We start from the raw sequence: 53058 nt of genomic DNA on the forward strand, positions 1-53058 counted from the left end.
GGGGCGGCCCCCGGCAGGCGGCCGCTACTTCTGCGGCGCCTGGTCGATGATCGACTGCATGGTCTCCTGCGCGTTGGCGATGGCGCCATCGACATCGTCGCCGAAGAAGACCTCGTTGATCATCTGCGTCCACGGGCCGTTGGCGGAGTTGATCAGATCGTTGAACACCACCGAATAGGGCGTCTTGCCCTTGGCCATGGCCTCGGCGGCAACCTGGTAGCGCGGATCGAGATCCTTCAGCGCATCCTTGGCGATGTCGCCGCGTACCGGCAGGCTGCCATATTTGGCGAGGATGGTCTGGCCTTCCAGCGAATAGGCGAAATCCAGGAACTCCTTCACCACGGCGAGCTTCTTGGTGCCCTTGGTGACGACGAAATTGTCGCCGCCGGCAAAGGACGACCAGCCGCCATCCTTTCCCGGCAGGAAGGTGACGCCGTAATCGACATTGGGATACTGGGTGTTGAGCGCGCCGATGGCGAAGGCGCCGGAGGGCGAGATGCCGATATTGCCCGCGGCGAAGGCGGCGAAGAAGTTGGCGCCGGTGTCAGTCTGCGCGCCTGCCGGCACCAGATCCTTCTTGACCATCGAGCGGTAGAGATCGATGGCGCCGCGCAATTGCGGGCTGTCCAGCGTCGCCTTGGAGCCGTCTTCGCTGAGGATGTCGCCGCCCGAGGCCCAGATCAGCGGGGTGAAGGTGAAGATGTTGCAGCCGCCGCAATTGCCGGAGAAGTAAAAGCCCTTGATGTTGCCGCCAAGCGCGTTGACCTTCTCGGCGTCGGCGGCGATTTCGGCCCAGTTGGCGGGGCCTTTTTCAGGGTCGAGGCCGGCCTGCTTGAACAGCTTCTTGTTCCAGATCAGCACCGAGGCGTCGGCCGAGAAAGGCAGGCCGTAAATGTGGTCCTTGTAGGTGCCGGTCTTGACATGCGCGGGCGACAGGCTGGCGAAATAGGGCAGGGACTTGGCCCAGTCGGTGATGTCCTCCAACTGCCCGGCGGCGGCGAATGAAGGGGTGTAGATCAGGTCGAGCGACAGCGCGTCGGGTGCCGTGCCGCCGGCGGCGGCGGCGCCATATTTCGGGATGATCTCGGCATTGGGGATGATGTCGAGCTTGATCTGGTCCTTATGCGCCTTGTTATAGGCATCGACGATGCGCGGCATGAAATTCGAGCCGTCGGCGCGCACCCAGATGTTGGCGGTGTCGGCCGCGGCAGCGCCGAGACCACCGCCCAGTACGGCAGCGGCCAGGGCCAGTTTGGCAATCACGTTCCTCATGTTCTCCTCCTCCAAGGGTTGGCCGCGGTGCGCGCGGCTTGGCGCCGGTCACGCGGCGCTGCGTTTTCAGCCGTCCGGTGGGCGGCCACAGGACTGACGCACCACCAGCCGGCACGGCAGTTTTCGAATGCCCGGCGCGGCGGGCTGACCGCCGACCAGGGAAAGCAGGGTCAGTCCGGCCTCGCGCCCGAGGGCGACCAGGTTCATGTCGACCGAGGTCAGCGGCGGACGCGTCGCTTCGGCGACGATCTCCCAATTGTCGAAACCGATGACGCCGACATCGCCTGGAACGTCGAGGCCGCGCTCGCGCAAGGCATCGATGACACCGCGCGCGATCTGGTCGTTGCCGCAAAAGACGGCGTCAGGCCGTTCGCTCTTGCCGTCGAACAATTGCGCCACCGCTTCATGCCCCCAGGCTTCCGACCAGGCGCCGAGCAGCGGCTCGGTGACCGGCAGGCCGTTTTCGGCGAGCACGTCGCGATAGGCCTGGGCGCGGGCGTGCACCACGGCAAAGCTCGCCGGCCCGCTGACATGGGCGATGCGCCTGCGGCCAAGCCGGTAGAAATGTTCGACCGCCAGCCGCGCGCCGCCGGCATCGTCCGAGACGAATGCGACGGCGTCGGGATCGGGCTGGGTGAAGGCATAGATCACCGGGATGCGCAGATTGGCGAGATCGACGGGCAGATGGCGGTCGATGCGCTTGCCGGTGGCGATGATGCCGTCGACGCGCTTGTCGAGCATGGCCTCGACATGCAACTGGCCCAGCCGCGGATCCTCCTCGACATTGCACAGGAACACCGAGACGCCATTGTCGACCAGCGCGTCCGAAATGCCCGACATCAGCGGCAGCGAGAAGCGGCCATAAGTATCGTTGGTGAGCAGGCCGACGGTGAAGGAGCGGCGCCTGAGCAGGCTCTGCGCCAGGCTGTTGGGCCGGAAGCCCAGGCTGCGCGCCGTCTCGCGGATGCGCTCGCGCGTCTCGGCTGTCATGCGCCCCTGGTCGTTGAGCGCCTTCGAGGCCGTGGCGACGCTGACGCCGGCCCGCGCCGCCACGTCACGCAAGGTGACGGGCTTGGGGAAAACCGGAACAGGCTGATCGTCCGATGCCATCGAGAATCCTGAGTTGGGAAAAGGTTTTCTCTTACAGGTCGGAACAAGGCCCGGCCAATGGCCGAGCCCGATCGGAACTGTTTGGAAAAACCTTTTCTCAAGTCGAGGCTAAGCCAGATCGGGAGATCGTTCAAGGGGAAAGTTGACGTCCGTGATCGCTTCGCCGCAAGGGTCTGCCGAAGAGCGACGCCAGGCGACATTTTCCAAAGTACCGACAGAACGGCCGTTGGGCCTTAACGTTTCCGCAAGCATTTCCCCGTTAGTTCGGTTGCCATGGCCTCGTGGCGGAGCGGCTACGCTGGAGACGGCAAATCTCTGAAGCCTCGGTTCGATCCCGAGGCGAGGCCTCCAAAAATCCTACAGCCGAGAATCTGTGCCCGACCTTCTGGCGCACTGCGCATGGATCTGCCGCAGATCTGGGCCATCGTCGATGTCTTGACTGGCCGGCCAGGCGTGATCAGGCAAGAGATGATGGTCGGCATGAGCCCGCGCGAGGCCGAGGACATGGTCGTGCAGATGAATGTCGGCGACATCAGGAGAGGGCGGAGCGCAAGGGTTGAACGTTCCGGGGTGGGCCAAGGCCCGCAACACCAAAACAAGAAGGATTCCCGTGAGAGCGAGCCTGAGGCAAAAGATACTGGAGGTCTGCGACCGCAAGATTTCCGAGAAAGGGCCCGCCGTCGGCCTGTCGTTCTACGCGTTTTTCGCCAACAGGAATGACGACCCCGAACTGCTGATGGAAGCAGCGGAATGGTGGATCAGGACCCACCGCCTCGACCATTTCGAAAAAGCCGCGAAGATACGGACGATGATCGAGGACATGGACCTCGGCTGATCAGCCGAAGTCGTCGGATGTCAGCACATACATGCTCTTGCGCGTACGGCCGTAGGCCTTCGACGCAACATCGCGGATGACGCTGCTCTCGGTGTCGAACGTTGCGAGGTAGCCCGCTTCATCGGCGCTGGTTCGCGGCTGGATCTTGCTCATCGCATCGACGGCAACCGAGAAGGAAATCTGGAACATGCCGTCATGGCCGACGAAGCGGATGCGCTTGCCGGCTTCGTCATAGCTGCGGCTGCGGTTGGGGAAGGTCAGGCTCATGTTTTTGCCTCCGTTGCGGCGGCCTTCTTGGTCGCCCGCTTCTTCTTCGGCGTCGGGTTCAGGGCTTCGGCGACGCGATCCGCCTCTTCCTTGGCCAGGCGCAATGTCCTGAGCTTTGCGGTCTTGATCTCCCTGGCCCGCGCCTCGGACATGTACTCGGCGGTTGCCTTGTTGCGCTCCGCCGTCTTCTTCTGCTTGTCGACGAAGCGGGCTTCAGCTTTTTCCATGATCGTCTGATTGCCGTCGGCCATCGCATAAATCTCCTTGGGGCTGGAATCGAGAAAATGAACTTGTCCGATAAATAGGCATCCGACCGGCAAAATTCAATTTTTTGAATTATTTGACCGTCTCCGGATATCACGAAACGGCAGGCCGAAATAATACTTTTCAATATTTAATCGCCCTGCGAATAATTTTTGGCACTCCTATCTATCGAGTGCCAAAGCGCCTATAGGAAGGGCGCGGCCGCCTAAGCCGGCCCCAGAAAGAAGTTTTCATGAAGTTTCGGCCACTCCACGACCGCGTCGTTATCCGGCGCGCCGAAGGCGATACCAAATCCAAGGGCGGCATCATCATTCCCGACAATGCAAAGGAAAAGCCGCAGGAAGGCGAAATCATCGCCGTCGGCCCCGGCGCACGCGACGAAAACGGCGCGCTTGTGCCGCTTGACGTCAAGGCCGGCGATCTGATCCTGTTCGGCAAATGGTCGGGCACCGAGGTCAAGATCGACGGCGAGGACCTTCTGATCATGAAGGAAGCCGACATTATGGGCGTCATCGAGAAGAGCGTCGAAGCCAAGAAGGCCGCCTGACTGGAGCGCCGCGCCTTCCGCGCGGGGTTCGTCCACTCCAAATTCGAACGGGATTGAAAAAATGTCTGCCAAGGAAATCAAATTCGCCACCGACGCGCGTGACCGCATGCTGCGCGGCGTCGAGATCCTCACCAATGCGGTGAAGGTCACGCTCGGCCCCAAGGGCCGCAACGTCATCATCGACAAGGCCTATGGCGCGCCGCGCATCACCAAGGACGGCGTCACCGTCGCCAAGGAAATCGAGCTTGCCGACAAGTTCGAGAACATGGGCGCGCAGATGGTGCGGGAAGTGGCCTCGAAGACCAACGACCTCGCCGGTGACGGCACCACCACCGCCACCTTGCTCGCCGCCTCGATCCTGCGCGAAGGCGCCAAGCTGGTTGCCGCCGGCATGAACCCGATGGACTTGAAGCGCGGCATAGACCAGGCGGTCGCCGCCGTTGTCGTCGAGATCAAGGCCAGGGCCAAGAAGGTCAAGTCGTCGGCCGAGATCGCGCAGGTCGGTACCATCGCCGCCAATGGCGATGTAACCGTCGGCGAGATGATCGCCAAGGCGATGGACAAGGTCGGCAATGACGGCGTCATCACCGTCGAGGAAGCCAAGACCGCCGAAACCGAACTCGATGTCGTCGAGGGCATGCAGTTCGACCGCGGCTATCTCAGCCCGTATTTCGTCACCAATGCCGACAAGATGCGTGTCGAGCTGGAAGAGCCCTATGTGCTCATCCACGAGAAGAAGCTCGGCAATCTGCAGGCGATGCTGCCGATCCTCGAAGCGGTGGTGCAGAGCGGCAGGCCGCTGCTGATCATCTCCGAGGACGTCGAGGGCGAGGCGCTGGCCACGCTGGTCGTCAACAAACTGCGCGGCGGCCTCAAGGTCGCGGCCGTCAAGGCCCCGGGCTTCGGCGATCGCCGCAAGGCGATGCTGGAAGACATTGCGGTGCTGACCGCAGGCCAGATGATTTCCGAGGATCTCGGCATCAAGCTCGACAACGTCACCATCGAGATGCTCGGCCGCGCCAAGCGCGTGCTGATCGACAAGGACACCACCACGATTGTCGACGGCGCCGGCACCAAGGCGACCATCCAGGCGCGCGTCGCCCAGATCAAGGGCCAGATCGAGGAGACGACCTCCGACTACGACAAGGAAAAGCTGCAGGAGCGGCTGGCCAAGCTGTCGGGCGGCGTTGCCGTCATCCGCGTCGGCGGCGTCACTGAGTCGGAAGTCAAGGAAAAGAAGGACCGCATCGACGACGCGCTGAACGCGACGCGCGCGGCGGTCGAGGAAGGCATCGTGCCCGGCGGCGGCGTCGCCCTGCTGCGTGCAAGGTCGGCGCTATCGGGCCTCAACGGCGCCAATGCCGATGCCACCGCCGGCATTTCGATCGTGCTGCGCGCGCTTGAAGCGCCGATTCGCCAGATCGCCGAGAATTCCGGCGTCGAGGGCTCCATCGTCGTCGGCAAGCTCGCCGACAGCAAGGATCACAATCAGGGCTTTGACGCCCAGAACGAGACCTATGTCGACATGATCAAGGCCGGCATCGTCGACCCGGCGAAAGTGGTGCGCACCGCGCTGCAGGACGCCGGCTCGATCGCAGCGCTTCTGATCACCGCCGAAGCGATGATCACCGACATCCCGGCCAAGGATGCGGCACCGGCGGGTGGCGGCGGCGGCATGGGCGGCTACTAAGGATGCAGCCGACCTTGGAGGGTGGTTCATAGAAGTCACCTTTCAGCCTGACCTGAATCCGCGCCGGCTCCAGGAGCCGGAGCGTGGCCCAGCCAGGCACCTTCCTGTCGGCGCTATCGGCGTGTCCGGTCTTGTCATTATATTAGCTTGAGCGCATATTTGCCCGGCAGCGTGCCCTTGGCCGGCAACGCGTCCCAGGGCGCCTGCGATTGTTCCGAAAAATAAATCACTCCGTGCCGCTCGAATTGTGGGGCAGCACGAGACAATGACATTTGGAGGAAATACCCATGAAAGTGACTATCTTGGCAAACTATGCGCCTCATGCCGCCAAAGGGTTGATGGAAGGTTCGGACAGGCAGGCTGCGGTCAAGGCGCTTTTTGAAAGCGTTGGCGGCAAGGTGAGCAGCGTGATGTTCACGCGCGGCATCTATGACGTCGTTGTCAATGGCGAGGTGCCGGACCAGTCAGCGGGGATTGGCATGTCCCTTGCGGTGCGAGCGAGCGGCTCGCTGACCGAGATGGTTGTACTGGAAGAACTCGACATGAAGGCGGTGCTCGCGGCCGCCAAGAAGGCAGCCGGCGCGTACAAACCCGCCGGCTGATGGACTTGCCTTCTTGATCACGGCAGCACGGTTCGATGCCGTGCTGCCGAGTGTCGGACAGGGCATCTTCTTGCGACTTTCGCGGCGACTGGAATTCAAGCTAGTATCGTCGCGTGGTCGTTTGGTGCAGAGAGCTTGCGGAAACGCAACCGCGATTCTGAATTGGGAGACAAGCCATGTTCGCGGCCAAGGCCATCGACACCTCGGACAAGGCCGCTTTCTATCGCGACCTCGCCGCTCAGTTGAAAGCGCTGCTCGAAGGCGAGAGCGACTCGATCGCCAATGCCGCCAACACCGCGGCGCTGATCTTCCAGATGGTGCCGAACCTCAACTGGGCCGGCTTCTATTTCCTGGCCTCGGACGAGGAGCTGGTGCTGGGACCCTTCCAGGGCAAGCCGGCCTGCGTGCGCATCGCGGTCGGCAAGGGCGTGTGCGGTACGGCGGTCCAACTCGGCACCTCGATGCTGATCAAGGACGTGCATGATTTCCCCGGCCATATCGCCTGCGACGCCGATTCGCGCTCGGAACTGGTGGTGCTGCTCGAGGACGATGAAGGCGTGTTCGGCGTGCTCGATCTCGACAGCCCGCTGCCCGGCCGCTTCGACAAGGAAGACCAGGCCGGCATCGAGACGCTCGCGGCGATCTATGCGGCCGCGAGTTCGTTCGAGGACTAAGCGCCCGTTCTGTTCCGGACCGGCTGTCTAGGCGCGATCGCCCAGGCGGAAGAACATCGCCAGCTTCAGGCTCGTCGCGATCCGTTCGGCCCGGTCGACGAACACCGCGGCGATTTCCGGGCCAAAGAGTTCGGCGGCCGTCCGGCTGAACATGGCCAGCCAGATATCGAAATCGGCCTCGGTCACGTCCCCGAGCTTCAGGTGCGCCGGCACCGGGCGGCCATGATAGTCACCCGTCTTGAGGATGACCGAGCACCAGAAGTCGGTCATCTTCTCGAGATGCGGTTCCCAGTCGCCGGGAATCTCGCGTGCGAAGATCGGTCCGAGACGTTCGTTCTTGCGCAGTCGCGCATAGAATTCGCGAACGAGCCGGCCGATCGCAGCCCGATCGACGCCTGCATGATGCAACGGCTTCTCCGGGGCCGGACGCGCATGATCCGCCAGCGACGATTTCAATGTCATTGCAGAAGCCCTGTTGTTGTCGTGATCAGGAAATGCCCAGCCACCGGATGGCGGCTTGCACGAGATTGAGCCGGTCGCGCACAAGGCGGAATCCCAGATTGTCGGGCGGCGTGCCGACGGCGCAACCGCCGCTTTTCCCGTCCCTGATGAAGTTCGACATATAGGTGCGATGGAAACCTTCCACGACATGAACGCCGCAATTGTCGATCGAGCTTGCAACGCCGGCGCCGTCGGCGGCTTCCGTCGTATGGAGGTAACAGGTCGACGTCCACTCCCAGACATTGCCGGCAATGTCGGCCACCCCCTTGGAATTGGGTCCAAATCCGCCCCTGGTTCTCGGCTCGGGGTCGGATTTTCGTCCAAGCGAAGCCTCGGTGCGATATTGGACGAGCCAGCGCTGCGCCGGATTGTTGGGGTCGGTCTCGCCAGCCTCGATGTCACCGCGAAAGCGTTCGCCCGCCGCATAGGCCCATTCCATGTCCGTCGGCAGGCGCCATGCCGATCCGGTCTCGGCCGAGAGCCAGTCGGCATAGGCCTCGGCATCGATATGGCTGACGCCAGTAACCGGAACATTGCCGCTGCCGCGGCCATCGGCCGGCTTGCAGGCGCCGGCCATGACGCAGCGCCGGTAGTCTGAAGCGCTTACCTGGTATTTCATGATCTCGAAAGGCTCCGCCACCGTTGCCCGGACCACGGGAGCACTGACCGGGTGGTTCTGCCTGAGGAATTCGCCTGGCAGCGGATGGGCGAACGATCCGGGCGCGAGGGTGATGAGTTCGGAGCGTATCAGGAGTTCCTGATCCGGCGCCGGGCGCCAGCCGACGGCGCCCGTCGCGCCCAGCGTGAACAGGGCGCAAGCCAGACCTCCGAGAGCCAGGATGGGATTGAGGGGCATTGCAGTTTTCCCGCGTTCGCGGCCCTGCAGGAATGGCGCAAGGCCGCGTCTACCTTAGGACCCGAGGCGGCAATCAGGACGTAATCGCCCTTGGCGCTTCGACCTGCATCATCAGGTCGTCGTCCCAGCTTCCGTCGACCGTGAAATGCGCGGTCGCGCCGAGTTCCACCGCCTCGATCAGATTGTGGTTGACGTAGGCGTAGACGCCCGGCTGCAGGAATGTGTAGAGGGCTGCGCCGGCCGAACCCCCGCGAATGAACCAGGTTTCGAGGTCCTTTGCCGGCGGGTTCGCGAACTTGCCCTGTTCCCACACATGGTCGCCATGTCCACCAATCAGATGCGGACGCGTGTCGCGATTGGCCTGCGAATGGACGATCAGGACAGTCTCGCCGACCTTGGCCTTCATGGCGTTTTCGCCGGTCAGCGATCCCGCCTTGCCGTTGAACACGACATGGGTGGGGATCAAGCCACGCATGACTTTCACCGTGTCATCGTAATTGTCGCCGGCCGAGTCATACTTCTTGAATTTACCCTGCTCGTCGCGGGGAATGTAGAAGTCACTTTCGCCGATGTAATAGATATGGTCATAGCGGACCGACTTGCCCTTGTCGTCCTTGAGCCCGTCACGCGGCAGGATCATGATCGCTCCGTTCATGCCCGAAACGACATGCCAGGGGATCATCGGACCGCCGGGCGCGCAGTGGTAGACGAAGGTCCCCGAGCGCGTCGCCTTGAAGCGCAGCGTCGTCTGCTCGCCGGGATTGACCAGGGTCAGCGCACCGCCGCCGAGCCCGCCGGTGGCGGCATGGAAGTCGATGTTGTGGGCAAGCGTGTTGGTGTCGGGGTTGATCAGCGTGAGCTCGACATAGTCACCCTCATGCACGACCATCAGAGGCCCCGGAATCGAGCCATTGTAGGTCATGGCGTTGAGCTGGGTGCCGTCGGCATCTATCACCATCGGCTTCTCTTCGATGGTCATCGTGAATTCGACGACCTTGGGACCGCCTTTGGCCACCTGGTCGTGGGCATGGACGAAAGGCGGCGCGACCAATGTCACCTTTTCCCGCGGCAAGCCGGCGACTTCCTTGGCGCTGGCCATGGCCGGCATCGAGCCGACCGTCGCGACGGCCGCAGCCGCAAGAACAGACCCCAACAGTGCTTCGCGTCTCGTAAGCATTTCCCGCTCCTTTTCTGAACCGTTCGATGCCTGGAGAATAAGCCTTTCCACCAGGACTTCTTTGCGCTGGCGCAAATTTGAAATTTAGTTTGCCTTGATCTGGTTCATCTGGGAGGCAACGACGGCTGTTCGGAGACCGGCAATCGCGGGCGAATGGAGATACCCGCCGGGCGCCAAAACGCCGTGGGAGTGACGGTGCCGAAGCCGCCGCCACTCCCACAAGACTTCGCAATTCCAATGTCGAGCGCGGACGAACCTGTCTGTCCGCCCGGCCGTCGGCCTCGATCAGTTCGCCTTCACCACCTGAGCAAACAGCGTGGGGAACACGGTCTTGGCCTTGCCGACCTGCTTGACGGCCTGCGCCGCGTCGAGATTCACGGGCTTGCCGACCACGATCAGCGCCACCATGCCCATCCCGTAATGCGGGCTGCATTTGACGCCGTAGACGCCTTCCTGCGTCATGGTGACAGTGGTGGTTTCACCCATCTTGCTTTTGATTTCCTGGGCGCCGTCGGGAAGCATTCCCTTGATGGTTTCGACATTATGAGTCTTGTCGCCGGGCACGAACTTGACCGTATCGCCAGGGGCCGCCTTGATGAAATCGGGCTGGAAGACCATGGATCCCTTGTCTCCCTTGGTCAGCAACTGGACGACGTGCTCTTCGGCGTTTGCGACGCCGGCGAGGGCGAGCAGGGCGGCGGCCGCGGCGATCAGGTGGAATTTCATGGGTAAGTCCTTTCTTCGGTGCATCACGGCTCAAACCGTTGCAGCCTTCTAGCCGACAGCACGGACAGGCGATTTGCGCTGGCGCAAATTGGCGCACGAAATATAGACTGGCTGCCGGCGTCATCTGGAGCCGTGTGCAGCGAGGGTTTGGGGTTGCCGCTTGACCGATCGATCATCGCGAGGCTTTCGCTGTTCGAGGGCCTGGGGCCCGCGGAGCTGGACAGCATTCTGAGGGATGCCCGGTCCGTGCGGTTTGCCAAGGAAGCCGCGATTTTCGAGCAGGAGGCCGAGGCGCGTTCATTCTACGTGCTGTTGGCGGGACATATTCGCGTGGTGCGGACCACGCCCGACGGGCGCCAGGTGATCGCCCGCTACATCAGTGAGGGCGAAATATTCGGCGTTGCCGCCGCACTCGGCCGGCTGACCTATCCGGCAACGGCGATCGCCGCGGTCGACTGCGTGGTTCTGGTCTGGCCGAATGCCGTGTGGCCGGACCTGTCGTCCCGGTTTCCCGTTCTTACCGCGGGAACATTCAAGACGGTCGGCGCGAGGCTGCAGGACACGCAGGCGCGCGTCATGGAACTGGCCACCGAACAGGTCGAGCAACGCGTTGCCAGTGCGCTGCTGCGGCTGGTGAAGCAGACGGGGCGCAAGACCGATGCCGGCATCGAGATCGACTTCCCGATCTCTCGCCAGGACATCGCCGAGATGACGGGGACGACCTTGCATACGGTGAGCCGGCTGCTGAGCGCCTGGGAGGAACGCGGGATCATCGTCAGCGGCCGCCAGCGTGTCACCGTCACCGACGCGCATCGCCTGGTGATGCTGGCGGAGCATCGGGACGGCTGACCGGCCCGGCGACGGCGCGTTCAAGACCCTTCAGGAAATCGGCTTCGTCAATTCGATGATCCCGGCAGGCCTCGGCAATCGAATGGAAGGGAGCGATGTGGCAGCCCACGCAGTGCATCCCGTGCCGGATCAGCACGGCAACGCTTGTTGGCCATCGTCTCATGAGGTCGTCCATGGACATGTTCGGATCGATCCGCATGGGCGTCTCCTTCGTGGTTCTCCCCATACTTCGACCCTAGCAGAGCCGGTTGGTCGGTCGTTGTGCTGGCGCAAGGAAAGAGCGCGTCGGAAACTGGAGTGAGATGCGGCCAGGCAACCCAGCCGACGTCCCTGCGGCCGCCAGCATCCGAATTCTCACGGGAGGCTTGGCGAGCTAGGCGAACTTCACCAGCATCAGGCTGAAGCCGCCGATGAACAGGAAGGCGCAGAAGGCGAGCGCCAGCGGGCGCAGGCCGCGCGACCGCAGCTGCGAAATGTCGGCCTGCAGACCCATGGCGGCCAGCCCCATGGTCAGCATGATGGTGGTGGCGAGCGCCATGGCCGACTTCACTTCGGCGGGCACGGTGACCAGGCTGTTCAACGCCACGACGGCGACGAAGGCGGCGACGAACCACGGCATGGGCGGCCGTGCCGCCGATTGGTCGCGGCTGCCGCGCCGTGCCATCAGGCCGAGTGCGATGACCGTCGGCGCCAGCATGGCAACGCGCGTCAGCTTGGCCACGGTGGCGATCTCGCCGGACTGGGTGCCGTTCTGGAAGCCGGCGCCGATGACCTGCGCCACCTCATGGATGGAGGCGCCGGCCCACAGGCCGAAAGCGTGCTGGTCGAGGCCGAGCGCCGGGGCGAGCAGCGGGAAGCCGAGCATGGCGACGGTGCCGAACAGCGTGATCGAGGCGACGGCATAGGTGACGTCCTCGTCGCGCGCATCGGTGACGATGTTGGTGGCGACGATGGCCGAGGCGCCGCAGATCGAGGTGCCGGCGGCAATCAGCTGCGCCAGCTTGGCGTCGACGCCGATCAGCCGGCTGAGCGTGACGGTGAAGAGGAAGGTGGCGCCAAGCGTCGCCGCGACAATGCCGACACCGCCGGCGCCGATGGAGACGACCTGGCCGAGCGTCAGCTGGAAGCCGAGCAGGACGATGGCGAAGCGCAGCAGGCGCTTTTGCGAGAAGGCGATGCCGGCCTTGGCGTGCGCCGGCGTGCCGAGCACGTTGGAATAGACCATGCCGGCAACGACGGCCAGGATCATCGGGCTGAACAAAGCGAAGCCGGAGACATTGTGCGCCGAGAAGGCGACGGCCGTGATCATCGCCACCAGCACGATGCCGGGGATAATGCCGTTCCACACCGAATCGAGCCGCTTGCGGCCTGCGGCGAGGTCGGTGGAAATCATGCTTTTCGAAATATCGTTCGCGACGCGGGTGGCGGATGACAATGCAATTCTCCAGACATGTATGCCGGAGGAATGCCATTCCTCAAACGATCTTTCCAACGAATTGTTATGGTCAGAATGATCGATTTTTGCGAACGATCGGCAATCGCTGACCAACGTTGGCGCTGCCTCTCATCCGCCTGCCGGCCGTTCGTCTTTCGAAAAACCAAGCAATTGGCTTTTCGTCCGCTGCGCGGATCAGTCCTCAACTCCCTGTGGAATGGGGAGAGGGGAGCTGGCCTCATCAAAGCTGTGCTTCGATGGCCGCCTTGTCGATCACCGACCAGACGTTCCTGATCCGATCGCTCAGAAATTCATAGAAAACGTTCTCGCTGAACGAGACCTTGCGGCCGTTGATGGGCAGGCCGAAGAAGGTTCCCTTCGGCGTGCAGTTGAACTGCAGGCGGCTGGCTATGAACGGTGGTTGGGCAATCAGCAGCTGGACATCGAAATAGAGATCAGGAATTTCCCGGAAATCCCGCTCCAGCATGGCGCGGTAACCCGACAGGCCGACGCGCTCACTGTTGTAGTGCACCTCGTCATGGACGAAGCGATGCAGCCGCGCCCAATCCTGATTGTTGAGGCAGTCGATATAGCCTCGATAGAGGTCGGTTTCTGTCACGGCGACGGGTCCGGGGTTTCTTCAATCGCGTTCCGGCAGGAAAATAGAACGACCGCGGGCGCAGTCCAGACGTTCTAGCCGCGATAGCGCAGCGCATCGACCAGCAGCGAGAAGGCAGGCGTCGCCTGGCGACGGCTGGGGTAGTAGAGATGGTAGCCAGGGAAGGGCGGGCACCAGTCTGCCAGCACCCGCACCAGCCGGCCGTCGGCAAGATGCGCGCGCACTTGATCCTCCGGCAGGTAGGCAAGGCCAAGGCCGGCCAGCACCGCATTCATGCGCAACCCCGCCGTGTTGAAGATCAGCTGGCCTTCGACGCGCACCTTCAGTTCGCGCCCGGCCTTTTCGAATTCCCAGGCATAGAGCCCGCCATAGGTCGGCAGGCGCAGGTTGATGCAGTTGTGGGCGGTGAGTTCCTGCGGCGTGCGCGGCCTCGGCTGCCGGGCGAAATAAGCAGGCGATCCAACCGCGGCCATGCGCATGTCGGGGCCGATGCGCACCGCGATCATGTCGTGCGCCACCTGTTCGCCAAGCCGCACGCCGGCGTCATAGCGCTCGGCGACGATGTCGGTCAGGCCGTAGTCGACGATGATCTCGACCTTGAGGTCGGGATAGTCCGGCATAAGCCGCGCGATCGCCGGCCACAGCACCGCCTCGGCGGCATGCTCGCCGGCAGTGATGCGGATGGTGCCGGCGGGCTTTTCACGCAGGGCGCTGAGCGCGGCGAGCTCGGCCTCGATCTCGGCGAGCCTTGGCCCGACGGAGCGCACCAGGCGCTCGCCGGCCTCGGTGGGCGCCACGCTGCGCGTGGTGCGGGTCAGCAACCGCACGCCCAGCCGCTCCTCCAGCGCGCGCACCGTGTGGCTGAGCGCCGATTGTGAGACGCCGAGCTGTGCCGCCGCCCGCGTGAAGCTTTTTTCGCGCGCGATGGCGAGGAAAGCGGCCAGCTCGTTCAGATTGTCTCGCGGCATTGATGAGTTTTCCTCATAAGTACATGCCGGGTATAGCATCTAATCCAGGCCAATCGCAGGCGCTAAATAGACGCCATCACAATTGGCTGCCCGAACTCGGCGGCCTTGAAGGCCTGGGGCAGCGTGCTGCCTGGCGTCGAGAAGGAGAAACCGTGGACATCAAGCGAAGCGGCTCGCAGCCTTCCGCAAAAGGTCCAGCCGACTATTTCACCGGCACGGTGCGCATCGACGCACCGTTCAAGGGCAGCGAGCCGGCCCGCGTCGGCGGCGCCACCGTGACTTTCGAACCCGGCGCGCGCACCGCGTGGCACACCCATCCGCTCGGCCAGACGCTGATCGTCATGTCGGGCGCCGGCCTGGTCCAACGTGAGGGCGGCCCGATCGAGCCTATTCGCCCCGGCGACATCGTCTGGTTCGCGGCCGGCGAGAAGCACTGGCATGGCGCGGCACCGACAACAGCGATGACCCACATTGCCATCGCCGAGGCCCTCGAAGGCAAGGTCGTCGACTGGATGGAGCATGTTACCGACGAACAATACGGGGTCTGAGCAAGCATCAGCGCTTCGCTTGGACCGATGCCGCAACGAAGGAAACCACCATGACCGATAAACCAGTGCCGCACAGGAGTCCGTTCTCCGATATCGCGCCCGCGCTCGGCAGATACACCGACGAGGTGCTGTTCGGAGATGTCTGGATACGGCCCGGCCTTTCGCCGCGCGACCGCAGCCTCGTCACCGTCGCCAGCCTGATCTCGAACTACCGGATCAACGAGATGCCTTTCCACATGAAGCGGGCACTCGACAATGGCGTCACCCGCGACGAACTCATCGAAACCATCACGCATCTCGCCTTTTACGCCGGATGGCCGGTTGCAAGCACGGCGATCGGCGTCGCCCGCAAGGTTTTCGAACAGGCGGATGCCGAGAAAAAGGAATAGGAAATGCCTTGGTCGAAGGATGAACTCGAGAGGATCGCGGCAACCGACGATCTGCATATTTCGCCTTTGCGCGATGACGGCGTGACCCTGGGCACGCCGACCTGGATCTGGTCGGTCATCGTCGACGGCGCGCTTTATGTGCGCGGCTACAACGGCCAGCAGTCGCGCTGGTATCAGGCCGCGATCAGGCAGAAGGCCGGACGTATAACAGACGCCGGCCTGACCCGGGACGTTACCTTCGAAGCAGTCGAGGGAACCGTCAACGCCCGCATCGATGACGCCTACCGCGCGAAATACGCAGCCAGCCCTTATCTCGCACCGATGATCGCGGCGCGCGCCCGCGCCGCCACGGTGCCGATCACACCGAAGGAGAATTGAAGATGCAAAAGCGCACACTTGGAACAAGCGGCCTCGAAGTCTCGGCCATCGGGCTCGGCTGCATGGGGATCAGCCAGTCCTACGGGGCGCCGATGGAGACGCCGGATGCCGTTCGCCTGATCCGCTCCGCCTTCGAGCGCGGCATCACCTTCTTCGACACGGCGGAGGTCTATGGGCCGTTCAGGAACGAGGAGGTCGTCGGCGAGGCGCTGCAGCCGATCCGCGACCAGGTGGTGATCGCCACCAAATTCGGCATCGACATCGCCGGCACGGCCGGACATGAGGGCATGGACAGCCGGCCGCAGCATATTCGCGAGGTCGTCGAAGCCTCGCTCAAGCGGCTGAGGACAGATCGCATCGACCTGCTCTACCAGCACCGCGTCGATCCGGTCGTGCCGATCGAGGATGTGGCGGGCGCGGTGAAGGACTTGATCGGCCAAGGCAAGGTCAAGCATTTCGGCCTCTCCGAAGCCGGCGTGCGCACCATCCGCCGCGCCCATGCGGTGCAGCCGGTCGCCGCCCTGCAAAGCGAATATTCGCTGTGGTGGCGCGAACCCGAGGGGGCGATCCTGCCGGTGCTCGAAGAACTGGGCGTCGGCTTCGTGCCCTTCAGCCCGCTGGGCAAGGGTTTCCTGACCGGCGCCATCAATGCCGATACCAGGTTCGACAGCAGCGACTTCCGCAACACCGTGCCGCGTTTCGCGGAAGAGGCGCGCAAGGCGAACCAGGCGCTGGTCGATGCGATCGTCGCCATCGCGGCGCAGAAGAAGGTGACCCCGGCGCAGGTCGCGCTCGCCTGGCTGCTGGCGCAAAAACCCTGGATCGTTCCGATCCCGGGCACGACGAAGCTCAACCGCCTCGAGGAGAACATCGGATCGGCCTCGGTCGCGCTGACGGCGCAGGATCTTGCCGACATCGAAAACGCGGTCTCGGCAATTGCCGTGCAGGGCGAGCGCTATTCGCCGCAACAGGCGGCGAGGATCGACCGCTGAAGCGTGCGCGCGCTCTGTGACCGTGTAGCCATCCGGCGGATTCCTTCAGGACGGTCGAGTTCGCCATGAGCTGGCCCGATGAGGCCGACATCAACGAGATCCTGTTCAGGCCGACGGCGCAAGAGCACTAAGTTCGAAAGTCTGGGCTAATCCCCAAGCCTTGACGCCCCGCGCCTCATGTTCCAGCTTGGCGTCATGTTCGCTCTCGCGCCCACAAACACCCAGCGACGCCGCCGCTCATTGCCGAGCGGCATGCTGAGCGCGCGACGACAAAGGCCGGCAGGATAGATCCGGTTCGTTCGTTTCGAGCCCCGCCCGCGACAACGCAGGCGGGGTTTTGCATATCTGGAGCACTGTGATGACAAATTCTTCCATCCGGTTTCGGCCGGCCGAAACCGCTGACGCCGCGACCATCAGGGACATTGTGCGCGCGGCCTATGGCAAATGGGTGCCGGTGATCGGCCGCGAGCCGCTGCCGATGCGCGCCGATTACGGGAAGGCCGTTGCCGAGCATCCGTTCGAGCTTGCCGTCGACGGCGGCCGCATCGTCGGCATGATCGAAACCATGCTGGCCGACGATCATCTGTGGATCGAGAACGTCTGCGTCGCGCCGCAGGCGCAGGGCAGGGGGATCGGCCGGCTGCTGCTGGAGCGGGCCGAGCGCAAGGCGCTCGAAGCAGACCGCCTGGAGCTGCGCCTGCTGACCAATGGCGCCTTCGAGGCCAATGTGTTGTTGTACAAAAAGCATGGCTATACGATCGAGCGGGAGGAGCCGTTCATGGGCGGCATGACGGTCTATATGAGCAAGAAATTGACGCGATAGCGGACAAATCGGAGGCATGGATACGACGATGGCTGCCAAGGTCAAATTGAGGCAACTTCCCGGGCCGTACGCGATCTCGCGGCTCGCTGCGGGCGACGGCATTCCCGGCTGGGCGGACGGGCCGGGCTTCGTCAGCATCACCCGGACCGACGACGAGCTTTCGATCACGTGCCTGCAGGATCGAGTCCCAGGCGCGGTCAAGCACGACGGCGACTGGGTCGCCTTCAAATTGCAGGGGCCCTTTGCTTTCGACGAAACCGGCATCGTGCTGTCGGTCATCCAGCCGCTGTCGGAAAACGGACTGGGCATCTTCCTGGTGTCCACCTTCGACGGCGACCACCTGCTGGTGAAAGCGGCGGACCAGGAAGCGGCGCGACAGCATCTGGTCGAGGCAGGACACACGCTGCTGTCGTGAGCGAAAAAGGTGCTGACGTGATGCAAGAAGCCGTCCGCGACCTTTGCAGGATTGCTCCCAAGCTGACGGACGACCTCAATTTCGAGCAAACTACCGCAGCGCAGAAGTGCATCGAGGCCTTGGTTCTGCCATTGTCCACGGATGACGTCAGCGGCCTGATATCGTTGCTGCCTGCCGACGGCGACACGGCCTACGGGCTCAACTGGTCCATTCTACATGCGGTCGAAGCGGCTCCCGAATGGCCGCTGTGGGACATGCTTCGGGACGAAGGCAACGATTGGGTTCGCCGGTTTTGCCAGCGGCTTGCCAATGCGGGTTTCGAAGCCCCATGCGATGTCGGTTCAAAGCCGAACTGACCGCACCGCTTCCTGGCCCAACGCCTCTGGCTCAATCGCTGGCGCGCTGGCTCAGCCATTTCGGGGATTGCGTTTGACAGCGGCGTTTGTGCATCGTTATTTCTGATCGGATATGACGGCCGGAACGGCCTTGCGGCACCCAAGGAGAAAACCATGCCACACAATCTGCAGTTCTATATCGACGGCGCATGGGTCGATCCTGTCGTGCCCAACACGCTCGATGTCATCGATCCGTCGAACGAGGATGTTTTCGCGCAGATCTCGCTCGGTTCCAAGGCCGATGTCGACAAGGCGGTGGCCGCCGCCAGGCGCGCCTTCAATACGTTCGGCTTCACCTCGGTTGATGAACGCCTCGACATGTTGAACCGCGTCATCGAGGTCTACAAGAAGCGCAGTTCGGACCTGGCGCTCGCCGTGTCGCGCGAAATGGGCGCGCCGCGCCAGATGGCGCTCGACAGCCAGGTTGGCGTCGGGCTGGCGCATCTGGAGAAGATGGCGGAGACGCTGAAGATCTTCCAGTTTCGTCACGTCAAGGGTTCCTCGCTGATCGTCAAGGAACCGATCGGCGTCGTCGGCCTGATCACGCCGTGGAACTGGCCGCTGAACCAGATCACCTGCAAGGTCGGCCCGGCACTTGCCGCCGGCTGCACCATGGTGCTGAAGCCGTCGGAAATTGCGCCGCTCGACGCCATCATCTTCGCCGAGATCATCGATGAGGCCGGCGTGCCGAAGGGTGTGTTCAATCTCGTCAATGGCGACGGCCCCGGCGTAGGCCAGGCGCTGTCCAGCCATCCCGACGTCGACATGATGTCGTTCACCGGCTCGACGCGGGCCGGCATATTGGTGGCCAAGGCCGCCGCCGACACGGTCAAGCGCGTGCACCAGGAACTGGGCGGCAAGTCGGCCAACATCCTGTTCCCGGATGTCGACCTCGCCCGCGCCGTCACCAAGGGTGTCGCCGGCTGCTTCGGCAATAGCGGCCAGTCCTGCAATGCGCCGACCCGCATGTTCGTGCCGCGCGAGCGCCATGACGAGGCCGCCGGTTATGCCAAGGCGGCGGCGGAAAAATTCGTGGTCGGCCCGGCCGACGGCGCCAACACCAAGCTTGGCCCGGTGGTCAGCCAGATGCAGTTCGACAAGATCCAGGACCTGATCCAGGCCGGCATCGACGAGGGGGCGACGCTGGTCGCCGGCGGCCCCGGCCGCCCGGCCGAACTCAACCGCGGCTACTATGTCAGGCCGACGGTGTTCGCCGACGTCACCCACGACATGCGCATCGCGCGCGAGGAGATCTTCGGGCCGGTGCTGGCGATCCTGCCCTACGACACGGTCGAACAGGCGGTCGAGCAGGCCAACGAAACCGTCTACGGCCTTGCCTCCTACATCCAGGCCAAGGACATCCAGAAGGCCCGCGACGTGGCGGCACGCATGCGCTCCGGCAATGTCTACATCAACTACCCGGCCTGGGACGCCGGCCTGCCCTTCGGCGGCTACAAGCAATCAGGCAACGGCCGCGAATACGCCGAATACGGGCTCGAGGATTTCCTCGAGATCAAGGGCATCGCCGGGTATGAGGCGGCGGAGTAGGCGGGGCGCTAGCATCGACCTTCCAGGACTTGGGTTCCTCTCCCCCGCAAAGCGGGGGAGAGGTGGCCGCGAAGCGGTCGGAAAGGGGGCTGCGGCGCTGGAAGTTTCTGCTCAATCACCTAGGGCCGCGCCATCCCCCGCTCCGTCTCGGCTTCGCCGATCCACCTCTCCCCCACTTCGTGGGGGCGAGGAACCCAAGTCTGTTAAGGTCTCATCCTTGCCAATTGGCAAATACATGCTATATCTCTGCCAATAGCAGGGTGAGCAACATGCAGCTTCAGTCCATCGTCACGACGCCGGCCGCGGTCGGGTCAGCCATTTCGGAAGAAGAGGCCGGCGCGCTGGCGCGCACCACGGTCAATCTGTTCAAGGCGTGGAACCTCACTGACCTCGAGGCCTGCATCCTGCTCGGCGGCATGTCGGCGCGCACCTGGGCACGTTGGAAGACTGGGGCGCGCTGGAAGGAAGGCGGCATCGGAAGAATCGACCGCGACCTGCGCACCCGCATGGCGCATCTGATGGGCATCCACAAGGGCCTGCGCTATCTCTTCACCGAGCCGGCGCGCGGCTATGCCTGGATCCGCAAGCCCAATGCCACGTTCGGCGGCCAGTCGGCGCTCGACCTGATGCTGCGCGGCGAAATCTCCGACCTTGCCGCCATGCGCGAATGGCTCGATGCGGAGCGTGGTGCATGGTGAGTGGGCTCGCGGTCAGGCGCCGCGTCCACTGGCCCCAGACGTTTCGCATCATCCGCTCCATCCATCCGCCGATCGACCTGTTCGAGGACATTGCCGATCCGCGTGACTGGGAGGCGCTGGCCGCCGTCGAGGAGAAGACCAACCCGCGCATCCGGCTGGAGATCGGCGATCTCGGCAAGGTCGCGGCGGCAAGGCGGGTGTCCGGCCCCGGCGCCAGCTTCGTCATGGCGCCCTTCGTGCATTGTTCGACGCTGCGGCCCGGCCGCTTCTCGGATGGCAGCTACGGCCTCTATTATGCCGGCGACAGCGAGGATGTGGCGCTGGCCGAAACCATCCACCACCACCAGAACTTCATGCGCGCCACCAATGAGGATCCGGGCTGGACGGCGGACTTTCGCGTGCTGATCGGCAGCGTCGACCGCGACCTCGACGACGTCAACGCCGTGCCCGGCGTGCTCGACCCCAACGATTACACCGCATCGCAGGCGGAGGGGCGGGCGCTGCGGGCAGGGGGCAGCGATGGACTTGTCTGGAACAGCGTGCGTATGCCCGACGGGCAATGCATCGGCATCTTCTGGCCCGACGTCATTCCCGTGCCGGTGCAGGGCCGGCACTACTCCTACCACTGGGACGGCAGCCATGTGGATTTCGTGCGCCAGCACGATACGGGCAAGGTGCTGTCGGTCACCTGACGGGATGGCGGCGCATTCGCCGCGGAGGCTGGCGCCCGGCGGCGCTATTTGCGGCTTCGTGCCGTGTCCTGAGACCAACTTGCTCCGATGGCCTTCGAAAATAGCATGGATTTCCTGCCATATCGACTCTACCCGATCTATATATCGGGTGAGATCGATGCGAGGTGAAGATGGACCGCGACATCATATTGAAGGCACTGGCGCATCCGTTTCGACGCGATGTCCTGGCTTGGCTGAAGGAGCCTGAACAGCACTTCGCCGCGCAGGCGCATCCGCTCGAGATGGGTGTCTGCGCCAGCCAGTTCGACCATCGCGGCCTGGCGCAGTCCAGCGTCTCGGCGCATCTGGCGACGCTGGCATCGGCCGACCTCGTGACGACGCGTCGGGTCGGCCAATGGGTGTTCTACAAGCGCAACGAAGAAACCATCGCCGCCTTTCAGGCCGCCTTGTCCGATCTCTGACGATCCTCCCCCCGAATGCATGAAAGGCATTTCTCATGACTACCCTGTTTGATCCCTTGCGGGCCGGCGACCTGACGCTGGCGAACCGCATCGTCATGGCGCCGCTGACGCGCAATCGCTCGCCCAATGCGGTGCCCGGCGACCTCTCGGTGACCTATTACAGCCAGCGCGCCACGGCTGGTCTTATCGTCACCGAAGCCACCGCCATCAGCCATCAGGGCCAGGGCTATGCCAACGTGCCCGGCCTCTATGGCGCGGACCAGCTGGCCGGCTGGAAGCGTGTCACCGACGCCGTCCATAGAGGCGGCGGCAAGATCGTGGTGCAGCTCTGGCATGTCGGGCGCATCTCGCACAACACATTGCAGCCCGGCAGCGGCAAGCCGGTGGCGCCGTCGGCGATCCGCGCAAACTCCAAGACGTTCCTGGTCAAGCCGGATGGCAGCGGCGAGTTCGCCGAGACCTCCGAGCCGCGCGCGCTCGATGCGGCCGAACTCCCCGGCATCGTCGATGATTTCCGCCGCGCCGCCAAGGCGGCGATCGAGGTGGCGGGTTTCGACGGCGTCGAGATCCATGGCGCCAACGGATATCTCATCGACCAGTTCCTGCGTTCGGGCACCAACCATCGCGGCGATGCGTATGGCGGGTCGATCGAGAACCGGACGCGCTTCCTGTTCGAGGTGGTCGACGCGGTCACGGGCGCAGTCGGCGCCGGCAGGACCGGGATCAGGCTGTCGCCGGTGACACCCGCCAACGACACTTCGGATGCCGATCCGCAGCCGCTGTTCAACCATGTGGTGGCGGGCCTGGGCAGCCGTGGCCTTGCCTATATCCACATCGTCGAAGGCGCGACCGGCGGCGCGCGCGACTTCAGCCAGGGCCACCAGCCGTTCGATTACGAAGAACTCAAGGCCGCCTATCACAAGGCCGGCGGCGCCGGTGCCTGGCTGGTGAACAATGGCTACGACAAGGAACTGGCCGAAAAGGCCGTCGGGGACGGCTATGCCGACCTGGTCGCGTTCGGCAAGCTGTTCATCGCCAATCCCGACCTGGTCAGCCGGCTGAAGCGCAATGCCGAACTGAACGTCCCCGACAAGGCGACGTTCTACGGCGGCGACGCCAGGGGCTATACGGATTACCCGACGGCGGCCTGAGCCGCCCATCCCAGACGGTTTGCCCTTTCGCCCGCAGCGGAAGGGCAGCCGCTCGCCCGGTACGATGGCCCTAACGGCTTACAGATCGGTTGCACCGCAAAGCCGACGGTCACCGCCGTCAATGCCTGAGAATCTTGCTCAGGAAGGCGCGGCTGCGGTCGGTCTTGGGGTGTGAGAAGAACTCGTCGGGCGTGCCGCTTTCGACGATGGCGCCAGCATCCATGAACACGACGCGCTGGGCGACCTTGCGGGCAAAGCCCATCTCGTGCGTCACCACCATCATGGTCATGCCTTCCTCGGCGACCGCCACCATGACGTCGAGCACTTCCGAAATCATTTCCGGGTCGAGGGCGGAAGTCGGTTCGTCGAACAGCATGATCTTGGGCCGCATGCCGAGGCAACGCGCGATCGCCACGCGCTGCTGCTGGCCGCCGGAGAGCTGTGCCGGATAGGCGTTGACCTTGTCGGCCAAGCCGACCTTGGCCAGCAGTTCGCGCCCGGCCTGTTCGGCCTCGGCGCGCGGGATCTTGCGGACATGGATAGGGGCCAGCGTGACGTTTTCGAGCGCGGTCTTGTGCGGGTAGAGGTTGAAGGACTGGAAGACGAAGCCGATCTCGGTGCGCAGCTGCGTCATGTTGGTGGCGGGGTCGCCGACGCGCTGGCCGTCGACGACGAGGTCGCCGTCCCTGATCGTCTCCAGCCCGTTGATGCAGCGGATCAGCGTGCTCTTGCCCGAACCGCTCGGGCCGCAGACGACGACCACTTCGCGCGGCTCGACGCTGAGCGTGATATCCCTGAGCACGTTGAGCGCGCCGAACCATTTGTTGACGCCGCGAAAGTCGATCATGCCGGTCTTGGTCAGGCCTGGTTGGGTCATGCCCGCTTTGGTCATATTGCTTGGCCCTTTGGGGTTCGATGTCACAGCTGCACCTCGCCATGCGCCGCGCCCATGCGGCGTTCGAGCCGGCGGGCCAGCATGATCAGCGGATAGCAGACGATGAAATAGCCGACGCCGACAAGGAAGAAGACCAGCAGACCGTTGGGCACACGCTGCACCACCAGCCAGCCGACGCGGGTGAGGTCGGTCAGGCCGATGGCCGAGACGACGGAAGAATCCTTGATCAACAGCACATATTGCCCGACCAGCGGCGGCAGCACGATGCGCATCGCCTGCGGCAGCACCACCTGGCGCATGCGCTGCCAGCGCGACAGGCCGGACGCCAGCGCCGCCTCGACCTGACCTGATGGAACCGAGCGGATGCCGGCGGCGACGATCTCGCAGATGAAGCAGGCGGCAAGGTTGGTCAGCGCGATGATGCCGGCGGTGAAGGCGTCGAGCTCGATACCGAACTCCGGCAGGATGAAGAAGATCAGGAAGATCTGCACCAGGAACGGCGTGCCGCGGATGAGGTCGACCCAGGCGCCGATGACGCTGGAGAGTAGCCGGCTGCCGCCGGTGCGCAAGATGCCGAGACCGAAGCCGAGCAAGGTGCCGAGCACCAGGCTGATCAGCGACAGCACCACGGTCATGCCGAGGCCGCGCAGGGCCAGCGGATAAGAGCCGGCGAGGCTGACGAATTGCTGCCACATCATGTCCGCGCCCCCGCCGTGCCGAGCCAGCGGCCGGAGAGACCGGCCAGTGCCTTCAGGCCGTAGTAGAGCAGCAAATAGAAGGCGGCGATGGTGAGAAAGCCTTCCGCCGGCATGAAACGATCGGAGGCGAGCAACTGCCCGGCACGCGTCAGCTCGGCGACCGAGATCAGCGACAGAAGCGCGGAATCCTTGACCAGCACGATCGCCTGGCCGAGCAGCGGCGGGATCGTCACCTTGAAGGCTTGCGGCAGGACGACCAGGCGCATGCGCTGCGTGTAGGTCATGCCGGAGGCGACGCTGGCCTCGACTTGGCCGCGCGGGATCGACAGGATGCCGGCGCGAATGATTTCAGCGATATAGGCGCCGCTGTTCAATGACAAAGCGAGGATGCCGACGACGAGTTCCGGCAGCACGAAGCCGAGCCGGGGCAGGCCGAAATAGAGGAAATAGAGCTGCGCCAGCAAGGGCGTGGCGCGCACCGCGTCGATATAGGCCTTGGCCGGCGCGCGAAACAACCAGCCGCGCTGCAAATTCATGGCGCACAGCGCGATGCCGACGAGGAGCGCGCCGACAAAGGAGATCGCCGACAGCCAGACAGTCGTGACCAGGCCCTGTCCGAACAGCGGCAGGTATTCGACGATGGTGCGGAAACTGAAATTTTCGAGCATGAGCGCGGCGGTGTGAGTAGGCAGTAGGCAGTAGGCAGTAGGGCAGTAGGCAGTAGGCGGTAGGCAGTAGAAAAGTGCGCCGAATGGCTACTCACTACTCACTACTGCCTACTCACTACTCACCAAATTTAGTGGTCTTTCTTCCAGGCGTCGGAATTGACCCAGTAGTCGAGGTTCTTCTGCAGGCGGCCGTCGATGGTGACCTGGTTGAGGAACAGGTTCATCCAGACCAGCAGGTCCGGCTCGTCATAGCGGGTGGCGAAGGCAAGCGGCTCCTTCGACAAGAGGTCCGGCATGATGGTGAAGGTGCCGGCCGGGTAGGCGGTCGACTGGCCCTTGACCGCCGAGACGTCATTGACGCCGCAATCGGCCTGGCCGTTGTTGACCGCGTCGAGCAGCAGCGGACCGCCGCCCTTGTAGCTCTTGATGTCGGCATCGGGGAAGGCGGTCTTGGCTTCCTTCTCGCCGGTGGCGCCGAGCAGCACGGCGATCTTGGTGCCCTTGGCCTTGCAGTCCTCGGTGGTCTTGAACTTGCTGTCGGCCTTGGTGAAGACGGTGCTGCCCGTGTACATGTAAGGCGTGGTGAAGGCGACCTTCATGCCGCGCGCCAGCGTCGGCGTCATGTCGGCGACCAGGAGATCGGCCTTGCCGGACAAGAGCGCCGGGATCAGGCCGTCCCAGTCGAAGTCGAGGAAGGTGATCTTCACACCCATTTCCTTGGCCATCAGTTCGGCGAGTTCGACCGAACTGCCGGTGCGTTCGCCATTGGCGCCGACCAGCGAGAAGGGCGGTCCTTGCGTCTGCACGGCGACGCGCAATTCGCCGCGCTTGGTGATCTCGTCCAGCGTTCCGGCGCTGGCGGCAGCGGTCAGGCCCGCGAGCGCAAGTCCGGCGATGAAAAGTCTTCCGGCGATGAAAAGTCTGGCAATCTTCATTCTGGCATTCCTCCCTGTTGTTGTTTGCCCGCGGATTCCCTTGGGCTCTTTTTTGAGCGGCGACGCCGTTTGCCGGCGGGCCGTTCGAAAATCCTCAGTCCCAGGCCACCGTCTCGGCAACCTTGATGCCGCGTTTGGCCAATTCGTCGAAGAAGGCTTCGTCGGGCACGTCGAGCAGCGGGTTCAAAAGGCCTGGCGTGGTGATCTCGCGCCGCGCCAGCATCTGCGCCACGATGCTGGCGGGGTAGCCGACGCCGAGGCTCATGCCGAACAGGCCCGACGCCAGGTCGCGCTCGATGATCAAATCGGATGTCACGGTCTTGGCGCGGCCACCTTGGAGGCCGGAAAAGACATTGCGCATCACGCAAAGGTCCTTCTCGCGGGGGCCATATTGCAGTTGCGGGCCGAGCAGCCGGCCGAGGAATTCGCGCGGGCTGCTGGAGGTGCCGGGCACCTTGTCCTCGGAGAGGAAGCCGAGTTCCTTCAGCGGCGCCCAGAAGGCCGACCATCCGGGCCAGCGCAACGTGTAGCGGCCGGAGCGGCGCAGCCCTTTGGCCGCGGGAAGCATCTCGACATAATGCAGCGCATCGCCATTGGGGAAGGCTTCCAGCCGGCCGAGGCCGGCGACCTCGATCTCGTGGATGAAAGCACTGTCGTGCTGGCGGGCTGCGGGCACGGCGACGCGCTTGCCGTCCTCGATCATCACGCTGTCGCGGTTCTGGCTGACCAGGACCATGTCGAAGTTCCAGCTCACCTTGTAGCAAAGCGGCTTGGCCATCGCCTTCGGCTCGGGAATGCCGCCGCAATAGGAATCGATTGATGCGATCGCGTCGAACTGTTTTGCGGCGCGGGCGTAAAGCACGAGGTCGATGCCGGGATCGAGCCCGCATTCGGTCATGATCGATACACCGGCCCGTTCGGCTTCCGGCGCCAGGTCGGCGATGGTCTTGGCATAATTGGTGGTGACCAGGGGCGTGCGGGTCGCGATGGCGGCTTGCACCGCCTCGCGCATCAGCGGCTGCGGCAGCAAATCGATGACGCCGTCGGCGTCCGCCAGCACATCGGCAAGCGCCGGTCCGATTGCACCCTTGGGCATGACGAAACGCACGCGGGAAAGGTCGGTCAGATCAGCCAGCCGGGCCGCGCCATCCGGCGCGGTATCGACGCAGATCACCTCCTCGACACCACTGGCGACGAGATCGGCGATGGCCGCGCGGCCTTGCAGGCCGAGGCCGCCGAGAACCGCTATCCTCATGCCGGCTCCTTGCGGTCGTCCGACCAGCAGCCTTCGGGCAGGCTGATCCATTTGTTGCAGGACGCCATGACGACGAAGGTTTCGCTGCGCACGACCTCGCCCGGCTCGCCGGCGCCCGGGATCAGTTCGCTGGTGACGCGATAGAGATCGGCGACGTCACCGGCCACCGTCACGTCGACGATGATGTCGAAGCGTCCGGTGACCACCGAAGCCGAGTTGACGAATGGCAGTTCGGAAATGCGCTGCGCCAGTTCGCGGGCCCGGCCGCGCCCCTGGGCATTGATGCCGACAATAGCCGAGATCAGTTCCGGCCGCTCGGTGAGGTTCAGCAGGCCGACGATCTTGAGCAAATTGCGGTCGAGCAAATTGCGCAGCCGCGACCGCACCGTCGGCACCGAAATCGCCAAGATCTCGGCAAGGCGGTTGATGCCCGGCTGGGCGTCCTGCGACAGCTGTTTGACCAGCCGCCGATCGGTCAGATCGAGATGTTCCCGCAAAGTGCCCGTCTTTCACAAATGAGATAAATAGATGCGCTTTTCTTTCTTATGTGAAAAGACCCTAGGGGAAATTTCTAATAACAGCAAGGCCCGTATCATTTATGGGCTATGATCATCTCCTCCCCATGCGGGGAGGCGGGATCAAGCGCCGCGGCCAGAAGCTTTGCCTGCGGCGTCAGTTCGTCGAAGCTGCGGGCACACAAATTGAGCTGGCGGGTCGCCCAGTCGTCGGTCAGCCGCAGGCTGCGCAGCGTGCGAGCCGAATGTCGGGCGGTGCTTTCCGGCACGATGGCGATGCCGGCACCTTGCGCGACCAGCCGGCAGACATTGTCGAGCCCGGGCACGCGGATGCGGATATGCAGATGGCCGCCCAGCCGGGCGGCCTGGCGGGTGACGTGCTCCTGCAGGGCGTGGCCGAGGCCGAGGCCAACGAAGGATTCGCCCAGCATGTCGGCGAGGCTGGCGCTGTGCAGGCCGGCGAGCCCCGGCCAGTTCCGCGCGGCGATCACCACCAGCCGGTCGATGAAGAACGGTTTCTGTTCGAGATGCGCAAGGCCGGCCCAGGTCGCGGCGATGCCGAGATCGGCCGCACCGCTCGCCACCGCCTCGGCGATCTCGTGGCTGGGGCGCTCCTCCAAATCGATGTCGATGCCGGGATGGGCCGCCAGGAAGGCCGGCAAGGTGTCGCGTAAAAGTTCGGCCGTGGCGGCGGTGTTGGCCATCAGCCGCACGCGGGCGCGCAGGCCGCCGGCATAGGCGCCGAGGTCGCCGGCCATCGCCTCGATCTGGTTCTGCACGGCCCGCGCATGGTGCAGCAGCGCCTGGCCGGCGGCAGTAGGCACCACGCCGCGGCGGCGGCGCTCCAGAAGCGGCGCGCCGAGCCGCTCCTCCATGCCCTTGATGCGGGCGCTCGCCGAGGCCAGCGCCAGCCCGGCAAGCTCGGCGCCGTGGGTGATGCTGCCGCGCTCGGCCACCAGCAGGAACAGCCGGAGATCGGTGAGATCGAAGCGCATCTTTTTGCTCCTGCGAGGTACGCGGCGTTGGCTTCAGCCTTCGGCCTGGACGAAGGCTGGCAGCGCAACTTCCACATTGTGCGCGGGCCGGATGTCGGTCAAATCTTTTGCGATGGAGGTTTGCGATGGGCGAAAAAGCGACAGGCCGGCTTGGTATTCTTGAAGGCATGGCGATGGCGCTTGCGATCGCCGTGGCCTCGCTTGCCATGGCGCAGGCGCAGCCTGGCCTGCGCGGATGCGCGACGGCGGTTCCCGCCCGCCATGATGCCGTGCCGGCAAAACCGGATGCCGATGCGGCTGACATGCTGCTGCATGATTGATCCCGTGGGCATGCTGAGCGCCGGCATCATCGCCTGGATCGGCGCCGTTTTCCTCGCCGCCGGTTTCGTCAAGGGGGTCGTCGGCATGGGCCTGCCGACCGTGGCGATGGGCCTGCTGGCGGTGACGATGCCGCCGGCCGAGGCCGCCGCTTTGCTGTTGATCCCGTCGCTGGTCACCAATCTCTGGCAGCTGTTCACCGGCCCCGCCTTCGGCGGCCTGTGCAGGCGGCTGTGGACGATGATGGCCGGCATCATGCTGGGCACCGTCGCCGGGGCAGGGGTGCTCACCGGCGCGCATGCGGGCGCGGCCTCGGCCGGGCTCGGCGCGGCGTTGGTGCTTTACGCCATTCTCGGCCTCCTCAGGCTTGGCTTCACCACGCCGGTGCGCCACGAGGCCTTGATGTCCCCGCTGGTCGGCGTGGCGACCGGGCTGGTCACCGGCGCCACCGGCGTCTTCGTCATTCCGGCGGTGCCCTATCTGCAGTCGATGCGGCTGGAGAAGGAAGATCTCATCCAGGCGCTCGGCCTGTCCTTCACCGTCTCGACGGCGGCGCTTGCCCTCGGCCTGTTTAGGACAGGCGCTTTCGCGTCGCCGACGGCGCAACTGACGGGCTCGATCCTGGCGCTGCTGCCGGCGCTGGGCGGCCTGTTCATCGGCCAGGCGCTGCGCCAGAGGATGAGCGTCGAGACTTTTCGAAAGGTGTTCTTTGTCGGGTTGCTGGCGCTGGGGGTGTATCTCGCGCTGGAGGCGCTGATGTGAGGTGGACTCACTCGGCAATCGACCTGATAACCCGCGCCGGGTTGCCGCCGACAAGCGTGTTCGCGGGAACGTCCCTGGTCACCACCGAGGCCGCCGCGACGACGGAATTTTCGCCGATGGTCACGCCGCCGATGACCGTCGCGCCGGCGGCGATCCAGACATTGCGCTCGATGACGATCGGCCTTGCTGTCGTGAAGGCACGGCGCCGCGACGGTTCGAGCGGATGGCCTGACGTGATGAGGCTGACATTCGGCCCGATCAGCACATCGTCGGCAATGTCGAGCCCGCCAAGATCATAAAACGTGCAGTTCTGATTGATGAAGACATTGCGGCCAACGCGGGTGTCGGCCCCGCCGGTCGCGTAGAAGGGCGGGATCAGCAGGAAGCTGTCGTCGACCTTCCTGCCGATGAGTTCGCTGAACAGGGCGCGGACCTCGTCCGCGTCGTTGAACGTCAACCGGTTGAGACGGGCGGTGATCGCCATCGCCCGTTTGACGTCCGCCAGCATGGCCGCCGATTGCGGCGTTCTCCCGGGGATTACCCTGGTGTGATCCTCATGCGCCATTCGTTGTTTCCCTCCGGCACGGCTAAACGAATAGCTGACGCATGCCGGATTCTGCCTCCAAGGGCCAGGCTTAGCGAACCACCAGCACCGCCGCAGGCGTTCAGAACGCAGCTATCGCCTTGGCGATAACGGCGAAAGGCAGGATCAGGGACAACGGCGCGTCGTCGAGACGGACCGCACCGTAACCCTCATACCAGCGTGCCGCCTGATCCCCTTTGGCATCGATCAGCAAGGCAACGCCGCCGACTTCCTCCGCGACTGCCATACAGCGCTTTCCGGCAGCGAGCAGCAAACCGCCGCCGAGGCCACGGCCTTGTATCGAACGATCCACTGCGAGCCGACCTAGACGGTAGACCGGCACCTCATAGCGGCCAAGGCCGCGTCTGGCGATGGCCGGCGTCCGGACAAAGTCGATCGAAGCCGGGCTGAGAGAATAGAACCCTAGGATGCGCGAAGGATCTTGCGCCGTCACGGCAACGAAAGTTTTCGCGCCACCGCTTTCATGGTTTTGACGGGCGAAGCGCTGCAAATAGGTGTCGAGGTCCGTGTCGCCGCAGTCGAAGGCGGCACGGTCATGCTGTTTCCCGATCGGCGTTTCCTGCCAGGTAGTGGAGTTCACGCGAGGGTCTGACCGGCCTTGGCGGCGCGGATAAGACGGTTGGTCGGGGAGGGTGGGTTCTCAAGCAGGTCGAGGATACGCAGACTGTCCCGTTCTGATAGCGCAAGATGTTCCGCGCGCTCGATCGTGGCTTGGGCGTCACGCAGTGCCGAACGCGTGACGAACTCGGTCAGGCCGACATTCGACAAGGCCGCCGCACGAGCGATCACAGCTTTCGCTTCGGGCGCAATCCGAAAATCGATTCGACCGTTGTCACTGACGTTGCGCGGCATAGGTATCCCCTTTGCTCATGATAATACCGTACGGATTGAATCCGTACAATATAAATCCTGCCGCGTTGACCTCAAGGGCATGAGCGCCGGCCGATCTATTACCGAACGACCAGAACCGGAATCGCGGTGTAGGACAGCACTTCCGCAGTCTGGCTGCCCAGAAGCAGCTTGCCCAGGCCGCGGCGGCCATGCGAGGCCATCACGATCAGGTCGCAGCCCTGCGCCTGCGACAGTTCCAGGATCGCCTCGGCGGGCCGTTTGTCCTCGACATGCACAAGCTTGGCGGACACGCCCGCTGCATCGGCCGAGGCCTTGCACTTGGCCAGAACCTCCTTGCCATATTTACGCGCCTCTTCCTGGTAGACGACCAGTTCGTCGCCCGCCGCGTAGCCGGCCATCGCGCCGCCCCAGGCCAAGATGGGGAACGGTTCCGAGACGGTGACGAAGGTGACGGCGGCGCCGATGCCTTTTGCCAATGTAAGGCCATGGGCAACACCCTTGTCGGCCAGTTCCGACCCGTCGGTGGCGATGAGCAGATGTTTGTACATGATGATCTGACCTGTTATGCAAGGGTTGGCGCCCTTGGGGGCGGGAGCCTTGGTGGCTCCCTCCTGATATAGTTGCGCCGCCGGGCTGCTCACAGGGCCAGCGTCATGTGGATCAGGGCCAGACGAGGGGCGTGCCGCGGCGATCTTCCGGTATCCCTGTTGGCTTTGGCTCGGTTGCGCCCCGACCGCCTGCCGCGATGGTCGCCGGGTCTTTCGCTCCCTTGCGCCGACCGCTACAGCTTTGGCCCGACATCAACGAAGGGCCGAGCGTATGAGCAGCGCGTATCCGCAAATCCATCTGGTCCGGCACGGCGAGACGGCGTGGAGCCTTTCGGGGCAGCACACCGGCCGCACCGACATGCCGCTGACGGTGGCGGGCGAGGCCGCCGCGCGGGGCGTGGCGCAGCGGCTCGCGGGCCTGTCGTTCTCGGCGGTGTGGTCGAGCCCCTCGCAGCGCGCCTACAACACCAGCGTGCTGGCTGGCTTTGGCGGTGAGAGCGTCAGAAACGATGATCTGCAGGAGTGGGACTACGGCGCCTATGAGGGGCGCACCACCAAGGACATCCTGGCCGAGCGGCCAGGCTGGAACGTGTTTCGCGACGGCTGCCCGCGAGGCGAGACGGCCGCCGATGTCGGCGCCCGCGCCGACAGGATCATCAGACAGCTTCGCGAAGCTGGCGGCTCGATCCTGATCTTTTCCAGCGCGCATTTCCTGCGCGTGCTCGCCGCCCGCTGGCTCGGCCTGCCGCCGGAAGGCGGCGCGCTGTTCGTGCTCGATACGGCAAGCATCAGCGTGCTCGGCTACGAGCATGATCCCGGCGAGCCGGTCGTGCGCAAATGGAACCTGAAGTAGCGGGCATCGCTGCGGCCCACTCGCGGGAACGCGCATCGCTTCGTCATCCACGGGCGGAGCAAGGAGCGAAGCGACGCGGCGCAGATCCGAGGATCCATGCCGCGACTTCTAGGCGCCGCTACGGTGCAGAATACTGCTCCGCTGCACTCTACGTCGAAGGTCCCGGCATGGATCCTAGGGTCTCCGCGACGGAGCTGCGCTCCTGCTTCGCCCTAGGATGACGACGCGTTGGGTGGCTTCAGCCAATCCCCGATGCCAGGCGCTGAACCAACTCAAACCGCGCGTCCGCCTCCTACTTATCGAACTTCCGGATCGCTTCCGCCGTCACCGGCGTGAAGAAATTCACCAGATTGCCGTCGGGGTCGCGAAACAGCAGCGAGCGGTTGCCCCAGGGCATGGTGGTCGGCTTCTGCACGGTCATGTCCCTGATGAAGTCCGACAGCCTGATGAATTCGGCATCGACATCGCCGACGCGGAATTCGAGGATGGCCGTGTGGTTGTCGGCGGGGCGGGCGATGTCGCCGCCGAACAGCATCAAGGTGCGCGTGCTGCCGATCGCCAGCGTGCCGGAAGGTGTCGCGAGTTCGGCGAAGTCTTCCGTGTAGACCGTCACCGGCATGCCGGTGATCTCGCCGTAGAAGCGCACGAGGCGCTGAACGTCCGAGGTGATGATGCGGACAGAGACGAAATTCATTGTTGGCTCCTTGATGGCTGAAGCCACGGCCGGGCTCCCGGCCGTTCTATAGGCCAGGCCTCCTGCCAGCTTTCCGTCAGGAGTGGAGGCGACGGCTACGCTTCCGGTCCGGACCAGACCGGCGGCAGGCCGAAGGCGGCGAACAGGGCAGGGCCGAGCGGGGCGACATAGATCGTCAGCGAGGCGATAGCGCCATCGGCCGGCTCGATGACATGCAGCGATTGCGCGCGCCATTCGGACTCCTGATGGCGCCGGGCATAGATCGCGACCGCCGGCTGGCCGTTGGCCCGTGTCGCCACGGCGCGGTAGCCGGCGAAATTGCCCCACACGGTTTTGAAGAAACCGAGGATTGCCTGATGTCCTTGGTACCAGTCGCGCCATGGCGGCATGTGGTAGGTGGCGTCCTCGCGCAGCAGCGCGATGAAGCCGTCGAGATTGGCGGCCTGCCAGGCGCTGATATAGCGTTCGAGCAGCGCACCTTCCTCTCGGTTGGGCTGCGATCGCTGCTCGGGCCGTCCCCCGGGATAGCGCTCGCCAAGCGTCGCGCGCGCCCGCTGCAGGGCGCTGTTGACCGAGGCGGTCGAACCGCCCAGCAATTGCGCGGTCTCCAGCGCCGACCAGCCCAGCACGTCGCACAGCAGCAGGGATGCGCGTTGCCTCGGCGGCAGCAACTGGATGGCGGCGACGAAGGCCAGCCGCACCGCCTCATTTGTCTCGTAGCGCGCATCCGGGCCGGGCTCGCCATCGACAAGGTCCGGCAGCTCGGCGTCGGGGTAGGGCTCCAGCCAGGAGAGTTCGACCGCCGGCCCGGCGGCTGCGCGCCCTTCGCTCGGCGGCCGCGCGGGCATTTCGAGGACGCGGTGCGCCGACGACCGCGCCTTGATGGCGTTGAGGCAGGCGTTGGTGGCGATCGTGTAGAGCCAGCCGCGCGGCGAGCCGCGCCCGTCGAATTGCGCGCGGCCGCGCCAGGCCTTGAGGAACGTCTCCTGGACGAGATCGTCGGCCTCGTGCAGCGAGCCCATCATCCGGTAGCAGTGCAGCTTCAGCGCCCGGCGGTGGGCCATCGTCAGGCGCTCGAAGGCAGGCCGATCGAGGATCGGCCCGCCGGTCGGGCCCAGCGGCTCAAGCGGGCCGGGAGCGTCTGTCATGTCGAGCCTGCCATGCGGAGTTCGTCTCGCATCCTGCGCGCCTCATGCCGCCGCGGCAAGGCCGCTGCCGCTCACCGTGAAGGCGATGCCTGGCACTTTGCCGCCGGCCAGCGCCACCACGGCGCGCCCGACATCGGCGGGCGTCTGCACATCGCTCAGGCTGGCCAGGAAATCCGCCGGGCTGATGCCGAGATAGGCGGAGATGCTCGCAATGCCGTGCTGGCCGACGCCGGTGCCGGCCATGATGCGCATCGGCGCCAGTGCCATGAAGCGCAGGCCAAGGCCAAGCCGGTCGGCCTCCTTCTGGCTGTGGGCGGCAAGGAACATCTGCATCTGCTTGGCACCGGAGTAGCCGCCGGAGTTCGGCGGTCCGCCGCTGAATGCCGCGCCGCTGGAGATCAGCACCACGCGGCTGCCCGGCTTCAACCGGCCCTGAAGTGCTGCCCTGCAGAACAGGAACGATGCCTTGACGTCCGTCTCCCAATTCGCCGAGAAATCGTCCCAGCTCTGGTCCTGGATGGAGGCTGACGGCGCGAAGGCGCCGGCGCAGATCACCAGCACATCCGGCTGCAGCGCGACGAACACCCTATCGGGCGCCGTGTCCTGCGTGGCGTCGGCGGCCAGCGTGCTGACTCCGGACGCTTCCCAGGAGAGCTCCTTCAAGGCTTCCGCGCCGCGGGCGACGGCAAGCACATTTGCGCCTTCGCCGAGCGCGGCTTCCACGATCGAGCGGCCGACACCCCGGCTGCCTCCGACCACGACGACATTTTGACCTTGCAACGATCGCATGGATCACCTCACTGTTCCGGCCCGGACAATTCCGGCGCCTATGGATGAGGACAGCGCGGGCGGGCGGAAATCATCGGTGGGGCGGCGAAAATCTTTCGCGGGCGCGGATCAGGCGGCTCTCATTCGTGAACATTGTGGCCAATTAAACGTGCAGTGGTCGCCGTACGGAACGTCCGCTAACGCGCTCCTTGCAGACGGCCAACTAGTTCTGTGCAAGAGCCGACTGAAAGTCCTTGGTGCTGTTGCGATTGGGATAGGGCTTGTCCGGCACCGGCACTTCGAGATGCAGGCAGAGCGGCTTCCACCCATCTCCGAGATTGTGGACCAGCAGCCGACCAGGCGGCACTGTCGCAATGACCGCCCTTACGTTGGCCTCGTAGACGGCTATGGCATTGGCGCGATCGTGCGGCCGGCCGTCGAAGACTTGCCTGGAGATCAGGGCAAGACCCAGCGATTCCTGATCCGTGCTCTGGCTGATACTCGCGAGGATCGTTTTCTCGAAGCTTGCCCACCAGCTTTCCGGAGATCGGTATGTCAGGATGACCCGGGCATTCGGATAGAACTCAATCAGATCACGCCAATAGTGCGCCGAGGGCCAGTCGATGCAGGACGCGTAGCCCGCGAACAGCTGGTTCCAGTCTGGCGCCGCGCCCTTCGCCAGCGCACGCCAAAGCCGCTTCTGGTCTTCATTGCCCATGACTTCGGACATGTGGTGACAGGGGCCGAAGCCAAGGATCGTCAGCGCCTCGCGCATCGAGTCCGTTCCTGTCCGGCCAAAGCCCGTTCCGATCACCCTTATCGCCATTATTCCCCGCGTTCAGGCCTACAGCCAGATCAGTCGCTTGCGAGCACCATCCGCAGGCGGGGATGGCTGCATGCGGACTCATTTCCCGGGGTCGGAGTTCCATATGTCCCGGTAGAGCTTCCAGCCTCCGTCCTGACCCTTCCTCCAGACCACGACATACTTCCCGGCGGCATCCACCAGCTTCGAATCCTTGCCCGGCGCCTTGAGGGAGAAACTCCCGGACTCGAACGCAAAATCTCCGCTTTCCTGGACATCAAGCGTCGTGAGCGTGAGCTCCGATATGCCCATATCCATCGCGCCCTGCCATAGCTTCTGGATATTCTGGCGGCCGTCGACCCGCGCCATATCCGGCGGGAATGCGGCCGCATCATCCGTGTATTTCGAGGCAACCCCGGCCGCATCCTTGCTGTTGTACGCCTTCACGAACTCGGCATTAGCGGCTTCGATGGCTTCTTTCGCAGGCTGGGCCTGAGCAGATCCCATGCAGAGTGACGTGAAAACGACGGCCAGCAGACAATGCTTGAAAGTCATTTCATCCTCCCGTGTTCCGGTTTCTGATTACCAGTTTCTCCACGGCGGCGAGCGATCGCCGGAATGGTCGCGAGCCGCATACCAATCGCGGCTCCAGTCTTTAATTTAACATTTACTAATATACCGTGCAAATACTGACTACCGATCGTGAGAGACCGTCTATCAGGCGGCGGACAACCCCAACGACGTCACGGTGACCCATGATTTCGCCAGTGTCGCCGAGGCACAGGCCTTCATCAAGAACCCAAAATTGAAAGAGACGATGGCGAGCGCCGGCGTGGTCGGCGCGCCAAGCATGTGGATCACCAACAAGGCGTGATGGGCCGCCGGTCCATCTCCTCGCTCTGGCGCAAACTCCCGACGGAAAAAATGAACCTGGCCGCTTGCGGTCTGGCGGGCGGGACGCTTGCTCAGCCTTCCAGCAACGCCAACTCCTCCGGCGTCAAATGCCGCGCCGCGCCCTTGGCGAGGTCTCCCAGGGGCAAGCGCCCGATGGCGATGCGGATGAGGCGCCTGACCTCGATGCCGTGCGCGGCGAGCAGGCGGCGGATGTGGCGGTTGCGCCCCTCGTCGAGCACGATCTCCAGCCAGGCGGTGCGGCCGCCGCTGCGCAAAAGCGTGATTGAAGTGGCGGTCAGGGTCTCGCCATCGACGGTGACGCCCGCGCGCAGCGCCTCCAGCATCGCTTCGTCAGGCACCGTGCCGACCTGGACGTGATAGGTCTTGGGCAGATGCGAGGCCGGGTCCATCAACCGGTTGGCGAAATGCGTGTCGTTGGTCATCAGCAATAGGCCTTCGCTGGCCTTGTCGAGGCGGCCGACCGGCGAGACGAAGGGCAAATCGAGCCCTTCGAGGCAGGCATAGACGGTGTCGCGCTGCTGCGGGTCGTCGCGGGTGGTGACCAGCCCGCGTGGCTTGTTGAGCATGACATAGACCTTGCGCTCGGCAATGACGGGCGCGCCATCGACGACGATGCGGTCGCGGTTCAGGTCGACGCGCAGCGCGGCGTCGCGGACCACCTTGCCGCCGACGCGCACGCGCCCTTCCGCGATCAGCACCTGCGCCTGCGTGCGCGAGCACAGGCCGAGTTTCGACAGCGCGCGGTTGAGGCTGACGCCTGATGGCCTGGCTGTGGGCGATGTCGGTCGTGCTGCCATTCTGCTTCGGGTCGGTCCGTTGGTACCGGACAGATGGCATGGGAGGCGCGGCAATCGCAAGCGGTGGCCTTGTCCTGGATCCAGGTCGCGGTCGGCGGGTGATGGCATAAGCGGCCGGGCAGGTGGGCGGCCGCTTACACCGCGGTGCCGACCAGCGCGCCGATACCGGCGGTGAGCGCCATGGCGAAGGCGCCCCAGAAGGTCACGCGCAACGTTGCGCGAAGGATGTTGGCGCCGCCCGCCTTGGCGCCGATGGCGCCCAGCAGGGCAAGGAACAGCAGGGACGCAAGAGAGACCGCCAGCACCAGCATCGAGCCCGGCGACACCAGCACCATGATGAGCGGCATCGCCGCGCCCACGCTGAAGGTCGTCGCCGAGGTCAGCGCCGCCTGGATCGGCCGCGCCGTGGTCATGTCCGAAATGCCGAGTTCGTCATGGGCATGCGCGGCCAGCGCATCCCTGGCCATGAGCTGGTCGGCGACCTGGCGGGCGAGGTCCGTCGCCAGGCCGCGCTTGACGTACATCTGCGCCAACTCCTCACGCTCGAATTCGGGCTGGGTCTCGAGCTCCTGGCGTTCGCGGGCGAGGTCGGCATTCTCGGTGTCCGACTGGGAACTGACCGAGACATATTCGCCGGCCGCCATCGACATGGCGCCCGCCACCAGGCCGGCTATGCCGGCGACCAGAACCTGCGAAGCCGGCGCGGCGGCCGACGCCACGCCGACGATCAGGCTCGCGGTCGAGACGATGCCGTCATTGGCCCCCAGGACGGCGGCGCGCAGCCAGCCGATGCGCGACACCTGATGGTTTTCGATATGCAGGCGGCTCAATGCCTTTCTCCTGATCTTGCCTTCGCCGCCCACGGGGCGGGCGCTGTTCAGGCGTTTCTAGCCGCTTTTCAGGAATCCGGTTTTGATCCAGGTCAGAGCCGGGCCGTGCTGGCCCCGTTCACATGCGCGAGCACCCTGCTGGTTGCGGGTAAGGCCGCCATTGTGAAAGCGATGGCGAGTATATGCCGAAGCTGCATGGTCAAATTCCCTGTTGTTCGCGTCGGGCCGGCGTGCGCGCTCAATGCCGCCCGTTGAAGAACGCCGTCAGCACCGGCGCATGCGCGGCGGGTTTCAGCATGTGGTTCTGGCCTGCCAGCGTCTGGTGGCGGGCATTGGGCAGCGCCTGCGCCAACGCCTTGTTGCCATGGCGCATCCATGGCGGGCTTTTCCCGCCATCGGTCACCAATGTCGGCACGCCGAGCGTGGTCCAGCGGGCGCGGTCCAGCGGCTTGCCGAGCTGGTCGCCGGCGACGATGGCGCCGTCGTAAGGCAGCGTATGCGCCACTGCCTTGAGCTTGCGCCAGATCGGCGTCAGCTTCATGACGGCGATCAGCAGGCCGGGCATGCCGACCGATTTGAGGAAGGCGCTCACGGCGTCGCCGCGCCTGTCGTCGGCGATGGCTTGCCGGATCGCTGCCCAGTCGCCTTGCGTCGTCGCGCGGCTGTCGTCGACGATCAGCGGCGCTTCGTAGAGTGCAAGCCTCCCGATGCCGGGCAGGCGGGCTGCCGCCATCAGCGCCAGCATGGCGCCGGAAGACATGCCCCAGACATAGGCTTCACCGCCTGCCGCCCGCAGCACGGCCTCGATGTCATCGACCTCGCGCTCGACCGTGTAGGGCGCGGTGTCGGCGCTGTCGCCACGGCCGCGGCGGTCGTAGCGAAACACGGTGAAATCGCCTTCCAGCGCCTTGGCAAGCGGACCGCTCGGACCCATGGCGCGCGAGCAGAGCGCGCCGTCGACGAGGATGAGCGGATGGCCCTGGCCGCGCCGCTCACAGGCGATCGGCGTTCCATCCCGCGACAGCACGGCTTGCGTGGTCGGTTTGGCGTTCTCAGCCAGCATGGTCGGCTCCCTTGCCTATCAGCTGTTCCAGCCGGTCGAAGCTCTGCATCCAGCCGCCGCGCATGCCGAGCGCCAGCAGGCGTTCGCGGTCGGCGGCAGTCTCCAGCGTCACCTCGAAATGGACATGGGTGCGCGCGCCGTCGGGCGTGAAGTTCACCGTGTGGCGGCTCCGACCCGGCGGCTTGCCGGCCCATTCACGGATTTCAGGATCGGGATCGTCGCAATAACTCAGCCTGACGTTCTCGACGACTTCGAGATAGCTGCCCTGGTTGCGGTAGAGCGCGCCGCCCGCGGTCAGCATGTCGATGCGCCAGCGGCCGCCGACGCGCACGTCGAGCACGCAAAAGGGGACGGTGCAGTCCCTGATGCCCCACCACTGCGCCACCAGAAGCGGATCGGTCCACAGCCGGAAGACGCGTTCGACCGGCGCGTTGAAGATCCGCTCGATGGCAAAGCTGCGGTCGGCGGTCGCGGGCGCGCTCATTCCGGCCTGTCCGCGCCGTGCCGCAGCAGATCCTCCATCCGGTCGAAGCGGTCTTCCCAGAGTTTTCTGTAGTCGTCGAGCCAGCGGTCGATGTCGCGCAGCGGCTTGAGTTCGATGCGGCTGAGATGCTTTTGCGCCGCCCGGCTGCGGGTGACGAGGCCGGCCTGTTCCAGCACGCCGACATGTTTGGAGACCGCGCGCACGGTGAGCGCGAAAGGCTGCGCCAGTTCGGCAACCGACGCTTCGCCGTCGAGCAGCCGGGCCAGGATCGCCCGGCGCGTGGGATCGGCGAGGGCGGCGAATGTGTCGTCGAGCGAGACTTGATGAGCCATTACGGAACCAATCAGTTCTGGAACTAGTTGGTTCTATATGTGGTTTTGCCTGAGCCGTCAACGCGCTTTACGGGGCTGGGAGAGCTCGGGGAAATATAGCTTGAAACCCCAGGCTCCCGTCTTTCGTCCGCAATGTCGTCCAGCACGTCGAGCGGGTCGGCCGGCAACTCCAGTTCGGCCGCCGCCAGGTTTTCCCCTGCGGCGGCCTTTTTACGTGCGAAGCACCCGGTAGATCGCGGGGATGACCAGCACCGTCAGCAGCGTCGAGGAGGCCAGGCCGAACAGCAGCGAGATCGCCAGCCCCTGGAAGATCGGATCGGTCAGGATCACCGCCGCGCCGATCATGGCGGCAAGCGCCGTAAGCAGGATCGGCTTGAATCTGATCGCGCCGGCCTCGATCAGCACCTCGCTCAACGGTCTGTCGGGCGACGCCGCATGGCGGATGAAGTCGACCAGCAGGATCGAATTGCGCACGATGATGCCGGCCAGCGCGATGAAGCCGATCATCGAGGTCGCCGTGAACGGCGCCCCGAACAGCCAGTGCCCGCCGAGGATGCCGATGAAGGTCAGCGGGATCGGCGTCAGGATCACCAGGGGAACCTTGAACGAGCCGAACTGGGCGACGACGAGGATGTAGATGCCGAGCAGCGCGACGCCGAAGGCCGCCCCCATGTCGCGGAAGGTCACCCAGGTGACTTCCCATTCGCCGTCCCACAAAAGCGTCGGCCGGCTTTCATCCTCCGGCTGGCCATGCAGCGAGATTGCGGGCTTCTGCAGTCCGGTCCAGTCCTGCGCGTCGATGGCCTTGCTGACGGCGAGCATGCCGTAAAGCGGCGCCTCGAAGCTGCCGGCAAGCTCGGCCGTCACCATTTCGGCGGCGCGGCCGTTGTGCCTGAACACCGGGAACGAAGCGCGCTCCGGCGTCACCCGCACGACATCGCCGAGTTCGACCACGCCGCGGTCGCCAGGCAGGACATTGGCCGGAATGGAGGTGGTCAGGAAGCGCTCGTCGAGCGTCCTTTCGCCCTTCGGCCGCTCGATGCGGATCGGGATCGGCTGGCGGCCACCGCCGCGATGCGAATAGCCGACGGTCCTGCCCCCATTGAGGATGGCAAGCGTGTCGAAGACGTCGCTTTCCTCGACATGGAAGAACTCCGCATCGTCGGTGGAAATCGTGGCGCGCAGCCGGCGTGCGGGCTGTCCCCAGGAATTGTCGACGTCGACGATGAAAGGCACGGAGCGGAACGCCGTTTCGATCCTGGCGGCGACCTTGCGGCGGGTCTCGCCGTCGGGTCCGTAGATCTCGGCCAGCAGCGTCGCCATCACCGGCGGGCCGGGCGGCGGCTCGACCACCTTCAGGCTGGTGCCTTGCGGTACGGGGATCGTGGCGATGCGCTGGCGGACGTCGAGCGCGATCTCATGGCTGGAGCGGGCACGGTTCGCCTTCGGCAGCAGGTTGAGCGCCACGTCGCCCTGCTGCGGCTCGGTGCGCAGGACGGCATGGCGGACGAGGCCGTTGAAGTTGAAGGGTGCCGCCGTCGCGGCATGTGTCTGGACCGATCGAACCTCCTTCAACTCGAGAACCCTGGCGGCGACGGCCTGCGCCACCGCATCTGTGGCTTCGACGGAAGACCCTTCCGGCAGGTCGATGGTCACCGACAGTTCGGACTTGTTGTCGAAGGGCAGGAGCTTGACCGTGACATGCTCGGTGTAGAACAGCGCGAGCGAGCCCAGGGTCAGCACGCCGACGACGAGCAGGAAGGCCCAGCTCGCCGTCTTCGAGGCCAGGATCGGCCGGGCGACGGCGGTGTAGGCGCGGCCGAGCGGGCCGCCATTGCCATGATCCTGACGGGCATGCACCGGCGCCCGCCCGGCAAGCCTGAGCATCAGCCACGGCGTCACCATCACCGCGACGAAGAAGGAGAAGATCATCGCCGCCGAGGCATTGGCCGGAATCGGGCTCATATAGGGGCCCATCATTCCCGAGACGAACAGCATCGGCAGCAGTGCGGCGACCACGGTCAAGGTGGCGACGATGGTCGGGTTGCCGACCTCCGCCACCGCCTCGATTGCCGCCTGCCGGCGATCGCGGCCGCCGCCCATGGCCCAGTGGCGGGAGATGTTCTCGATCACGACGATGGCATCGTCGACGAGAATGCCTATGGAAAAGATCAGCGCGAACAGCGAGACGCGGTTCAGCGTGTAGCCCATGACGCGCGAGGCAAACAGCGTGAGCAGGATGGTCACCGGAATGACGACGGCCACGACCATCGCTTCGCGGCGGCCGATGGCGACCCAGACCAGCACGATGATCGAGATCGTCGCCAGGCCGAGATGGTAGAGGAGCTCATTGGCCTTGTCGTTGGCGGTCTCGCCGTAATTGCGCGTCACGTCGATCGAGATGTCGCCTGATATCAGCCCGCCCTGGAGCAATGCGACCCGGTGCAGAATGGCGTCGGCGACGGCGACCGCGTTCGATCCCGCGCGCTTGGCGATGGCGAGCGTGACCGACGGCACGCGCTCGACACCAACGCCGGCCCTGGTGACCGTCGACACCAGCGTATCACCGGCGTCGGCGGCGAAGGCGACGCCGGCCACGTCGCGGACATAGACGGGGCGGTTGTCACGCGAGGTCAAGAGCAGGTTGCCGATCTGGTCTGGCGAGGCCAATGTCTCGCCGGCGACGATGTCGATCTGCTCGCCCTTGTCGCGCACACGTCCGGCGGGAAAGGCCTCGTTGGCGCCCGACACCTTGGCGGCGAGCTGCTGCAGGGTGACACCGTAAAGGGCGAGCTTTTCAGGGTTCGGATTGACGCGGATGATCTCACCGGTGTCGCCGACCAGATAGGTCAGGCCGACATTGTCGATCTTGGCGATCTCGGTGCGCAGTTCGCGCGCGATGCGGGTGAGGTCGTTGGCTGTCATGCGCGCGGCTGTCTGCGGCTTCGGCGACAGCGTCAGCGTGACTATGGCGACGTCGTCGATGCCGCGGCCGACGATCAGCGGCTCGGGCACGCCGACGGGAATGCGATCCATGTTGGCGCGCACCTTGTCGTGGACGCGCAGCACGGCAGTGTCCGACGAGGTGCCGACGATGAAGCGGGCGGTGACCATCGCCTGGTCGTCTCGCGTCTGCGAATAGACATGCTCGACGCCGTCGATGCCCTTGACGATCGTCTCCAGCGGCTCGGTGATCAGCTTGACGGCGTCGTCGGCCTTCAGCCCGTCGGCGCGCACGAAGATGTCGACCATCGGCACCGAGATCTGCGGTTCCTCCTCGCGCGGCAGCGTGAGCAGCGCCACCAGCCCGAAGGCGAAGGCGGCGACCAGGAACAGCGGCGTCAGCGGCGACGCGATGAAGGCCCGCGTCAGCGCGCCGGCAATGCCGAACGAGGCGGGACCTTTCATGGCGTGACCACGACGTCGCCGGCCGCAAGACCGGTCAGGATCTCGACATAGTCGCCGTCGGCGCGCCTGGACCGCTCGCCTGTTACCACCGCGCGCTCGACACTGCCGCCGCCTGCGGCGACGCGCACGAAATCGATCCCCGAACGGATCTGGATGGCCGAAGCCGGCACCAGCAGCGCGGAGCGCTCGGCGACCGGCAGCTCGACCAGGACGCGGGCGTCGATGAAATTGGTGTCGAGATCATCGACCTCGACGTCGGCGATGACGCGGCCATTGTCGATCTGCGGATAGATCTTGGCGAGGCGGCCGGGAGCCTCCTTGCCGCCGGCATTGATACGGATGGCGGCTCCCTCGCTCAGCGACGCCGCGTAACGCTCCGGAACGGCAAGCCGCAGGAACACCCCGCCGCCGCCAATGGTGGCCACAACCTCACCGGCCATGATGACCGCGCCACGCGTCACCGGCACGGTCAGCACGCGGCCGTCGCCGGGAGCAAAAACATCGCCCTCGGCGCCCTGCTGCACGATCACCGATCGCTGCGCCTCGGTCGCGGCAAGCTGGTTGCGCGCGACGTCGACTTCGGTGCGCAGCTGATCGAGACGCTGCGCGGTCATGACGCCCTTGTCGACCAGCGTCTGGCCACGGGCAAGTTCGGACTGCGCGGTGTCCAGCTGCGCCTGCAGAGCACGAAGCTGGGCGTCCAGAGCGGCGACCTGAAACGCGATCTTGTCGTCCTGGACGGTCGCGATCTTCTGCCCCGCCTTGACCTGCTCGCCCTCCGTGACGGCCAGATCGACAACAAGGCCGCCGATACGGGCGCGCGCCGGAACGGTGTCGCGCGCCTCGACACGGCCATAGACCGCTTTCCATTCGGTCACCGTCGTCGGCGCCAGTGTCAGCGTGCCGGCAAGCGTCGGAGAGGCCGCCAACAGCGCGGCGAACAAAAGAGGCAGGCGCATCCGGATTTCCTCAGAACGCGCATCCCGGCTTGATGCCGAGCTTGCGGAAGACCATCGCCGCGGGGCAGAAGCCGGTGAACGCCGACTGCAGCATGTTCAAGCCGACGAACACCGTCAGCCATACGAACAGCGGCGAGACAAAGGCGGTGAGCACGACGGACAGCAGCACCATGATGCCGGCGAAGGCGAGAACGGAACGGTCGAGGGACATTGTCATCTCCATTTGTATATGATGATATCTAAATATAAGAATACAACTACCGACCGCAAGAGGCGGCGTCGAATTTGCGACAGCAACTCTCGCCCGCCGCCGGCTAGCGCCGGTCAGGCTCCCGGCACATCCGCCGATGCCTCGACCTTGATCTGCTTGAGCTTATCGATCCCAAGCGCCTGCAATGCGAGGCGCTCATAGAAGGGTTCGGACTTGCCGGCCCTTATCTTGTGCAGGAAATACTTCTCGAAACCGACCTTGGCGGTGTGCACCCATTTGCCGGAGGACGACCAGTTGACATTGCGCGGCGGGATCTGCGGCTGCGCCACGAAGGCGACGCCGGAATCGCCGAAATCGGCGAGGCAGACCGCATTCCATGTGCCCTGGGCGTCAGGCTGCTTGCCCTCCACCAGTCGGCCGATGTTGCGCGCCGTCGCCGTGACCATGGATTCGATCATGAAGCCGGTCTTGGGCACGCCGACGGGGACCGGCGTCTTGCCGATCGGCGGGATGGCGACGCAGACGCCGACCGCGAATATTTCGGGGAACGCCGGGTTGCGCTGGTGCTTGTCGACAAGGATGAAGCCGCGCGGATTGGTCAGGCCCTCGATGCCGCGCACCGCCGCCACGCCGCGAAAGGCCGGCAGCATCATGGCATAGGTGTGCGGCAATTCATGCGCCTGCCGGACCGACCCGTCGTCGGCGAGTTCCTGGATGAACATCTTGCCGGGCTCGACCTTGTCGACTTTGGCGTTGCAGATCCACTTGATGTGATGCTGGCGCATCTCGCTCTCGATCAGGCCCTTGGTGTCGCCGACGCCGTCGAGGCCGAGATGGCCGATATAGGGTTCGGAGGTAACGAAGGTCATGGGCACGCGGTCGCGCACCCAGGCGTCGCGCAGCGCCTTGTCGAGGATGAAGGTGAATTCGTAAGCCGGCCCGAAGCAGGACGCGCCCTGGACCGCGCCGATGACGACCGGGCCTGGCTTGGCGACGAGCGCGTCGAAGGCGGTCCTGGCCTTGAGCGCGTGATCGATGTGGCAGACTGACTGGGTGTTGTGCTCCGGCCCGAGGCCCTCGATCTCGTCGAAAGCGAGTTCGGGACCGGTGGCGATGACCAGATAGTCGTAGGAGACAGATGAGCCGTCTTTGAGTTCCACCGTGCGCTCGACCGGGTGGACGCGCCTGGCTCCCTGCGGATGAAAACCGATCTTGCGCCGTGCCAGCACCGGAGCAAGGTCTATTTCCACCGCTTGCCTGTCGCGCCAGCCGACGGCGACCCAAGGGTTGGACGGTACGAATGAATAGTGGCTGCCATTGTTGACGACGGAAACCTGGTGTTCCCCGGCCAGTCCGTCGCGAAGCTCGTAGGCCATGATGGTGCCTCCCAGCCCGGCACCCAGGACGACTATATGCGCCATGTTCTTCCTCCGTTGCGGCGTCGCTTTGGCGCAACGCCAACACTGCTGATCCCGCGCGGGATTGGCTGATTTTGCGCCATTGTGGCAGGCTGCGACTTGACGCTGATCAAGCGACCTTGACGGTGCGAAGCATCGGCATCGATCCATCGACTTGACAGGCAGCCGTGCCAGACTAATATTATTCGTAACTCTTAATATGATAATGTGTTCATATGCGCAATATAAAAATAGCCGACCTGGACAAGCAGGCGCGCGAAGCGTCCGAACTGCTCGCCGCGATGGCAAATGAAAAACGGCTGATGATCCTGTGCCATCTGCTGGACGGCGAGACGAGCGTGAACGAACTGGCCGAACTGGTTGCGATGAACCAGTCGGCGCTGTCGCAGCAGCTTTCAAAGTTGCGCGCGCTCAAGCTCGTGGATACGAGGCGCGACGCCCAGCAGGTCTACTACCGGTTGGCTTCGCTGGAGGTCGAGCGAATCCTGCAGACGCTCTACGGCATCTATTGCGATCCGCAGACACGGATCGCCAGGGTCGGCAGCCGGTAGTCTGCCGGCCGACAGCAGGAATGCCTTATGCCGCTTGCTCGGCTTCACCGCCGATGCCGTTCAGCACTTTGAGCGCATCGGCCGGCAGGTCGAGTTCGGCCGCCGCCAGGTTTTCGCGGAGATGACTGAGCGAGGAGGTGCCGGGGATGAGCAGGATGTTGGGCGCGCGGCGCAACAGCCAGGCGAGCGCCACCTGCATCGGTGTCGCGCCGAGTTTCCTGGCGACATTGGCCAGCGTGTCCGACTGCAGCGGCGTGAAGCCGCCGAGCGGGAAGAACGGCACATAGGCTATGCCGTCGGCGGCAAGCGCATCGATCAGCGCGTCGTCGTCGCGGTGCGCGATGTTGTACTGGTTCTGCACGCAGACGATCTCGGCGATGCCGCGCCCCTGGGCGATCTGGGTCGCTGTGACGTTGCTCATGCCGATATGGCGGATGAGGCCCTGGCGCTGCAATTCGGCGAGCGTGTTCAACTGCGGCTCGAGCGATCCTTCGGCGGGGCCGTGGATGCCATGCATGGAGCGCAGGTTGACGACCTCGATCACATCAAGCCCGAGATTGCGCAGATTATCGTGCACGGCCTCGGTCAGCTCCTTGGGCGACATTGCGGGAAGCCAGGACGCATCGGCGCCGCGCCGGGCGCTGACCTTGGTGACGATGGTGAGGTTGGCGGGGTAGGGGTGCAGCGCTTCGCGGATGATCTGGTTGGTGATGTGCGGGCCATAGAAATCGGATGTGTCGATGTGGTCGACGCCACTGGCGATCGCCTCGCGCAGCACGGCAAGGGCTGCGTCGCGATCCTTGGGCGGGCCGAAGACGCCGGGTCCCGCCAGTTGCATGGCGCCGTAGCCGAGGCGCTTTACGGTGCGGTCGCCGAGTTTGAAGGTTCCGGCCTTGCTGATGTCGGTCATGGTCTCATCTCCTGTGGATCGGCCCAATGTAGACAAAGCGCGCATGCGCGATAATATGGTGCAATCGGCACAACCTGTGCGAAAAGGCGAACAATGGCAGCGGATCTCGGCGACCTACAAGCGTTCATGGCGGTGGCGCGCGCCGGCGGTTTTCGCGAGGCGGCACGGGTGGGCAATGTCAGCGCCTCCAGCCTCTCGGAGACGGTGCGGCGGCTGGAGACCGGGCTCGGCGTGCGGCTGCTCAACCGCACCACGCGCAGCGTCGCGCCCACCGAGGCCGGCGCGCGCCTGCTCGAGCGACTGGGTCCGGCGCTCGGCGAAGTCGAGGCGGCGCTCGACGTGGTCAACGGCTTTCGCGGCCGCCCCGCCGGCACGCTGCGGCTCAACGTGCCTGTCGTCGCGGCGAAACTGGTGCTGCCGCGCCTGTTGCCGCCTTTCCTCGCCGCCTATCCCGACATTCGCGTGGAAGTGACCGCCGAGGACAGTTTCGTCGACATACTGGCGAGCGGCTGCGATGCCGGCATCCGCTATGAAGAGCGGCTGGAGCAGGACATGATCGCCGTGCCGATCGGCCCGCGCCGGCAGCACTACGCCGCCGCCGCCGCACCGGCCTATCTCGACCGGCACGGCCGGCCCGAGCATCCGCGCGACCTGCTCCGTCACGCCTGCCTGCGCGGCCGCTTCGCCAGCGGCCTGACGCCGCCCTGGGAGTTCGAACGCGACGGCGAGGTGGTGAGCGTCGAGCCGACCGGCCCGCTGCTGGTCAGCACCGGCACGGCCATGGCGCTTGCGCTCGAGGTGGCGGTGGCCGGCGGCGGCATCGTCTCGCTGTTCGAGGACTGGCTGCGCCCCTATTTCGACGATGGCCGGCTGGAGCCGGTGCTGAAGCCCTGGTGGCAGGAATTCTCAGGCCCGTTCCTCTACTATCCCGGCCGGCGGCTGACGCCGGCACCGCTCAGGGCGTTCATCGACTTCGTCGGTGGTATGCGCTGGGGCTGATTTCGAGCCGATATCGCGCCGCCGGATGTGCCATGCCCGTTGGCCCTGCTTGCCTGGTTCCTTCGACCGGGAGTCAAATGCCTGACGTAACACTTTGTTGTCATTGAGGGACTATCGAGGAGGCGATACGGCGAAAGCCCGGTGACAGGAAAGGCGCGCAATGGGTTCGCCCTGGTCCGAATTGCTGGCCAATCTCGCGGTCGTTGCGATGTTCGTTTCGGTCTGGATCCACACGCATGTGTGGCTGGATCGCAGGCCGGCCCCGGTAAAGGCCGCGGCCTTCGGCCTGCTGACGGGCGCCGGCGCCATCGTCCTGATGCTGACTCCCATGCAGTTGCAGCCGGGCGTGCTGGTCGATCTCAGGGCGACGATGATCGCCATTGCCGGCTTCTTCGGCGGTCCTGTCGCCGGTATCGTCGCCGGCGTCATGGCCGGTGCCTTCCGGACCTTCGAGGGCGGCATCGGCGCCTTCGCCGGCGCGGTCGGGATCGCGGCCACCATGCTGGTCGGTGTCGGCGGCAATCTTGCGCTCAGGGGCCGCGCGCCCACCATGGGCGACATCATGATCCTTGGCGCGGCGACCGCGGCCGGCTCGCTGCTTGGCCTCAGCGTCCTGCCGCGGTCGGTCGTACAGACGGTTCTGCCGCAGGTGGTGTTTCCCTCCAGCCTGCTCATCTTTGTCTCCGTGGCGATGTCGGGGCTGGCGCTCCACCAGGAGCGGCGTCGCCTCGAGGCGCTGCAGTCGAGGCGCATCTTCAAGACCGTGGTCGAGACCTTGCCCGACTGCCTCAATGTCAAGGATCTCGACGGACGCTTCATCGCCGCCAATCCGGCGACCGCCGAATTGATGCACGCGGCCAACGCGAAGGCGCTGATCGGCAAGACGGATTTCGATTTTTACCCCAGCGAAACGGCGCGGGAATTCCGCGAGGACGAGCTCGCCGTCCTGGCGTCCGGCGTCGCCTCCACCATCGAGCAGCATCTTCACCATGAGGACGGCACAGATGGCTGGCTGGCAACGCTGAAGGCGCCGTTTCGCGACAAGACCGGAGCCGTCATCGGCCTGATCACGCACAATCGCGATATCACCGAACGCAAGCGGCTGGAAACCGAGCTGGCGGAAAGCCAGGCAAGGCTGGGAGACGCGCTCACGCACATGGCCGACGGCCTGGTGATGTTCGATCCCGCCGGAAAGCTCATTCTGTGCAACGCCCAGTATCGCGCGATGTTTCCGAAGACGGCCGACATCAGGGTGCCCGGCACCGACTATCGCGATATATTGCGTGCCTCGGTCGCTCGCGGCGAAAGCATCACGCCGCCCGACGCCGTCGAGGGCTGGATTGCCGAGATCATGGTCACGCAAACGCATGCCAGCCACCGCCAGATACAGCTCGCCGACGGGCGCTGGCTCGACGTGCGGACCCGGCCGACGGGCGATGGCGGCAGCCTGAGCGTGTTCTCCGACATCACCGAGGCCAAGCAGGTCGAGGCGGAATTGCTGGCCGCCAACGAGAAGCTGAACCTCCTGGCGCATCGCGACGGGCTGACCGAACTGCTGACGCGGCGGGCCTTCGACGATGCGCTGGCGCGTGAATTCGCCCGCGGCAGGCGCAACGCCATACCCCTCAGCCTGCTCATCATCGATGTCGACTGGTTCAAGCGGTTCAACGACCATTATGGCCACCCGGCGGGCGACGAATGCCTGCGCGCCGTCAGCCGCTGCATCGAGGCGACGGCGCGTCGGCCGGCCGACGCCGCGGCCCGTTATGGCGGCGAGGAGTTCGCGCTCGTCCTGCCCGAGACCGACGCCAGAGGCGCCTTCGTCATCGCCGAGACCCTTAGGGGCAAGGTGCGCGACCTCCGGCTTGCGCATGCCGGCAGCGAAAAGGGCATCGTCACCGTCAGCATCGGGGTCGCCACTTTCGATGGGAGTGCCGAGATCGGGATCGCCGATCTGCTGCGGCGCGCCGACGAGGCCCTCTATGGCGCCAAGGCCGCCGGGCGCGACCGCGTGCATGGCTGGCGCCCGCATCTGAGCGAACCACGCACGACGGGTTCCCGGCGCAAAGCGTGAGCCATCGCCGTCACACCACTGTCATGGTCTACTGCCACTAATCCATAAATCTGGATATGTGGATTGATGGACAAGGCAACAGCATTGCAGGCGCTCGCCGGGCTCGGCCAGGAAACCAGACTGGAGGTGTTCCGGCTGCTGGTGCGGGCCGGGACCGAGGGCGTGCCGGCGGGCGAGATCGCGACGCGGCTGGGTGCGGTGCAGAACACCATGTCGGCGCATCTGAAGATCCTCGGCCAGGCCGGGCTGGTGCGTGCCGAGCGCGACGGGCGCAGCATCCGCTATACCGCCGACATGACCGGGTTTCGCGATCTGCTCGCCTATCTGATGGAGGATTGCTGCAATGGCGCGCCGGAGCTTTGCCAGCCGATCCTCCAGGCCGTGACCTGCAAATGTTGAGCTTGACATGACCGACCTTCGACGCCGCCTCGCAGCCGAAGCGCTGGGCACCGCCATGCTGGTTGCCACGGTGGTCGGCTCGGGCATCATGGCCAGCCGGCTGACCGGGGATGTCGCACTTTCCCTGCTCGGCAACACCATTCCCACCGGCGCCATTCTGGTGGTGCTGATCACCACGCTGGGGCCGGTCTCCGGCGCCCATTTCAATCCGGCCGTGACGCTGGTTTTCGGGCTGCGGCGCGACATCGGCTGGCTGGCCGTGCTGGGCTACATCACGGTCCAGATTCTCGGCGGCCTTGCCGGCACGCTGGTCGCGCATGCCATGTTCGACCTGCCCTTGCTCGAGGTGTCGGCGACGGTGCGCAGCGGGCACGGGCAGTGGCTGGCCGAACTGGTCGCGAGTTTCGGCCTGGTCTTCACCATCCTTGCCGGCTTGCGCTTCCGGGGCGATGCCATCCCCTGGCTGGTCGGGCTCTACATCACATCGGCCTACTGGTTCACCGCCTCGACCTCCTTCGCCAATCCGGCGGTGGCCATTGCGCGTGCCTTCTCCAACACGTTTGCCGGCATCCGGCCCTCCGATGTGCCGGCCTTCATTGCCGCGGAACTGGCGGGCGCGCTGCTGGCGCTGGCCTTGGCCGGATGGCTGTTGGCCGAACCCAAGACCTTCACCGACAAGACCGTCACTGAGATGAAAGCCGTGCAATGACCATCACCATCTATCACAACCCGGCCTGCGGCACGTCGCGCAACACGCTGGCGATCATCCGCCAGTCCGGCGAGGAGCCGCGGGTGATCGAATATCTGAAGGCGCCGCCGTCGCGCGAAAGGCTCGTCGAACTGATCGAGGCGATGGCGATGACGCCGCGCCAGTTGCTGCGCGAGAAGGGCACGCCCTATGCCGAACTCGGCCTTGGCGATCCCAAATGGAGCGACGACGAGATCCTCGATTTCATGCTGGCGCATCCGATCCTGATCAACCGGCCGATCGTGGTGACACCACTCGGCGTCGTGCTGGCCCGGCCGTCCGAAAAGGTGCTCGATATCCTGCCCAATCCGGATATCGGCCCGTTCACCAAGGAGGACGGCGAGGTCGTTGTCGACGCAAGCGGCAAGCGGGTCGTCTGAAGCCTATTTCGATATTCTTCGAAATAGGACTTGACGATTTCTGTCGCCGGCCGCATGCTATTTCCATGAAACTCGAACAAGCAGCGAAGCAACTGGAAGCGCTCGGCAATCCGACGCGGCTGAACCTCTATCGTATCCTGGTGCGGGCTGGCGAAGCGGGCCGGCCGGTCGGCTTCCTGCAGGAGAGCCTCGGCATCGCCGCCTCGACGCTGTCGCACCATCTGCACCGCCTGATCCTGACCGGGCTGGTCAGCCAGGAGCGGCAGGCGACGACGCTGATCTGTCGCGCCAACTATCCCATGATGAACGATCTCATCGGCTTCCTGGCCGACGAATGCTGCGCCGATGCCGCCTGCAATCCGGCAGCGGAAGACGCGGCTGCCTGAAT

At 64.9% G+C, this 53058-nt stretch carries 67 protein-coding genes and 1 pseudogene; 30 read left to right on the forward strand and 38 right to left on the reverse strand.

Annotated elements, in window-relative coordinates; all coding sequences use genetic code 11:
- Window positions 1–24 precede the first annotated feature (24 nt).
- Together FJV80_RS27590 and FJV80_RS27595 are read right to left on the reverse strand one after the other, a co-directional pair.
- Window positions 25–1272 carry a sugar ABC transporter substrate-binding protein gene (locus tag FJV80_RS27590; protein ID WP_095774920.1) on the reverse strand — a complete coding sequence of 416 codons (1248 nt, stop codon included), beginning with the start codon at window positions 1270–1272 and terminating at the stop codon, window positions 25–27.
- Window positions 1273–1338: 66 nt separating this feature from the next.
- Complete coding sequence (locus tag FJV80_RS27595; RefSeq protein WP_142877946.1) at window positions 1339–2382, reverse strand: LacI family DNA-binding transcriptional regulator; 1044 nt, start codon at window positions 2380–2382, stop codon at window positions 1339–1341.
- 610 nt (window positions 2383–2992) lie between these two features.
- Here FJV80_RS27595 and FJV80_RS27605 point away from each other — a divergent pair.
- A complete protein-coding gene (locus FJV80_RS27605; protein ID WP_095790466.1) occupies window positions 2993–3217 on the forward strand; it encodes a DUF6500 family protein in 225 nt (74 codons plus the stop codon).
- On the opposite strand, the gene FJV80_RS27610 is transcribed toward FJV80_RS27605, so the two are convergent.
- Together FJV80_RS27610 and FJV80_RS27615 are read right to left on the reverse strand one after the other, a co-directional pair.
- Complete coding sequence (locus tag FJV80_RS27610) at window positions 3218–3484, reverse strand: DUF1488 domain-containing protein (RefSeq protein WP_095774917.1); 267 nt, start codon at window positions 3482–3484, stop codon at window positions 3218–3220. It abuts the gene before it with no gap.
- Window positions 3481–3735 carry a hypothetical protein gene (locus tag FJV80_RS27615; RefSeq protein WP_095774916.1) on the reverse strand — a complete coding sequence of 85 codons (255 nt, stop codon included), beginning with the start codon at window positions 3733–3735 and terminating at the stop codon, window positions 3481–3483. The genes FJV80_RS27610 and FJV80_RS27615 overlap by 4 nt, the downstream gene beginning before the upstream one ends.
- Before the next feature lie 245 nt (window positions 3736–3980).
- Between FJV80_RS27615 and FJV80_RS27620 the strand changes: the two genes are divergently transcribed.
- From FJV80_RS27620 to FJV80_RS27635, 4 genes are all read left to right on the forward strand, one after another.
- Window positions 3981–4295 carry a co-chaperone GroES gene (locus FJV80_RS27620; protein ID WP_095774915.1) on the forward strand — a complete coding sequence of 105 codons (315 nt, stop codon included), beginning with the start codon at window positions 3981–3983 and terminating at the stop codon, window positions 4293–4295.
- Window positions 4296–4356: 61 nt separating this feature from the next.
- Window positions 4357–5985 (forward strand): chaperonin GroEL, encoded by a 1629-nt coding sequence (gene groL / locus FJV80_RS27625; protein WP_142877948.1) that lies wholly within the window; start codon window positions 4357–4359, stop codon window positions 5983–5985.
- A 293-nt stretch (window positions 5986–6278) separates the two neighbouring features.
- Window positions 6279–6587, forward strand: a complete 309-nt coding sequence (locus FJV80_RS27630; protein WP_245438165.1) for a GYD domain-containing protein — start codon at window positions 6279–6281, stop codon at window positions 6585–6587.
- A 176-nt stretch (window positions 6588–6763) separates the two neighbouring features.
- Window positions 6764–7261 carry a GAF domain-containing protein gene (locus FJV80_RS27635; protein WP_142877949.1) on the forward strand — a complete coding sequence of 166 codons (498 nt, stop codon included), beginning with the start codon at window positions 6764–6766 and terminating at the stop codon, window positions 7259–7261.
- A gap of 27 nt (window positions 7262–7288) precedes the next feature.
- On the opposite strand, the gene FJV80_RS27640 is transcribed toward FJV80_RS27635, so the two are convergent.
- The 4 genes from FJV80_RS27640 to FJV80_RS27655 form a co-directional block, all read right to left on the reverse strand.
- Window positions 7289–7723: a group III truncated hemoglobin gene (locus tag FJV80_RS27640; protein WP_095774911.1), complete on the reverse strand. Its 435-nt coding sequence runs from the start codon at window positions 7721–7723 to the stop codon at window positions 7289–7291.
- A 25-nt stretch (window positions 7724–7748) separates the two neighbouring features.
- Window positions 7749–8618, reverse strand: coding sequence for an SUMF1/EgtB/PvdO family nonheme iron enzyme (locus FJV80_RS27645; protein ID WP_142877950.1), 870 nt, complete (start codon window positions 8616–8618; stop codon window positions 7749–7751).
- Window positions 8619–8691: 73 nt separating this feature from the next.
- A complete protein-coding gene (nirK, locus tag FJV80_RS27650) occupies window positions 8692–9795 on the reverse strand; it encodes a copper-containing nitrite reductase (RefSeq protein ID WP_095775044.1) in 1104 nt (367 codons plus the stop codon).
- Window positions 9796–10080: 285 nt separating this feature from the next.
- The gene (locus FJV80_RS27655) at window positions 10081–10521 is read right to left on the reverse strand and encodes a pseudoazurin (protein ID WP_095790460.1); all 441 of its coding nucleotides are present in this window, start codon (window positions 10519–10521) and stop codon (window positions 10081–10083) included.
- Window positions 10522–10674: 153 nt separating this feature from the next.
- Here FJV80_RS27655 and FJV80_RS27660 point away from each other — a divergent pair, with 153 nt between their 5' ends.
- A complete protein-coding gene (locus tag FJV80_RS27660; protein ID WP_142877951.1) occupies window positions 10675–11370 on the forward strand; it encodes a Crp/Fnr family transcriptional regulator in 696 nt (231 codons plus the stop codon).
- On the opposite strand, the gene FJV80_RS27665 is transcribed toward FJV80_RS27660, so the two are convergent.
- From FJV80_RS27665 to FJV80_RS27680, 4 genes are all read right to left on the reverse strand, one after another.
- The gene (locus tag FJV80_RS27665; RefSeq protein WP_142877952.1) at window positions 11321–11569 is read right to left on the reverse strand and encodes a DUF1858 domain-containing protein; all 249 of its coding nucleotides are present in this window, start codon (window positions 11567–11569) and stop codon (window positions 11321–11323) included. The two genes, FJV80_RS27660 and FJV80_RS27665, sit on opposite strands and share 50 nt — an antisense overlap.
- Before the next feature lie 174 nt (window positions 11570–11743).
- Window positions 11744–12805 (reverse strand): YeiH family protein, encoded by a 1062-nt coding sequence (locus FJV80_RS27670; protein ID WP_142877953.1) that lies wholly within the window; start codon window positions 12803–12805, stop codon window positions 11744–11746.
- A gap of 241 nt (window positions 12806–13046) precedes the next feature.
- Window positions 13047–13424 (reverse strand): ester cyclase, encoded by a 378-nt coding sequence (locus FJV80_RS27675; protein WP_095790457.1) that lies wholly within the window; start codon window positions 13422–13424, stop codon window positions 13047–13049.
- A 74-nt stretch (window positions 13425–13498) separates the two neighbouring features.
- Complete coding sequence (locus FJV80_RS27680; RefSeq protein ID WP_142877954.1) at window positions 13499–14392, reverse strand: LysR family transcriptional regulator; 894 nt, start codon at window positions 14390–14392, stop codon at window positions 13499–13501.
- 152 nt (window positions 14393–14544) lie between these two features.
- Between FJV80_RS27680 and FJV80_RS27685 the strand changes: the two genes are divergently transcribed.
- From FJV80_RS27685 to FJV80_RS27745, 13 genes and pseudogenes are all read left to right on the forward strand, one after another.
- Window positions 14545–14940 carry a cupin domain-containing protein gene (locus FJV80_RS27685; RefSeq protein ID WP_095793888.1) on the forward strand — a complete coding sequence of 132 codons (396 nt, stop codon included), beginning with the start codon at window positions 14545–14547 and terminating at the stop codon, window positions 14938–14940.
- 50 nt (window positions 14941–14990) lie between these two features.
- Window positions 14991–15329: a carboxymuconolactone decarboxylase family protein gene (locus tag FJV80_RS27690; protein ID WP_095793887.1), complete on the forward strand. Its 339-nt coding sequence runs from the start codon at window positions 14991–14993 to the stop codon at window positions 15327–15329.
- A gap of 3 nt (window positions 15330–15332) precedes the next feature.
- The gene (locus FJV80_RS27695; protein ID WP_142877955.1) at window positions 15333–15707 is read left to right on the forward strand and encodes a DUF2255 family protein; all 375 of its coding nucleotides are present in this window, start codon (window positions 15333–15335) and stop codon (window positions 15705–15707) included.
- A 2-nt stretch (window positions 15708–15709) separates the two neighbouring features.
- Window positions 15710–16699, forward strand: coding sequence for an aldo/keto reductase (locus tag FJV80_RS27700; RefSeq protein ID WP_142877956.1), 990 nt, complete (start codon window positions 15710–15712; stop codon window positions 16697–16699).
- A 35-nt stretch (window positions 16700–16734) separates the two neighbouring features.
- Window positions 16735–16830, forward strand: a pseudogene (locus tag FJV80_RS35305) (oxidoreductase); the annotation flags it as partial.
- Window positions 16831–17054: 224 nt separating this feature from the next.
- Window positions 17055–17522 carry a GNAT family N-acetyltransferase gene (locus FJV80_RS27710; protein WP_142877957.1) on the forward strand — a complete coding sequence of 156 codons (468 nt, stop codon included), beginning with the start codon at window positions 17055–17057 and terminating at the stop codon, window positions 17520–17522.
- A 28-nt stretch (window positions 17523–17550) separates the two neighbouring features.
- A complete protein-coding gene (locus FJV80_RS27715; RefSeq protein WP_142877958.1) occupies window positions 17551–17937 on the forward strand; it encodes an ACT domain-containing protein in 387 nt (128 codons plus the stop codon).
- Complete coding sequence (locus FJV80_RS27720; protein WP_044548202.1) at window positions 17934–18293, forward strand: hypothetical protein; 360 nt, start codon at window positions 17934–17936, stop codon at window positions 18291–18293. Before FJV80_RS27715 ends, FJV80_RS27720 begins: the two co-directional genes overlap by 4 nt.
- A 153-nt stretch (window positions 18294–18446) precedes the next feature.
- Complete coding sequence (locus tag FJV80_RS27725; protein ID WP_142877959.1) at window positions 18447–19880, forward strand: aldehyde dehydrogenase family protein; 1434 nt, start codon at window positions 18447–18449, stop codon at window positions 19878–19880.
- Window positions 19881–20149: 269 nt separating this feature from the next.
- The gene (locus tag FJV80_RS27730; protein WP_095775040.1) at window positions 20150–20578 is read left to right on the forward strand and encodes an MbcA/ParS/Xre antitoxin family protein; all 429 of its coding nucleotides are present in this window, start codon (window positions 20150–20152) and stop codon (window positions 20576–20578) included.
- Entirely contained in the window at window positions 20572–21270 is a 699-nt protein-coding gene (locus FJV80_RS27735) for an RES family NAD+ phosphorylase (protein WP_142877960.1), read from the forward strand. Before FJV80_RS27730 ends, FJV80_RS27735 begins: the two co-directional genes overlap by 7 nt.
- 170 nt (window positions 21271–21440) lie before the next feature.
- A complete protein-coding gene (locus tag FJV80_RS27740; RefSeq protein WP_032931173.1) occupies window positions 21441–21731 on the forward strand; it encodes a metalloregulator ArsR/SmtB family transcription factor in 291 nt (96 codons plus the stop codon).
- Window positions 21732–21766: 35 nt separating this feature from the next.
- Window positions 21767–22882 (forward strand): alkene reductase, encoded by a 1116-nt coding sequence (locus FJV80_RS27745; RefSeq protein WP_095793885.1) that lies wholly within the window; start codon window positions 21767–21769, stop codon window positions 22880–22882.
- Between the two features lie 118 nt (window positions 22883–23000).
- On the opposite strand, the gene FJV80_RS27750 is transcribed toward FJV80_RS27745, so the two are convergent.
- The 7 genes from FJV80_RS27750 to FJV80_RS27780 all read right to left on the reverse strand — a co-directional run bounded on the left by FJV80_RS27750 (window position 23001) and on the right by FJV80_RS27780 (window position 28843).
- Window positions 23001–23759, reverse strand: a complete 759-nt coding sequence (locus FJV80_RS27750; protein WP_140889845.1) for an amino acid ABC transporter ATP-binding protein — start codon at window positions 23757–23759, stop codon at window positions 23001–23003.
- Window positions 23760–23800: 41 nt separating this feature from the next.
- On the reverse strand, window positions 23801–24475 hold the full coding sequence (locus tag FJV80_RS27755; protein WP_142877961.1) for an amino acid ABC transporter permease: 675 nt from the start codon (window positions 24473–24475) through the stop codon (window positions 23801–23803).
- Window positions 24472–25143 (reverse strand): amino acid ABC transporter permease, encoded by a 672-nt coding sequence (locus FJV80_RS27760; protein ID WP_095774895.1) that lies wholly within the window; start codon window positions 25141–25143, stop codon window positions 24472–24474. The genes FJV80_RS27755 and FJV80_RS27760 overlap by 4 nt, the downstream gene beginning before the upstream one ends.
- A gap of 128 nt (window positions 25144–25271) precedes the next feature.
- Window positions 25272–26078, reverse strand: a complete 807-nt coding sequence (locus tag FJV80_RS27765; protein WP_142877962.1) for an ABC transporter substrate-binding protein — start codon at window positions 26076–26078, stop codon at window positions 25272–25274.
- Between the two features lie 94 nt (window positions 26079–26172).
- Complete coding sequence (locus FJV80_RS27770) at window positions 26173–27333, reverse strand: saccharopine dehydrogenase family protein (RefSeq protein ID WP_142877963.1); 1161 nt, start codon at window positions 27331–27333, stop codon at window positions 26173–26175.
- Window positions 27330–27830, reverse strand: a complete 501-nt coding sequence (locus FJV80_RS27775) for an Lrp/AsnC family transcriptional regulator (protein WP_142877964.1) — start codon at window positions 27828–27830, stop codon at window positions 27330–27332. Before FJV80_RS27775 ends, FJV80_RS27770 begins: the two co-directional genes overlap by 4 nt.
- 95 nt (window positions 27831–27925) lie before the next feature.
- The gene (locus FJV80_RS27780) at window positions 27926–28843 is read right to left on the reverse strand and encodes a LysR substrate-binding domain-containing protein (RefSeq protein WP_142877965.1); all 918 of its coding nucleotides are present in this window, start codon (window positions 28841–28843) and stop codon (window positions 27926–27928) included.
- Between the two features lie 125 nt (window positions 28844–28968).
- Between FJV80_RS27780 and FJV80_RS27785 the strand changes: the two genes are divergently transcribed.
- Window positions 28969–29163 (forward strand): hypothetical protein, encoded by a 195-nt coding sequence (locus FJV80_RS27785; protein ID WP_095774891.1) that lies wholly within the window; start codon window positions 28969–28971, stop codon window positions 29161–29163.
- Between the two features lie 10 nt (window positions 29164–29173).
- Window positions 29174–29923 (forward strand): sulfite exporter TauE/SafE family protein, encoded by a 750-nt coding sequence (locus FJV80_RS27790; RefSeq protein ID WP_142877987.1) that lies wholly within the window; start codon window positions 29174–29176, stop codon window positions 29921–29923.
- A gap of 7 nt (window positions 29924–29930) precedes the next feature.
- Here the strand turns inward: FJV80_RS27790 and FJV80_RS27795 are convergent, their stop codons facing one another.
- From FJV80_RS27795 to FJV80_RS27810, 4 genes are all read right to left on the reverse strand, one after another.
- Window positions 29931–30488, reverse strand: coding sequence for a sugar O-acetyltransferase (locus FJV80_RS27795; protein ID WP_142877966.1), 558 nt, complete (start codon window positions 30486–30488; stop codon window positions 29931–29933).
- Window positions 30489–30588: 100 nt separating this feature from the next.
- Complete coding sequence (locus FJV80_RS27800) at window positions 30589–31107, reverse strand: GNAT family N-acetyltransferase (RefSeq protein ID WP_095774888.1); 519 nt, start codon at window positions 31105–31107, stop codon at window positions 30589–30591.
- A complete protein-coding gene (locus FJV80_RS27805; RefSeq protein WP_095790444.1) occupies window positions 31104–31379 on the reverse strand; it encodes a DUF1778 domain-containing protein in 276 nt (91 codons plus the stop codon). The genes FJV80_RS27800 and FJV80_RS27805 overlap by 4 nt, the downstream gene beginning before the upstream one ends.
- Window positions 31380–31477: 98 nt before the next feature.
- A complete protein-coding gene (locus tag FJV80_RS27810; RefSeq protein ID WP_095774886.1) occupies window positions 31478–31927 on the reverse strand; it encodes a universal stress protein in 450 nt (149 codons plus the stop codon).
- Window positions 31928–32198: 271 nt separating this feature from the next.
- Here FJV80_RS27810 and FJV80_RS27815 point away from each other — a divergent pair, with 271 nt between their 5' ends.
- Complete coding sequence (locus tag FJV80_RS27815) at window positions 32199–32780, forward strand: histidine phosphatase family protein (protein WP_142877967.1); 582 nt, start codon at window positions 32199–32201, stop codon at window positions 32778–32780.
- 292 nt (window positions 32781–33072) lie between these two features.
- On the opposite strand, the gene FJV80_RS27820 is transcribed toward FJV80_RS27815, so the two are convergent.
- The 5 genes from FJV80_RS27820 to FJV80_RS27840 form a co-directional block, all read right to left on the reverse strand.
- The gene (locus FJV80_RS27820; RefSeq protein ID WP_142877968.1) at window positions 33073–33474 is read right to left on the reverse strand and encodes a VOC family protein; all 402 of its coding nucleotides are present in this window, start codon (window positions 33472–33474) and stop codon (window positions 33073–33075) included.
- Window positions 33475–33569: 95 nt separating this feature from the next.
- Window positions 33570–34622 carry a sigma-70 family RNA polymerase sigma factor gene (locus FJV80_RS27825; RefSeq protein ID WP_142877969.1) on the reverse strand — a complete coding sequence of 351 codons (1053 nt, stop codon included), beginning with the start codon at window positions 34620–34622 and terminating at the stop codon, window positions 33570–33572.
- A gap of 42 nt (window positions 34623–34664) precedes the next feature.
- Window positions 34665–35411, reverse strand: coding sequence for an SDR family NAD(P)-dependent oxidoreductase (locus tag FJV80_RS27830; RefSeq protein ID WP_142877970.1), 747 nt, complete (start codon window positions 35409–35411; stop codon window positions 34665–34667).
- 202 nt (window positions 35412–35613) lie between these two features.
- Window positions 35614–36216 carry a sulfotransferase family protein gene (locus FJV80_RS27835; RefSeq protein ID WP_095790438.1) on the reverse strand — a complete coding sequence of 201 codons (603 nt, stop codon included), beginning with the start codon at window positions 36214–36216 and terminating at the stop codon, window positions 35614–35616.
- A 78-nt stretch (window positions 36217–36294) separates the two neighbouring features.
- Complete coding sequence (locus tag FJV80_RS27840; RefSeq protein WP_095776074.1) at window positions 36295–36747, reverse strand: DUF4440 domain-containing protein; 453 nt, start codon at window positions 36745–36747, stop codon at window positions 36295–36297.
- A gap of 193 nt (window positions 36748–36940) precedes the next feature.
- Here FJV80_RS27840 and FJV80_RS35635 point away from each other — a divergent pair, with 193 nt between their 5' ends.
- Window positions 36941–37066, forward strand: coding sequence for a hypothetical protein (locus FJV80_RS35635; RefSeq protein ID WP_281408791.1), 126 nt, complete (start codon window positions 36941–36943; stop codon window positions 37064–37066).
- A 91-nt stretch (window positions 37067–37157) separates the two neighbouring features.
- Here the strand turns inward: FJV80_RS35635 and FJV80_RS27850 are convergent, their stop codons facing one another.
- The 9 genes from FJV80_RS27850 to FJV80_RS27890 all read right to left on the reverse strand — a co-directional run bounded on the left by FJV80_RS27850 (window position 37158) and on the right by FJV80_RS27890 (window position 46612).
- Complete coding sequence (locus tag FJV80_RS27850) at window positions 37158–37904, reverse strand: pseudouridine synthase (protein WP_142877971.1); 747 nt, start codon at window positions 37902–37904, stop codon at window positions 37158–37160.
- A gap of 134 nt (window positions 37905–38038) precedes the next feature.
- Window positions 38039–38734: a VIT family protein gene (locus FJV80_RS27855; protein WP_142877972.1), complete on the reverse strand. Its 696-nt coding sequence runs from the start codon at window positions 38732–38734 to the stop codon at window positions 38039–38041.
- A gap of 238 nt (window positions 38735–38972) precedes the next feature.
- Complete coding sequence (locus FJV80_RS27860) at window positions 38973–39797, reverse strand: alpha/beta hydrolase (protein ID WP_142877973.1); 825 nt, start codon at window positions 39795–39797, stop codon at window positions 38973–38975.
- The gene (locus FJV80_RS27865; RefSeq protein WP_142877974.1) at window positions 39787–40281 is read right to left on the reverse strand and encodes an SRPBCC domain-containing protein; all 495 of its coding nucleotides are present in this window, start codon (window positions 40279–40281) and stop codon (window positions 39787–39789) included. The genes FJV80_RS27860 and FJV80_RS27865 overlap by 11 nt, the downstream gene beginning before the upstream one ends.
- Window positions 40278–40613 (reverse strand): metalloregulator ArsR/SmtB family transcription factor, encoded by a 336-nt coding sequence (locus tag FJV80_RS27870; RefSeq protein WP_095789224.1) that lies wholly within the window; start codon window positions 40611–40613, stop codon window positions 40278–40280. Before FJV80_RS27870 ends, FJV80_RS27865 begins: the two co-directional genes overlap by 4 nt.
- A 210-nt stretch (window positions 40614–40823) precedes the next feature.
- On the reverse strand, window positions 40824–44021 hold the full coding sequence (locus FJV80_RS27875; protein WP_142877975.1) for an efflux RND transporter permease subunit: 3198 nt from the start codon (window positions 44019–44021) through the stop codon (window positions 40824–40826).
- Window positions 44018–44980, reverse strand: coding sequence for an efflux RND transporter periplasmic adaptor subunit (locus tag FJV80_RS27880; protein ID WP_142877976.1), 963 nt, complete (start codon window positions 44978–44980; stop codon window positions 44018–44020). The genes FJV80_RS27875 and FJV80_RS27880 overlap by 4 nt, the downstream gene beginning before the upstream one ends.
- Before the next feature lie 10 nt (window positions 44981–44990).
- Window positions 44991–45191 (reverse strand): DUF2892 domain-containing protein, encoded by a 201-nt coding sequence (locus FJV80_RS27885; RefSeq protein WP_095776080.1) that lies wholly within the window; start codon window positions 45189–45191, stop codon window positions 44991–44993.
- Between the two features lie 113 nt (window positions 45192–45304).
- On the reverse strand, window positions 45305–46612 hold the full coding sequence (locus tag FJV80_RS27890; protein WP_142877977.1) for an FAD/NAD(P)-binding oxidoreductase: 1308 nt from the start codon (window positions 46610–46612) through the stop codon (window positions 45305–45307).
- Between the two features lie 212 nt (window positions 46613–46824).
- On the opposite strand from FJV80_RS27890, the gene FJV80_RS27895 reads away from it, so the two are divergent.
- Entirely contained in the window at window positions 46825–47160 is a 336-nt protein-coding gene (locus FJV80_RS27895; RefSeq protein ID WP_095793869.1) for a metalloregulator ArsR/SmtB family transcription factor, read from the forward strand.
- Window positions 47161–47185: 25 nt separating this feature from the next.
- Here FJV80_RS27895 and FJV80_RS27900 read toward each other — a convergent pair whose 3' ends face one another.
- The gene (locus FJV80_RS27900) at window positions 47186–48070 is read right to left on the reverse strand and encodes an aldo/keto reductase family oxidoreductase (protein WP_142877978.1); all 885 of its coding nucleotides are present in this window, start codon (window positions 48068–48070) and stop codon (window positions 47186–47188) included.
- Window positions 48071–48163: 93 nt separating this feature from the next.
- On the opposite strand from FJV80_RS27900, the gene FJV80_RS27905 reads away from it, so the two are divergent.
- From FJV80_RS27905 to FJV80_RS27930, 6 genes are all read left to right on the forward strand, one after another.
- Complete coding sequence (locus FJV80_RS27905; protein WP_142877979.1) at window positions 48164–49069, forward strand: LysR family transcriptional regulator; 906 nt, start codon at window positions 48164–48166, stop codon at window positions 49067–49069.
- 160 nt (window positions 49070–49229) lie between these two features.
- On the forward strand, window positions 49230–51143 hold the full coding sequence (locus FJV80_RS27910; RefSeq protein ID WP_142877980.1) for a diguanylate cyclase: 1914 nt from the start codon (window positions 49230–49232) through the stop codon (window positions 51141–51143).
- A gap of 66 nt (window positions 51144–51209) precedes the next feature.
- Window positions 51210–51542: a helix-turn-helix transcriptional regulator gene (locus FJV80_RS27915; RefSeq protein ID WP_095776057.1), complete on the forward strand. Its 333-nt coding sequence runs from the start codon at window positions 51210–51212 to the stop codon at window positions 51540–51542.
- A 7-nt stretch (window positions 51543–51549) separates the two neighbouring features.
- Complete coding sequence (locus tag FJV80_RS27920) at window positions 51550–52251, forward strand: MIP/aquaporin family protein (RefSeq protein ID WP_142877981.1); 702 nt, start codon at window positions 51550–51552, stop codon at window positions 52249–52251.
- On the forward strand, window positions 52248–52670 hold the full coding sequence (gene arsC / locus FJV80_RS27925) for an arsenate reductase (glutaredoxin) (RefSeq protein ID WP_095776055.1): 423 nt from the start codon (window positions 52248–52250) through the stop codon (window positions 52668–52670). The genes FJV80_RS27920 and arsC overlap by 4 nt, the downstream gene beginning before the upstream one ends.
- Window positions 52671–52735: 65 nt before the next feature.
- Window positions 52736–53056, forward strand: a complete 321-nt coding sequence (locus FJV80_RS27930; protein ID WP_095776054.1) for a metalloregulator ArsR/SmtB family transcription factor — start codon at window positions 52736–52738, stop codon at window positions 53054–53056.
- Window positions 53057–53058: the final 2 nt, after the last annotated feature.

It is taken from the genome of Mesorhizobium sp. WSM4310 (genome assembly GCF_007003935.1).
Classification (GTDB): Bacteria; Pseudomonadota; Alphaproteobacteria; order Rhizobiales; family Rhizobiaceae; genus Mesorhizobium.

Bases quoted from the DNA above. Each gene is read 5' to 3' on its own strand.
- FJV80_RS27870 (WP_095789224.1), bottom strand. From the start codon at position 40,613: ATGGCTCATCAAGTCTCGCTCGACGACACATTCGCCGCCCTCGCCGAT.
- FJV80_RS27865 (WP_142877974.1), bottom strand. From the start codon at position 40,281: ATGAGCGCGCCCGCGACCGCCGACCGCAGCTTTGCCATCGAGCGGATC.
- FJV80_RS27755 (WP_142877961.1), bottom strand. From the start codon at position 24,475: ATGATGTGGCAGCAATTCGTCAGCCTCGCCGGCTCTTATCCGCTGGCC.
- FJV80_RS27840 (WP_095776074.1), bottom strand. From the start codon at position 36,747: ATGACTTTCAAGCATTGTCTGCTGGCCGTCGTTTTCACGTCACTCTGC.
- FJV80_RS27750 (WP_140889845.1), bottom strand. From the start codon at position 23,759: ATGACCCAACCAGGCCTGACCAAGACCGGCATGATCGACTTTCGCGGC.
- FJV80_RS27765 (WP_142877962.1), bottom strand. From the start codon at position 26,078: ATGAAGATTGCCAGACTTTTCATCGCCGGAAGACTTTTCATCGCCGGA.
- FJV80_RS27680 (WP_142877954.1), bottom strand. From the start codon at position 14,392: ATGCCGCGAGACAATCTGAACGAGCTGGCCGCTTTCCTCGCCATCGCG.
- nirK (WP_095775044.1), bottom strand. From the start codon at position 9,795: ATGCTTACGAGACGCGAAGCACTGTTGGGGTCTGTTCTTGCGGCTGCG.
- FJV80_RS27665 (WP_142877952.1), bottom strand. From the start codon at position 11,569: ATGCGGATCGATCCGAACATGTCCATGGACGACCTCATGAGACGATGG.
- FJV80_RS27760 (WP_095774895.1), bottom strand. From the start codon at position 25,143: ATGCTCGAAAATTTCAGTTTCCGCACCATCGTCGAATACCTGCCGCTG.
- FJV80_RS27785 (WP_095774891.1), top strand. From the start codon at position 28,969: ATGGGCGAAAAAGCGACAGGCCGGCTTGGTATTCTTGAAGGCATGGCG.
- FJV80_RS27790 (WP_142877987.1), top strand. From the start codon at position 29,174: ATGCTGAGCGCCGGCATCATCGCCTGGATCGGCGCCGTTTTCCTCGCC.
- FJV80_RS27620 (WP_095774915.1), top strand. From the start codon at position 3,981: ATGAAGTTTCGGCCACTCCACGACCGCGTCGTTATCCGGCGCGCCGAA.
- arsC (WP_095776055.1), top strand. From the start codon at position 52,248: ATGACCATCACCATCTATCACAACCCGGCCTGCGGCACGTCGCGCAAC.
- FJV80_RS27740 (WP_032931173.1), top strand. From the start codon at position 21,441: ATGGACCGCGACATCATATTGAAGGCACTGGCGCATCCGTTTCGACGC.
- FJV80_RS27860 (WP_142877973.1), bottom strand. From the start codon at position 39,797: ATGCTGGCTGAGAACGCCAAACCGACCACGCAAGCCGTGCTGTCGCGG.
- FJV80_RS27910 (WP_142877980.1), top strand. From the start codon at position 49,230: ATGGGTTCGCCCTGGTCCGAATTGCTGGCCAATCTCGCGGTCGTTGCG.
- FJV80_RS27885 (WP_095776080.1), bottom strand. From the start codon at position 45,191: ATGTCCCTCGACCGTTCCGTTCTCGCCTTCGCCGGCATCATGGTGCTG.
- FJV80_RS27895 (WP_095793869.1), top strand. From the start codon at position 46,825: ATGCGCAATATAAAAATAGCCGACCTGGACAAGCAGGCGCGCGAAGCG.
- FJV80_RS27805 (WP_095790444.1), bottom strand. From the start codon at position 31,379: ATGCCGCGCAACGTCAGTGACAACGGTCGAATCGATTTTCGGATTGCG.
- FJV80_RS27930 (WP_095776054.1), top strand. From the start codon at position 52,736: ATGAAACTCGAACAAGCAGCGAAGCAACTGGAAGCGCTCGGCAATCCG.
- FJV80_RS27635 (WP_142877949.1), top strand. From the start codon at position 6,764: ATGTTCGCGGCCAAGGCCATCGACACCTCGGACAAGGCCGCTTTCTAT.
- FJV80_RS27610 (WP_095774917.1), bottom strand. From the start codon at position 3,484: ATGAGCCTGACCTTCCCCAACCGCAGCCGCAGCTATGACGAAGCCGGC.
- FJV80_RS27595 (WP_142877946.1), bottom strand. From the start codon at position 2,382: ATGGCATCGGACGATCAGCCTGTTCCGGTTTTCCCCAAGCCCGTCACC.
- FJV80_RS27900 (WP_142877978.1), bottom strand. From the start codon at position 48,070: ATGACCGACATCAGCAAGGCCGGAACCTTCAAACTCGGCGACCGCACC.
- FJV80_RS27615 (WP_095774916.1), bottom strand. From the start codon at position 3,735: ATGGCCGACGGCAATCAGACGATCATGGAAAAAGCTGAAGCCCGCTTC.
- FJV80_RS27815 (WP_142877967.1), top strand. From the start codon at position 32,199: ATGAGCAGCGCGTATCCGCAAATCCATCTGGTCCGGCACGGCGAGACG.
- FJV80_RS27920 (WP_142877981.1), top strand. From the start codon at position 51,550: ATGACCGACCTTCGACGCCGCCTCGCAGCCGAAGCGCTGGGCACCGCC.
- FJV80_RS27810 (WP_095774886.1), bottom strand. From the start codon at position 31,927: ATGTACAAACATCTGCTCATCGCCACCGACGGGTCGGAACTGGCCGAC.
- FJV80_RS27735 (WP_142877960.1), top strand. From the start codon at position 20,572: ATGGTGAGTGGGCTCGCGGTCAGGCGCCGCGTCCACTGGCCCCAGACG.
- FJV80_RS27915 (WP_095776057.1), top strand. From the start codon at position 51,210: ATGGACAAGGCAACAGCATTGCAGGCGCTCGCCGGGCTCGGCCAGGAA.
- FJV80_RS27780 (WP_142877965.1), bottom strand. From the start codon at position 28,843: ATGCGCTTCGATCTCACCGATCTCCGGCTGTTCCTGCTGGTGGCCGAG.
- FJV80_RS27640 (WP_095774911.1), bottom strand. From the start codon at position 7,723: ATGACATTGAAATCGTCGCTGGCGGATCATGCGCGTCCGGCCCCGGAG.
- FJV80_RS27825 (WP_142877969.1), bottom strand. From the start codon at position 34,622: ATGACAGACGCTCCCGGCCCGCTTGAGCCGCTGGGCCCGACCGGCGGG.
- FJV80_RS27880 (WP_142877976.1), bottom strand. From the start codon at position 44,980: ATGCGCCTGCCTCTTTTGTTCGCCGCGCTGTTGGCGGCCTCTCCGACG.
- FJV80_RS27590 (WP_095774920.1), bottom strand. From the start codon at position 1,272: ATGAGGAACGTGATTGCCAAACTGGCCCTGGCCGCTGCCGTACTGGGC.
- FJV80_RS27730 (WP_095775040.1), top strand. From the start codon at position 20,150: ATGCAGCTTCAGTCCATCGTCACGACGCCGGCCGCGGTCGGGTCAGCC.
- FJV80_RS27835 (WP_095790438.1), bottom strand. From the start codon at position 36,216: ATGGCGATAAGGGTGATCGGAACGGGCTTTGGCCGGACAGGAACGGAC.
- FJV80_RS27890 (WP_142877977.1), bottom strand. From the start codon at position 46,612: ATGGCGCATATAGTCGTCCTGGGTGCCGGGCTGGGAGGCACCATCATG.
- FJV80_RS27905 (WP_142877979.1), top strand. From the start codon at position 48,164: ATGGCAGCGGATCTCGGCGACCTACAAGCGTTCATGGCGGTGGCGCGC.
- FJV80_RS27820 (WP_142877968.1), bottom strand. From the start codon at position 33,474: ATGAATTTCGTCTCTGTCCGCATCATCACCTCGGACGTTCAGCGCCTC.
- FJV80_RS27830 (WP_142877970.1), bottom strand. From the start codon at position 35,411: ATGCGATCGTTGCAAGGTCAAAATGTCGTCGTGGTCGGAGGCAGCCGG.
- FJV80_RS27715 (WP_142877958.1), top strand. From the start codon at position 17,551: ATGGCTGCCAAGGTCAAATTGAGGCAACTTCCCGGGCCGTACGCGATC.
- FJV80_RS27875 (WP_142877975.1), bottom strand. From the start codon at position 44,021: ATGAAAGGTCCCGCCTCGTTCGGCATTGCCGGCGCGCTGACGCGGGCC.
- FJV80_RS27850 (WP_142877971.1), bottom strand. From the start codon at position 37,904: ATGGCAGCACGACCGACATCGCCCACAGCCAGGCCATCAGGCGTCAGC.
- FJV80_RS27700 (WP_142877956.1), top strand. From the start codon at position 15,710: ATGCAAAAGCGCACACTTGGAACAAGCGGCCTCGAAGTCTCGGCCATC.
- FJV80_RS27770 (WP_142877963.1), bottom strand. From the start codon at position 27,333: ATGAGGATAGCGGTTCTCGGCGGCCTCGGCCTGCAAGGCCGCGCGGCC.
- FJV80_RS27655 (WP_095790460.1), bottom strand. From the start codon at position 10,521: ATGAAATTCCACCTGATCGCCGCGGCCGCCGCCCTGCTCGCCCTCGCC.
- FJV80_RS27690 (WP_095793887.1), top strand. From the start codon at position 14,991: ATGACCGATAAACCAGTGCCGCACAGGAGTCCGTTCTCCGATATCGCG.
- FJV80_RS27745 (WP_095793885.1), top strand. From the start codon at position 21,767: ATGACTACCCTGTTTGATCCCTTGCGGGCCGGCGACCTGACGCTGGCG.
- FJV80_RS27645 (WP_142877950.1), bottom strand. From the start codon at position 8,618: ATGCCCCTCAATCCCATCCTGGCTCTCGGAGGTCTGGCTTGCGCCCTG.
- FJV80_RS27725 (WP_142877959.1), top strand. From the start codon at position 18,447: ATGCCACACAATCTGCAGTTCTATATCGACGGCGCATGGGTCGATCCT.
- FJV80_RS27795 (WP_142877966.1), bottom strand. From the start codon at position 30,488: ATGGCGCATGAGGATCACACCAGGGTAATCCCCGGGAGAACGCCGCAA.
- groL (WP_142877948.1), top strand. From the start codon at position 4,357: ATGTCTGCCAAGGAAATCAAATTCGCCACCGACGCGCGTGACCGCATG.
- FJV80_RS27695 (WP_142877955.1), top strand. From the start codon at position 15,333: ATGCCTTGGTCGAAGGATGAACTCGAGAGGATCGCGGCAACCGACGAT.